We start from the raw sequence: 57,671 nt of genomic DNA, 5'->3' as shown, positions 1-57,671 counted from the left end.
CCCAGCGTTTCGGTCAGAAATACCCAGGCAAAGCGTATGGCGTCGTGCTTGAAGTAGTCGCCAAAACTGAAGTTACCCAGCATTTCAAAAAACGTGTGGTGACGTGCGGTATAGCCGACATTGTCTAAATCATTATGCTTACCGCCTGCGCGTACGCAGCGCTGCGCAGATGTTGCACGCACGTAGGGGCGTGGGTCGCGACCCAGAAATACATCTTTGAAAGGCACCATGCCGGCATTGGTAAACAGCAGCGTCGGGTCATTGCCCGGCACTAAAGAGCTGGTGGGTACAATCGTATGCCCCTGCTCTTCAAAGAAGGTGAGAAAGGCCTGTCTAATTTCTGCGCTTTTCATAGGGTATCCGTAACAAGAAAGCGTGGTGTCCCAGGGCGCTGTCGACGCTACCCTCAGGGGTCGCAAAGAGGCCATTATAGCGCAGTTGTCAAACGACTAAAGCCGCACTTAGTGGCAGAGAGGCAAACAAATAGCTAGAAAAGCGTATGAGAGCGCTATTAGAAAAGTAAGAGCAGGCGTTTTATAGGCAGGGGAAAAGTATTACAGAGATAGAGAAAATGTATTACAGACAGGAAAGCGCATAGCGGATTTGCTCAAAATCGAAGCCACGACTAGCCAGAAAGCGCTCGCGTCGAGCGCGCTCTTTAGGTGTTTCGCCGGGGCTATCAAAGCGCCGCGTCAGTGTTTCCCGGGCTAGCTCGAACCAGTCAATCTGCTCCCCCTCCTCCACCTCTTCAAAAGCAGCGTTAAGGGTTTCCTGGTCGACGCCGCGTTGGCGCAATTCACCTTTAATACGAATAACACCCTGGCCGCGCAGAATGCGCGAGCGTACGAAACTAGCTGCAAAACGCGCATCAGATTGCAAGCCCTGTTCGGCCAGAGCGTCTAAACACTCGTCAATAGCGGTATCGTCGAAGGCTTTTTTCTTTAAGCGCTGGGCTAGTTCGGCGCGAGAGTATTCGCGCCGAGCCAGTAAGCCAATCGCGATGTCACGGGGAGTGGCATCGCGCTGAGACATAAAGGCCATTAGATTGTCTCGGTTAGAAAAGACTTAGAGCAGATCGTCATCGTTGGCATCCACTTCAGCCGCTGCTTCGGCAGGGGCACCTTCCTTCTCCTTTTTAGGATCAGGCTTGGCCAAGAGCTGCTCACGAATCTGCGTTTCGATTTCGAGCATAATGTCTGGGTGCTCTTCCAGATAAAGCGCGGAGTTTGCTTTACCCTGGCCGATTTTCTTGCCTTTATAGCTGTACCAAGCACCGGCTTTATCGACCAGATTGCACTGCACGCCCAGGTCAATAACCTCGCCAGCGTGGTAGATACCCTTGCCGTAAAGAATCTGGAATTCAGCTTGGCGGAATGGCGGTGCCACCTTGTTTTTGACTACTTTCACGCGGGTTTCGTTACCGGTGACTTCATCGCCTACTTTCACCGAGCCGGTGCGGCGAATATCCAGACGCACACTGGCGTAGAACTTAAGCGCGTTACCGCCGGTGGTGGTTTCGGGTGAACCAAACATCACGCCGATCTTCATGCGGATCTGGTTGATGAAGATCACCAGGCAGTTGGCGTTTTTGATATTACCGGTAATTTTACGTAGCGCCTGAGACATCAAACGTGCCTGTAGGCCAACATGGGTATCGCCCATTTCGCCTTCGATTTCAGCGCGCGGGGTCAACGCAGCGACAGAGTCGATAACAATCACGTCAACACCGCCGGAACGCACCAGCATATCGGTAATTTCTAACGCCTGCTCGCCAGTGTCCGGCTGGGAAATCAGTAGATCATCCAGGTTGACGCCTAGCTTTTCGGCATAGCTTGGATCCAGAGCGTGCTCGGCATCCACGAACGCACACACTTTGCCTTGCTTTTGCGCTTGCGCAATCACCGAAAGGGTCAGCGTTGTCTTACCCGAGGACTCCGGACCAAAAATTTCAGCTACGCGGCCAAACGGCAGCCCGCCGATGCCAAGTGCGATATCCAGACCCAACGAACCCGTGGAAACCGACGGCATGACCACACGCGGTGCGTCACCTAGACGCATGACGGTGCCCTTGCCGAACTGACGGTCGATTTGGGTGAGTGCAGCGTTTAGCGCTTTTGTGCGGTTGTCATCCTGAGCCATTCAGAGATTCCTCATAACAAGCTGTATAATTACCCAGTAGTATGCCAAAGATTGTGCCGTAAACAAATCCTTGATCACGCTTTCTCTTAACTATTTTCCTACCCCTACCCCTGCTTGCCTGCCTTCACCCGCGCATCCAGGCGTGCCACCAGCCCTGCCAGCGCCTGCCGCACTGCCTGCTCGCGCACTGCTTGGCGATCCCCAGGGAAGTGGAAACACTCGGCTTGCTGCTCAGCGGTATCACCCCAGGCGAGCCAAACGGTACCCACCGGCTTTTCAGCACTACCACCATCCGGCCCGGCCACCCCACTAACGGCAACGCCCAAGCCCGCACCGCTATCCCGGCAGGCGCCTTGCACCATCGCTTTCACTACTTCTTCGCTCACCGCCCCGTGTTCTGCCAGTATAGCGTCTGGCACGCCGAGCAGGCGGGTCTTAGCCGCGTTCGCATAGGTCACATAGCCCGTTGTAAAGTAAGCAGAGCTACCCCCCGTGCTGGTAATCGCACTGGCAATACCACCGCCCGTGCAGGATTCAGCGGCGGTCACTTCCACCTTCAACTGCTGACAAAGCCGCCCTAGCCGCTGAGCTAGCAGCGTCAAATCAAGATTTTTCAGGCTAGATACGCTGGGCACTATGGTCGCTCCTTCAAGTGAGTCGTCTGTTCAGCGTAGAATACTGTGTTTAGCTTTCTCAAAGAAATTGCTCAATCAGGACGCCCATGTCACAGGCCATTCCCCCTAACACGCCAATGATCACGCAGTATTTAAAGATCAAACGCGAACACCCCGAGGTTCTGCTGTTTTACCGAATGGGGGATTTTTACGAGCTGTTTTTCGACGACGCCAAGCGCGCCGCCGCACTGCTGGACATTACCCTTACCCAGCGCGGCCAGTCGGGGGGGAAGCCGATCCCGATGGCGGGTGTACCTTACCATAGCGCTGAAGGCTATTTGGCGCGTCTGGTCGCTGGCGGTGAATCGGTAGCGATCTGCGAACAGATAGGCGACCCCGCGACCAGCAAAGGGCCCGTTGACCGCCAAGTAGTACGTATCGTTACCCCCGGCACGCTCCACGATGAAGCGCTGCTCGATGCCCGCCGCGACAACGTACTGGTATCGGTCTCCCCCGGTAAAGATAGCTGGGGCCTTGCCTGGCTAGAACTCTCTAGCGGCCGCTTCAATGTATTGGAAGTGGAGAGCGAAGCCGAAATGCTCGCCGAGCTTACTCGCCTCTCCCCTGCTGAGTTGCTGGTGCCCGAAAGCCTGACGCTACCCGATGCCTGGTCGCAAAAGCGCAGCCTGCGTCGCCAGGGCGAGTGGCTGTTTGATTTGGAGAGCGCCACCCGCAGCCTGTGCGATCAGTTTGAAGTGCAGGATTTACGCGGCTTTGGCTGCGCGCACTTGACCACTGCACTGATTGCCGCCGGGGTGCTGATTGATTACGCCCGCGACACTCAGCGCTCGCGCTTGCCCCACGTGACCGCGATTAGCGTTGAGAATCGCGACGATGCAGTAGTGATCGACGCCGCCAGCCGACGTAATCTGGAAATCGACATTAACCTGGGTGGCAATAGCGACAACACCCTGGCGAGCGTGCTGGACACCTGCACCACCGCCATGGGCTCGCGGCTACTCAAACGCTGGCTGAATCGTCCGCTGCGCCAACGAGAGATTGTCCAAAACCGCCATGCAGGCGTGGCGTTGCTAAGCCTAGATGCCGCCTACATGTCGCTGCGCGAGACGTTGAGCGATGTGGGCGATGTGGAGCGCATTCTGGCCCGGGTCGCGCTGTACAGCGCCCGGCCACGGGATTTGGCGCGTCTGCGTGACGCCCTGGTCACTCTGCCTACCCTTGAACAGCAGTTGGGCGAGGTAGAGAACGGCAGCGCGCTGGATAGCCTGCGCCCGCATATCCGCCCCTACCCTGAAATGGCTGACATGCTTAGCCGCGCGCTAGTTGAGAATCCGCCGGTGGTGATCCGCGATGGCGGGGTGATTGCCAACGGCTTTGATGCCGAGCTCGACGAGCACCGGGGCATGGCCGAGAACGCGGGCGACTATCTTGTTCGGCTGGAAACCCGCGAGCGCGAGCGTACCGGACTTGCTAATCTCAAAGTCGGCTATAACCGGGTACATGGCTACTTTATCGAGCTGCCGCGCTCCCAGGCGCAGCAAGCACCCGCTGACTATATTCGCCGCCAGACGCTGAAAAACGCCGAGCGTTTTATCATTCCTGAACTCAAAGAGTTTGAGGATAAGGCGCTGTCGGCTAAATCCCGCGCACTGACCCGTGAAAAATGGCTTTATGACCGCCTGCTGGGCGAGCTGAATGACAGCCTTCACGCGCTACAAAGCACTTCTCAAGCGCTTGCGGAGTTGGATGTGCTGTGCGCCTTTGCCGAACGCGCCGAGGCGTTGAGCTGGGTGCGCCCGACGCTGAGCGAGGCCACAGGCATTCGTATCGAGGCGGGGCGGCACCCTGTGGTTGAACAGGTTAGCGAAACGCCCTTTGTGCCCAATGACGTTACGCTTAACCCCGACCAGCATATGCTGATTATTACTGGCCCTAATATGGGTGGTAAATCGACCTATATGCGGCAAACAGCGCTAATTGCTCTGCTCGCCCACTGCGGCAGCTTTGTGCCCGCCGATGCCGCCGAGATCGGTCCGCTGGATCGGATATTTACCCGCATTGGCTCGTCGGATGATCTGGCAGGCGGACGCTCCACCTTTATGGTCGAGATGACCGAAACGGCCAATATTTTGCACAATGCCACCCAGCAAAGCTTGATTTTGATGGATGAAATTGGCCGCGGCACTAGCACCTTTGACGGGTTATCGCTGGCCTGGGCGAGTGCGGAACATCTTGCCAAGGGGCGTGCACTAACGCTGTTTGCCACCCACTATTTTGAGATGACCGCCCTACCTGAACACATGGAGGGCGTAGCCAATATTCACCTAACGGCGACCGAGCATGGCGACAGCATCGTGTTCATGCACCGCATTGAAGCAGGCCCGGCTAGCCAGAGTTACGGTTTGCAGGTCGCTCAATTAGCGGGCGTACCTGGTCATGTGATTAAACGGGCCCGTGAGAAGCTGATGAGCCTGGAGCAGCGCGATGTAGATAACACAGCGCAAGCGCCGCGAACGGCTCCCCAGCAAAACGACCTGTTTGCAGCCGCACCGCACCCGGTGGTGGAGGCATTGGAAAATGTCGATATGGATGGTTTAACGCCGCGGGAAGCGCTGTCGCTGTTGTATCAATGGCGAGACCTGATCTAATGGTGCTTATGGAATGAAAGGCGATAAGTGAGATTCAGGTGCCAGGGCAAGTTGAAGCGAGGGTCTTTCGACAGGGCCGGAAAATGTTCCCGACAATTCCGGCATTTCCGCCATCCATGGCGGTCAGATGTCGAAAGTAGCGCCCACGGACGGGTTTACAGCGCCCTCGCGGAAACCTGTACTGGCATTGCTACCAACTGGAATCATAAGGCGCTTGCCGCCAGGTAGGCGCACCACTAGAATGTCGCTCAAACTTTTAGCTTATAAAAAACGGCTGATTTATAACCATTCACGATTGACCATGGCCAGGAGCTACCTGGCCCTGCAAGAGGGATAGCAAGATGACGTTTGTCGTTACCGAGAACTGCATCCAGTGCAAATACACCGACTGTGTGGAAGTCTGCCCGGTCGACTGTTTCTACGAGGGCCCGAATTTCCTGGTTATTCACCCTGACGAGTGTATTGACTGCGCACTGTGTGAACCAGAATGCCCCGCTGAGGCGATATTCTCAGAGGATGAGTTGCCGGATGGGCAAGAGGCGTTTATTGAGATTAACGCTGAAATGTCAGAAGTATGGCCCAATATTGCCGAAAGGAAGGATCCGCTGCCTGACGCCGAAGAGTGGGACGGCAAGCCCGGCAAGCTTGAGAAGTTAGAGCGTTAAGCGTTACTCACGCCTGCTCTGCTGTTACTTTATAACCAGCGTTTTTTTTGAAAAAAGCGCTGGTTTTTTATGGGGTTGCCAAGCGTGTATTGCCAAATAAGAGGCAAAAAAAAGGCGACCCGTAGGCCGCCCGCTCCAAGCACTTCCTCTGACCACTCCCTGTATCAACTTCCTCAGATGTCTTCCCTGCCGGGGCTCACCTCTCTGCATCGCCCGGCGCATCCGTCCTACATCCCGTTGCATCCTGTCTGAAGCATCCTTGCCTCCCCTTGTCCTGCGTGTATTGTGGCAGATCATGTAGGCTTCTCAACAAAGCCAAAATGCAAAAAGGCGAGTCTTGGCGACTCGCCTTAATTCCACAATTATATTTAAAAACAAAAGCTTAAATTTTAATTAGTGGAAAATTTCGCTTTTTCTTACCTTAAACCAAGCGATTCTCGTCGGCTTTTGTAAGACATCTCTTACAAAATCTTGAGACATCACTTACAAACCTCATTCAATATTGGCACTTTACTGACCTTTGATCGCTTTTAGGCCAGGATAGGTCACATCCCCTAGTTCCGCTTCAATCACCAGCAAACGGTTGTACTTGGCAACGCGATCAGAACGGCACAATGAACCCGTTTTAATTTGGCCAGCGCAGGTACCTACCGCCAAATCAGCAATAGTGGTGTCTTCCGTTTCACCAGAGCGGTGCGAAATCACTGCAGTAAAGCCTGCATCCTGGGCCATCTTGATGGCATCCAGGGTCTCGGAGAGCGAGCCGATCTGGTTGAACTTGATCAGGATAGAGTTACCGATCTGCTCATCGATACCGCGCTTGAGAATCTTGGTATTGGTCACGAACAGATCGTCACCCACCAACTGCACTTTATCACCTAGCTTGTCGGTCAGCGCTTTCCAGCCTGCCCAGTCGGACTCGTCCATGCCATCTTCGATGGACACGATTGGGTAATCGGCGCACAGGCCTGCTAGGTAATCAGTAAAGCCTTGGGCATCATAGCTTTTGCCTTCACCGGAAAGGTTGTACTGACCGTCTTTGTAGAATTCGGAAGAGGCACAGTCCAGCGCCAGCGTGACGTCTTTACCCAGCTCGTAGCCAGCATCGGCAACGGCTTGTTTGATGACTGCCAGCGCATCAGCGTTAGACGCCAGGTTCGGCGCAAAGCCGCCCTCGTCGCCAACGGAGGTAGAGAGGCCTTTCGCCGAAAGCACTTTTTTCAGAGCATGGAAAATTTCCGCGCCCATGCGCAGCGCTTCGCGGAAGTTAGGCGCACCTACCGGTTGAACCATAAACTCTTGGATATCAACGTTATTATCCGCGTGTTCACCACCGTTGATGATATTCATCATCGGCACCGGCATGCTGTACTGACCCGGCTGGCCGTAAAGCTCGGCAATGTGGGCATATAGCGGTACGCCTTTGGCGTTAGCAGCGGCTTTAGCCGCCGCCAGGGAAACGGCCAGAATCGCGTTCGCGCCCAAGTTCGCTTTATTCTCCGTGCCGTCCAACGCCAGCATGGCATCGTCTAAGCCGCGCTGATCACGCGCATCCATACCCAGCAACGCATCACGGATCTTGCCATTAACCGCATCGACTGCTTTCAGCACGCCTTTGCCCAGATAGCGCGACTTGTCACCGTCGCGCAGCTCTAATGCTTCACGTGAGCCGGTAGAAGCACCGCTGGGCGCGCAGGCTTCACCAACAGCGCCGCTGGCAAGACGTACGTTCGCCTGTACGGTGGGGTTACCACGCGAATCCAGCACTTCCAACGCACTGATAGCAACAATTTTGGTCATGGCAGTTTCCTTAACGGTAAGTCAGATAAAATTATTAATATAACGCCCTAATCAGCAAAACACGGCCTATCAAGCCACACGCTAACGAATGGTTAGCGGCTCAAACCCTTTTACCAGCGCATCCAGTTGGGCAAGCTGAGTTAAAAACGGCTCCAACTGATCCAGCGGGAGTGCACAAGGACCATCGCATTTGGCGTTATCAGGGTCAGGGTGAGCTTCTAAAAACAGCCCTGCAAGGCCAACAGCCACGCCTGCGCGCGCTAATTCAGCCACCTGAGCCCGACGACCATCGGCACTGTCTGCACGCCCACCTGGGCGTTGCAGTGCGTGGGTCACATCAAAAAATACCGGATACCCGGTTTGCTTCATATCGCCAAAGCCCAGCATATCAACAATCAGGTTGTTGTAACCAAAGCTTGAGCCACGCTCGCAGAGCATCAGCTGGTCGTTACCTGCTTCCTGAAACTTGCTGATGATATGGCGCATTTCATGGGGCGCCAAAAACTGCGGCTTCTTGATGTTGATGACCGCGCCGGTTTTGGCCATAGCGACTACCAAATCGGTTTGGCGGGCCAAAAAGGCTGGCAGTTGGATAATGTCGGCCACTTCCGCCGCTGCTTCAGCCTGCCAGGGTTCGTGCACATCGGTGATAATCGGCACGTTGTGGCGGGCTTTGATATCGGCCAATATCTGCAGCCCTTTCTCCATACCCGGGCCGCGATAGGAGTGAATCGAGCTACGATTAGCTTTATCAAAACTGGCCTTGAAAACGTAGGGCATACCCAGTTTTTGAGTCACCGTGACGTAGGCTTGGGCAACTTCGTCGGCAAGCTCAGCAGATTCCAGCACGTTCATGCCGCCCAGCAGCATAAGCGGCAAGGAATTGCCGGCGGTTAAGCCGGCTACGTTAATATGATGCTCTTGAGAAGCCATGCTGTTGCCCTCTTATTCCTGAGAATGCGCATGGGCGCGATTACGCGCTGTTTTATGCTCTAACGCGGCGTTCACAAAGCCTGAGAAGAGCGGGTGACCATCACGCGGCGTGGAGGTGAATTCCGGGTGGAACTGACAGGCCACATACCAAGGGTGGTCAGCCAGCTCAATCACTTCAACCAGTGATTGGTCGACGCTCTTACCCGAAATAACCAGTCCCGCCTTTTCAAGCTCATCAATAAACTGGTTATTGACCTCGAAACGGTGACGATGGCGCTCAACAATCTCGTCAGCCCCATAGGCTTCGCGCGCTTTGGTGCCGGATGCCAGATGACAGACCTGACCGCCCAAACGCATGGTGCCACCTAAATCAGACGCCGCATCGCGTAGTTCGATTTTGCCTTCCGGATTCAGCCACTCAGTAATCAGGCCCACCACCGGATGCTGGGTATCGTGGGTAAACTCGGTGGAGTTGGCGTCTTTCCAACCCGCCACGTTGCGAGCGAACTCAATCACCGCTACCTGCATGCCCAGGCAAATACCCAGATAGGGAACGTTATTTTCACGCGCGAATTGGGCGGTCATAATCTTGCCTTCCACGCCACGCTCGCCAAAACCGCCGGGCACTAGAATGGCGTCTTTGCCCGCCAAGCGCTCGGTGCCGTGGCGCTCGATGTCTTCGGAGTCAATATAGTCGACGTTGACCTTAATGCGACCTTGGATGCCGGCGTGAATCAGCGCTTCGTTGAGCGACTTGTAGGCATCCAGCAGCTCCATGTACTTACCGACCATGGCGATACTGACGGACTTGAGCGGGTTGAGCTTGGCATCGAGCACCTTCACCCACTCTGATAAATCTGCTTCAGGGGCTTCCAGGCGCAGCTTATCGCAAACGATCTCATCCAGGCCGTGTTCATGGAGCATCAGCGGAATACGATAAATCGTATCGGCATCCTGAAGCGGCACTACGGCACGCTCTTCGACGTTGGTAAACAGAGCGATTTTGCGACGCTCGCTCTCTTCCAGCTCAACTTCGCTGCGGCAAATCAAAATATCCGGCTGGATACCGATGGAGCGCAGCTCCTTGACGCTGTGCTGGGTAGGTTTGGTTTTGGTCTCACCCGCCGTTTTGATGTAGGGCACCAGGGTCAGGTGCATAAACAGCGCGCGGTTAGCACCCTGTTCACTACGGATTTGGCGAATGGACTCAAGGAAAGGCAGTGATTCGATATCACCGACCGTGCCGCCGATTTCCACCAGCGCCACATCAAAGCCTTCACCGCCCGCGTAAACGCGCTCTTTAATCTCGTCGGTGATATGCGGAATCACCTGAACGGTGCCGCCTAGATAGTCGCCACGGCGCTCTTTACGCAGTACGTGCTCGTAAACACGACCGGTCGTAAAGTTGTTGCGCTGAGTCATCTTGGTGCGAATAAAGCGCTCGTAATGCCCGAGATCAAGGTCGGTTTCGGCACCATCTTCTGTGACGAACACCTCACCGTGCTGGAAGGGACTCATGGTGCCCGGATCCACGTTGATGTACGGGTCGAGCTTGAGCATGGTGACCTTAAGGCCGCGGGCCTCTAAAATCGCCGCAAGCGAGGCGGAGGCGATGCCCTTGCCAAGAGAGGACACAACGCCGCCGGTCACGAAGATATATCGTGTCATGGATAACCTGTCGAAACGTGATCAGAAGGCACGGCAGAAAGCCACGCCAGGATGGGTCGACAGACTAGCAGATTACGACCTAAGGCTCAATTTGAACTGCCGAAGATAGCCAATGGATCATTGCACATAGCGACGCCGGGATCAGGCCTAAGCGAGGGTCTTTCGCCAGGGATGGCGAAAGTAGCGCCCATGGATGGGTTCACAGCGCCCTCGCGTTGGCCTGATGCCGGGGTAGTCGCGGGGCCAATTCGGCCCCGCTCAGCCTGGATAAAGACGAATTACACGCCCAGGTAATCCAGAATGCCTTCTGCAGCCTGGCGGCCTTCGTAAATCGCCGTGACCACCAAATCAGAGCCGCGCACCATATCGCCACCGGCAAAGATTTTTTCGTTGCTGGTTTGAAAGGCGTACTGCCCATGCTCAGGTGCAGTGACGCGATCACGCTCATCGACTTGGATATTCGAGCTATCGAACCACGGCGCGGGGCTGGCCTGGAAGCCAAAAGCAATGACCACGGCATCCGCCGCGATGATCTCTTCAGAGCCGGGCACCACTTCAGGACGCTGACGGCCATTTTCGTCCGGCTCGCCCAAGCGTGTGCGAACCACCTTCACGCCTTCGACCTTCTCTTCACCGACGACCGCCACCGGCTGACGGTTGAACAGAAACTCAACGCCCTCTTCACGGGCATTGGAGACCTCACGGCGCGACCCCGGCATATTGCCTTCGTCACGACGATAGGCACAGGTCACGCTGGTAGCGTTCTGGCGAATGGAAGTACGGTTACAGTCCATCGCCGTATCGCCGCCGCCCAGAACGACCACACGCTTGCCTTCCATGGAGATATAGTCGTTGGGATCTTTTTCAAAACCCAGACAGCGGTTGACGTTGGCAATCAGGAAATCCAGCGCTTTGTAAACGCCCGGCAGATCTTCGCCAGGGAAGCCGCCTTCCATGTATTTATAAGTGCCCATCCCCAGGAATACCGCATCGTACTCCTGCATCAAGGTTTCAAACTCGATATCGGTGCCGATTTCGGTATTAAGGCGGAACTCGACGCCCATCTCCTCAAACACCGCGCGGCGGCGCTCCATCACACTCTTTTCCAGCTTGAACTCGGGAATACCAAAGGTCAGCAGGCCACCGATTTCCGGGTACTTGTCGAACACCACCGGCTTGACGCCATTACGGGCCAGAATGTCGGCACAGCCCAAGCCCGCAGGGCCTGCACCGATAATGGCGACCTTCTTGTCGGTCCAGGTAACGTGGGACATATCCGGACGCCAGCCCATGGCAAACGCCGTATCGGTGATGTACTTCTCCACCGAACCAATGGTCACCGCGCCAAAGCCATCGTTCAGCGTACAGTCGCCTTCACACAGACGATCCTGCGGGCACACACGGCCACACACTTCGGGCAGCGAGTTGGTTTTGTGCGAGAGCTCAGCGGCTTCAATGATGTTGCCTTCCACCACCAGCTGCAGCCAGTTGGGGATGTAGTTGTGCACCGGGCACTTCCACTCGCAGTACGGGTTACCGCAGTGCAGGCAGCGGTGCGCTTGGCTTGCCGCGTCGGTGGGCTTGAACGGTTCGTAGATCTCCGCGAACTCTTTAGCACGGGCGCGGGCATCTTTCTTTTGTGGGTCCTTACGACCCACATCGACAAACTGAAAATCGTTATTTAAACGGTTAGCCATGATCTCTCTCCTGTCAGCGTGAGGGGCATAAGCGAGTTATTGCGGCTGACGCCGAGACTGATCCAGCAAACTACCTAGGCTGGCCGCTTTTGGCTTCACCAGCCAGAAGTGGCGCGCATAGTCGCTGAAGTCTTCCAAAATAGCCGCCCCGCGCGCGGAACCCGTCGCGGCCACATAGGCTTCAATCATTTCACGCAGGTGACGACGATACGCCTCCATGGCCTCTGTGTTGACGCGATGAATCTCAACCAGCTCATGGTTGTATTTATCCACGAAGGTGCGATCTTCATCCAACACATAGGCAAACCCACCGGTCATACCTGCGCCGAAGTTAACGCCCGTTTCACCAAGCACACAGACCAAACCGCCGGTCATGTATTCGCAGCAGTGGTCGCCTGCGCCTTCAATGACTGCAGAAGCACCGGAATTACGCACCCCGAAGCGCTCACCCGCCGTACCGGCTGCAAACAATGTACCGCCGGTGGCCCCGTACAGGCAGGTATTACCGATAATCGCCGTTTTATGGCTCTCAAACTGGCTGACTTTGGGCGGCACAATCACAATACTGCCACCGTTCATGCCCTTGCCGACGTAATCGTTGGCGTCGCCTTCGAGATACAAATTCAAGCCACGCGCATTCCACACCCCAAAGCTCTGGCCTGCTACGCCAGTAAAGCGAGCGGTGATCGGTGCCGTTTCCAGGCCCTCTTCGCCATAGCGCTTGGCAATCGCGCCAGAGGTTAGCGCCGCCACACTGCGGTCGCAGTTGGTGATGGTGAAATCGAACTCACCGCCCGAGCGATTTTCGATGGCGTCTTTCAGCGCCGCCAGCACTTCCTGGTTTTTAGCACCCGGATCGTGCGGCACGTTACGGCTGACCTTACAGAACTGCGGTGCATCTTTAGGCACAAAATCATTCGCTAGCAGCGGCGTAAGATCAAGCTTACGCTGGGAAGCCGTGTTGCCTTCCAACACTTCAAGCAAATCGGTACGCCCGATTAGATCGGTCAGCTTGCGCACACCCAATACCGCCATCAGCTCACGCACTTCTTCGGCAATAAAGCGGAAGTAGTTTTTAACCATATCCACGGTGCCACGGAAGTGCTCGCCGCGCAGGAAATCATCCTGAGTGGCGACACCGGTGGCGCAATTGTTGAGGTGACAGATGCGCAGGTACTTACAGCCCAACGCGACCATCGGCGCGGTGCCAAAACCGAAGCTCTCTGCACCGAGTATCGCCGCTTTAACAACGTCGAGACCGGTTTTTAGGCCGCCATCGGTCTGCAGGCGAATCTTGTCGCGCAGGCCGTTGATACGCAGCGCCTGATGCACTTCAGGAAGCCCCAGCTCCCAAGGAGAACCGGCATGTTTGATCGAGGTCAGCGGGCTGGCCGCCGTGCCGCCATCGTAGCCGGACACGGTAATCAAATCCGCGTAGGCCTTGGCCACACCGGTGGCGATCGTGCCGATCCCCGGTTCCGATACCAGCTTCACCGACACCTGGGCATCCGGATTGACCTGTTTGAGGTCAAAAATCAGCTGGGCCAAATCTTCGATAGAATAAATATCGTGGTGCGGCGGCGGTGAAATCAGCGTGACGCCGGGTACCGCGTAGCGCAGCCGGGCAATCAGTTCGTTCACTTTGCCGCCAGGCAGCTGCCCGCCCTCACCGGGTTTGGCGCCCTGGGCGACCTTGATCTGCAGTACTTCTGCGTTGACCAGATAATGGGGCGTCACGCCAAAACGGCCGGAGGCGATCTGCTTGATTTTCGAGCTACGGATAGTGCCGTAGCGCGCCGGGTCTTCACCGCCTTCGCCAGAGTTGGAGCGGCCGCCCGCTTCGTTCATGGCCTGGGCCAGCGCTTCGTGAGCTTCCGGCGAGAGCGCGCCCAACGACATACCGGCGCTATCAAAGCGCGGCAGCAGCTCTTCAACCGGCTCTACTTCCTCCAGCGCAATCGGCGTTTCTGCCGGCTTGAGCTTGAGCAAGTCACGAATGGTGGCCACCGGACGCTCGTTCACCAACTGGGCGAACTTCTTCCACTTGGTGTAGCTGCCTTCCTGAACCGCCGCCTGCAGCGACATCACTACATCGGGGTTATAAGCGTGGTACTCGTGGCCGTGGACATACTTGAACATGCCACCTTGAGAAATTCCTTTACGCGGAATCCAGGCGTCTTTCGCCAGCAGCGCTTGCTGCATCTGCAGCTCGGCAAAACCGGCGCCTTGGATGCGCGACGCCATACCGACAAAGCACAGATCCATTACTTCGTCCGCCAAGCCCACGGCTTCAAACAGCATTGAGCCGCGGTAGGAGGCCAGCGTCGAGATACCCATTTTAGACAGGATCTTGAACAGGCCTTTCTGCAGACCTTTACGGTAATTCTCGCGGCCATCAGCCGGGTTACCGGTTAGCTCGCCCGTGCGATGCATATCCGCCATGACCTGATAAGCGAGCCACGGATAAACCGCCGTCGCACCCACGCCAAACAGCACCGCCATCTGGTGTGCATCCCGTGCGTAACCGGTTTCCACCACGATATTGGCGTTGGGGCGTAGCGCCAAACGGCCTAAGTGAGAGTGCACGGCACCCACGGCCAGGGCGGCCTGTATGGGAATCAGCCCTTTCGCCAGCTCGGCATCGGTGAGTACCAGAATGACTTTACCGGCGCGCACTTGAGCTTCGGCTTCTTCACATAGCGCTTTAAGCGCTTGGTGCAGGCTCTGCTGTTCAGGATCGTAACCCAACGACAATGTATAGCTGGCAAACGCCGGATCATCCTGGCTGACCAACGCGGTAAATTTGCGTGGGGACAGTACCGGCGTGGTCAAGATCAAGCGATGCGCGTGCTCAGGCGTCGCTTTAAAGACGTTCAGCTCAGCACCACAGCAGGTTTCCAGCGACATCACGATCGCTTCACGCAGTGGGTCGATCGGCGGGTTGGTGACCTGGGCAAACTTCTGACGGAAGAAATCCGTCAGCAGGCGCGGACGACTGGAGAGCACCGCCATCGGTGTATCGTCGCCCATAGAGCCAACGGCTTCCTGACCACTTTCCGCCAGCGGACGCAGCACTTGGTCGCGCTCTTCAAAGCTCACTTGGAACAGTTTCTGCTGCACGTTGAGCGAATCGGTATCCATGCTCTGGAAACGCGCCAACTCGGTTAGCGCCGACTCTAAATAATTGGCTTCCTGCTTTAACCAACGCTTATAAGGGTAGGCGGACTTCAGGCGCTCATCGATATCGGTGGTATGCAGCACTTCGCCGGTCTGGGTGTCTACGGCAAGCATTTGACCGGGGCCAACACGGCCTTTGGCCACCACGTCTTCCGGCTTATAGCCGTAGGTGCCCGTTTCCGATGCCAGCGTGATATAGCCGTTTTTGGTAATCACCCAGCGCGCCGGGCGCAGGCCGTTTCGGTCCAGCATACAGACCGCTTGGCGACCGTCGGTCATCACCACGCCCGCAGGACCGTCCCACGGCTCCATGTGCATGGAGTTGTATTCGTAGAAGGCGCGCAGCTCGGCGTCCATGGTTTCAACGTTCTGCCACGCGGGCGGCACCATCATGCGTACCGCGCGGTGCAGTTCCATGCCGCCGGTCAGCAGCACTTCCAGCATGTTGTCCATGCTTGAGGAGTCAGAACCGGTGGTGTTGACGATTTCGTCCAGCTCGGCGATATCCGGCAGGCGCTCGTTAACGAAGTTGGCTTTACGCGAGTTTGCCCAGCCGCGGTTGGCTTCAATCGTGTTGATTTCACCATTGTGCGCCAACAGCCGGAACGGCTGTGCCAGCGGCCAACGCGGTGCGGTATTGGTCGAGAAGCGCTGGTGGAAAACGCAAATGGCAGTTTCCAGACGCGGGTCATTCAAGTCGTGATAAAAGGCCGGCAGATCTTCCGGCATCACCAGGCCTTTATAGGAGATGACTTCCGACGATAGCGAGGCGACATAGAAGTCTTCTTCGTCACGCAGCGCCTGCTCAGCGCGGCGACGAGCCATAAAGAGGTCAACATCGAAGTGTTCACCCAGACCCGGCTGTACAAAAAGCTGACGAATACGCGGCAGGCAGTCCAGCGCCATGGGGCCACAAACGCTGGGGTCGGTAGGCACATCGCGCCAGCCCAATACGTTGAGGCCGCGCGCTTCAAGCTCACGCGTTAAGATATCGCGGGCATTTGCTTCACGGGCGTCATCGTTGGGCAGAAACACCACGCCCACAGCAAAGCGTTCGCCCAATTCAGCGTCAAATGCCTCTTTGGCCAGCGCCTGCATAAAGGGAGTGGGCATTTTAAGTAGCAAGCCACAACCGTCGCCGGTCTTTCCGTCGGCAGCGATACCACCCCGGTGGGTCATGCAGGTCAGTGATTCAATGGCAGTTTTCAGCAAATCGTGGCTAGCCTGGCCTTCCATATGGGCAATCAGGCCAAAACCACAGTTATCGCGAAACTCGCCAGGCTGGTGAAGACCTCTATTCATGGGCGTGCCTCTACTAGTCAACGTATTTTTTTAGCAGCGTGCTTATGGTATAAAGGACGGTTTTGCTTTTTTTATGATGCTTATAACCTGCCCAGAATGGGGTGTTTCCCACGTTCGCTGCCGCAAGAAAATGGCCGGTCAGCATAGCGATTAGCGCCCACGTTGCGCAATCGCTTGGTGCTTATAACGTTAGAGAAACTCTTTTCAAATCCTGTATTTGCACTCTCATTCAAGAAAAAAATACATATACTTCAAAGGCTTGTAACGAAAAGAAACGCCACTTTAGGACTCTTTATTTTCCATTAGACTTTAGTCTTATTCACGGAAAACCACCCATGCCGATAGCGCATAAGGCATACGGATTATTGAAAGCGTAGCAACCGGGTTAAGTTCACAGACAGTTTTATCAGCGCAAAAATACTGTCAAAACTGCCCCACTAGGAAGCAGCTCTGCCGGGAAGAAGAAAGTAATAGAAAGGATTGATAGGCCACTTAGCGGCGCGGATAGTCATCCAGCAGCGTGCGGAGAACATCAACGGGCGTGGCATCGCTAACGCAGGCATCGCCCAGGGCGTTAAGTAACACCAGACGCAGCCGTGTATCGATATTTTTCTTATCCAGCCGCATACGGGCTAAAAAGTCATCACTCGACATGTTGAGCGGTGCCACTAACGGCAACTCGGCACTCTCGATTACCGCCAGGCTACGCGCTAGTGCTGCTTCATCGATCCAGCCTAGCCGGTTTGAAAGCGTTGCCGCCATGGCCATGCCCGCGCCCACTGCTTCACCGTGTAACCAGTTACCGTAACCTTGGTGGGCTTCAATGGCGTGGCCAAAAGTGTGACCCAGGTTGAGCAGTGCACGCACACCCTGCTCGGTTTCATCTTCGGCAACGATATCTGCCTTGATTTGGCAACTGCGCGCAATAGCGTCGGCGACTACTTCCGGCTCTACGTCGAGTAGCGCGGGCATATTGGCTTCCAGCCAGCTTAAAAATGCTTCATCACGGATAAAACCGTACTTGATAACCTCGGCAAGGCCAGCGGAAAGCTCGCGACGCGGCAGGCTCTTCAGGGTATCGATGTCCACCAGCACGGCTTTGGGCTGCCAGAAAGCGCCGATCATGTTTTTACCCAGCGGGTGATTGACGCCGGTCTTGCCCCCTACCGACGAATCCACCTGGGAAAGTAGCGTGGTGGGCACCTGGATAAACGCCACGCCGCGCTGATAGGAAGCGGCGGCATAGCCGACCATATCGCCAATCACCCCGCCTCCTAAGGCGATCAGGGTACAGCGGCGGTTAAAACCAGCTTCAAGCAGCGCATCCCAAATGCGGCTGACCTGCTCAATGGTTTTGTACTGTTCGCCATCAGGCAACACAACCGTGCGCACATCTAAATGCGTCGGCAGGCTAGCGCAGAGTGTTTCCAGGTAGAGCGGCGCGATAGTCTCGTTAGTGACTACCATCACCTGCTGGCCCGCAAGGTAAGGCGTCAACGTATCGGCTTGACCGATCAGCCCGGTGCCAATATGAATCGGGTAGCTACGCTCATCTAAAGCAACCTGAAGTGTGCGTTGCGCGCTGGCGGTCGAGGTCATTGCGATACCTTATTATGGTTAAGCGGCCCAGCCGAATGAGGCGAAGAGGAGGGCTCCAGCGGGTCCACCAGCCGATGCACCCGGCGCAGGATCTCATTCACCACCGCCCGTGGGCTACGCCGATCGGTGCGCACAGCAATATCCGACGTGGCACGATAGAGCGGGTCGCGCTGAGCAAACATGTCATTGAGTACCTGTTCGCGGTTAGCGCACTGTAGCAACGGACGATTGCGATCTTTCGCCGTCCGCTTTAGCTGCTGGTCGACGGTGGTCAACAGATACACCACGGTGCCGCGCTCGCGCAGTGCGCGGCGATTTTCTTCGCGCAGCACCGCACCGCCGCCGGTAGCGACAACCACGGGGGAGAGACGGGTTAACTCATCAATCATATGGATTTCGCGCAGCCGAAAGCCCTGCTCGCCTTCAACATCGAAAATCCACGGAATATCCGCCCCGCAGCGGTCTTGAATGGCGTGGTCACTGTCAAAAAATTGGCGCGAAAGCTCCGCCGCCAATAGGCGACCAATGGTGCTTTTGCCGGCCCCCATGGGGCCTATAAGAAATAAATTGGGTAAATCCTGCATCAGCGAACCGTTAAGCCATCGTCTAGGAGTCGTGGAGTAATAAAGACTAACAACTCTACCTTCTCATTGCTCTCTTCGGTATAGCGAAACAGTCTACCTAGCAAAGGAATATCGCCCAACAACGGTGTTTTGGCGATTTGACGCAGCTCTTCGGTGGTCAAAATACCGCCTAACACCACTGTTTGGCCATTATCGACCAGCACTTGGGTCTCAATCTGATTGGTATCAATCGGTGGTTCGCCGCCAAACTCTGATTCACGGAAGCTATCATTTTTGATGACCAGATCCATGATAATGCGGTTATCCGGGGTAATCTGCGGCGTGACTTCCAGCGAGAGCTCAGCTTCTTTGAACTCGGTATCCGGATTGTCGTTGCCATCAACACTCTGGAAGGCGCGCTCTTCACCCTGGCTGATGCGGGCAGTACGCTGATTGGCGGTAATAATGCGAGGCTGGGAGATAGTCTGGCTCTTGCCTTCGCTCTCCAGCGCGCGCAACTCCAAATCCAATAAGATATCGCCAGATAAATAGCCAAAACTAAAACCGGTGCCTGGCCCCGTAGCGGCACCCAAATCGACGGCCAAACCGCCTTGGGCACGGTTGATGCCATTAGGATTGATATCACGTCGAGTGAAATTGCCATCTTCACCTTCTTGAAAACCGCGTGTGCTCGACATCCCCCAGTTAATACCCAATTCGCGTGAAGCGGTGTCTCGGGCGATGACAATGCGCGCTTCTATTTGTACCTGGCGAACGGCGACATCCAAACGGTCGATGGTGCGTACAATATCGCGCACCTGATCGGCGGTATCCTGCACCAGCAGCGTATTGGTGCGATTATCAATACTGACACGGCCGCGCTCGGTGAGCAGCCCAAAGCCATCGCCGTCACCGCCACGCAGCAGCAGGGCCAAATCCTCAGCCCTGGCATACTTGATCTCGATAAACTCAGTCACCAGCGGGGAAAGGGTTTCACGCTGGTTACGCGCCTCTAGCTCTTGTCGCTCTAGCTCAGCCAACTCACTGGCGGGCGCCACCACAATCACATTGCCCTGTTCACGGCTCGATAACCCCTGGCTTTGCAGAATCAGTGCGAGCGCCTGATCCCACGGGACATCATTTAAATTGAGCGTCACACGGCCGGTGACGCTGTCACTGGCAACCAAGTTCAGCCCGGTAAATTCAGCCAGCGTCGCTAGCACTGAACGCACTTCGATATCCTGGAAATTAAGACTCAAGCGTTCGCCATTGAAGCGCTCGCCTGTCGCCTGAGAGGGCTGTGACTCCTGGCTGGCGGGCTGCACTTCCACTGTCAGCGTGCGGCCACTTTGCGAAGAGATCATCGCATAAGCGCCCTGGGTGGCGATGGCTAACTGGGTGTCGCCCTGGTTGGCGCGGGGCGTAATCCGGGTGATTGGCGTGGCAAAATCGGTGACATCGTAGACCTGATTAAGCGAATCCGGAATCGCCACGTCGCGCAGGTCAACCAGCACTTGGTCAGGGCCACCTTCTCGGACGTTCGCCTCAACCCCTTCGCGGTCAAAGGTAACCAACAAGCGACCAGCACCATCGGCACCGCGCTGGAAATCGATATTTTCAATTTGTGGCCCTTCGTCGGTTTCAAGCCCCGCCGAAGAAACACCGGCTGAGGGCGTGGGCGAAGGGTTAGGCGATGCGGTCGGCGCGGGGGTTGCGCCAGATGCAAAGGTAATACGTAACCGACCTTCCTGCACGCTGGTCGTAAATGCCTGCGGTTCGCTGAGATTGACCACCAAGCGCGTGCGGCCATTGCCTTCAAGGGCGGTAATTTGTTCGACGCCGTGGCTATTAATGCTCAAACGTCGGGTGGCGAGCCCATTTTGGGTGCCAGCCAAATCAAACGTGACACGCGGCGGTGATTCCAAACGGTAGCTGCGCAGCTCGGGCACGCCACCAGTGAAGCTAAGATCAACGTTGGCGCCACCGCTGTCGGCGGGCTGCACGTCAACATCCGTCAACACTGACGCTACTGCCAATGAAGGCAACAGTGAAAATAGGGCGGCCATGGTTATTAAAAAAGTGATTCGCCAAACTGTAACTGCCATGAGCTAATATCCGCTTACTCGTTGTTTTCGTTGATAGCAAGCGACACTTGCCGCTGTTGCCAACCTTCCCGCTGGGTAAAGACACGCTCGTTAACACGAATTTCTTGAGCGCTTATCTGGGCAATGCGTCCATAGTCGGTGCCCATATAGTTGCCCTCTTTCACGCTGGTCACATTGCCATCTGGAGAGGCGATCATCGCCACTTGCCGCCCCGCCATACGCATCGTACCGACCAAACGCAGCTCCTGCAGAGAAAAGCGCTCTAGTGGCTCAGGGGTACGCTGCTGGTCAGGCGCAAGCGCGCCCTCGCTACGATTAGCGTCATCCTGAGCAATGGCATCTGGCGGTAAAAAGGGGCTGCGGTCTTCGCTATATAAATAAGCCAAGGTACGACTTTCAGGCAGCGCAACCGCAATGACCGGCGGCTGACCGCCTGGCGACTGACGAATATTGGCCAACGTGCGTTCCAACTGAGTTAACTCGGCATCCGCACAGGCCGTGAGCAGCACCACACTTACCATTATTCCTATGAGCTTAGCTGTGCGCGTCATAGTGGCTCCGCCCCGTCAGTTGGGGGCTGGTCGCCCGGCTCCAGGTAACGATAAGTGCGGGCCAGTAGCGAAAGGCGCAGCGTGTCGCCACGCTCTTCTACCGGCTCCAAGTTAAAATCGTGCTGGGTCACCATGCGGGGTAACGACGCGATATCAGCACTAAAGCGTGCCAACTGGTGATAGTCACCGCGCACCTGTATATCCAGCGGCTGCTCGACATAATGGGGCTGGGTTAGCGTTGGACGCAGCCGAATCGTTTCAATGGTGAGACGGTTGTCAACGGCGGCATCGCTAATGCTATCGAGCAGAGAAGGGATCTCGGCATCGGTGGGCAGCATTGTGCGCAAACGCGCTATTTGCCCTTCCAGGGTCGCCAGCTGTTCGCGCATTTCCGGTAAAAAGGCGGCTTCCGAGGCTTTACTGCGGTATTCGCTTAGCAGCCTCACCTCTTCACGCTGCGCCGCCCTAAAGGATTCCCGCTGCTCGCTTACTACGAACCACAGCATGACGCTCAATGCTGCCAGCAGTGCCAAACAACAGCTCAACACTTTTAGCAGCAATGGCCATCCACCGGCTTCCTTAATATCTAGATCGCGCCAATCGACATCACGCAGGCGCTGCCACTCGATAGCCCACTGCTCGCGATTAAGGCTCATGACGAACCCTCTTCTTCCTCACCCAGTTCTGCCACACCCTGCTCTTCCACATCTTGGGCAACACCTTGCGGCACCGCTACTGTGGTCTGCTCCACGTCAAAACGAAACACGCGACCAGCGCCGTTCTGTTCGCTCTCTACCGCCGATAATGAAGGCACTCCCATCCCTGGCAGCGCTGCAATACGGCGCAGCTGCTCAGAGACCTGTCGTTCACTGCCAGCCACCGCAGTGACACTGACTTGATCGCCGTTTTTCGCTAACCGTTGATAAATAACGCCGTTAGCCACGCTGTTAGCCACATCATTGAACAGTTGCACAGTGTCTGCTTGCTCACTCTGTAACGCCTGAAACACCGCAATCTGCTCACCTAGGCGTGCGGCATCACTGGCGTAGCGTGACACGCCCGCGATATCCGCATTAAGGCGTTCAATATGGTCACTAACATAAGCATTGCGCTGCTGCTGGGCCGCCAACTTAAGCTGGTAATAATGGGAGATCAGCAACCCCAGCGCGACGCCCAGTATCAGCATACCGGCCACGACAACATAAAATTTGCGGGTATTTCGCTCACGCTGCGCTTCCCGCCAGGGCAGCAGGTTAATGTTCATGCTCATTGGCTCACCCGCATTGCCAAGCCACCCGCGGTGAGCATCGCTGGCGCATCATTGGTCAACGCCTGAAGGTTTAAGCGCTTATTGACCCGCATGCGCTGGAAGGGGTTGGCAATGGTCACCGACATACCACTGTCTTCAGCAATCCGTTCGGCAAGCCCGGGAATCACGCTCGACCCGCCTGCCAACACAATGTGCTGCACCTCTTGCTGACGCCCGGCGGTGTAGTAAAGCTGCAAGGAGCGCCCGACCTGCTGCACTACGGTTTCCAGGAAAGGATTGAGGACGCGCTCATGGTAATCATCAGGTAGTCCGCCACGTTTTTTAGCGAAGCCCGCTTCCTCCATACTCAAATCGTAGCGTTCGCGAATCGAGTCGGTAAGCTGGCGGCCACCGAAAACGGTGTCGCGGGTATAAACGATATGACCACCACGAACAACGTGAAAGGCGTTCATATTGGCGCCAATGTCCACCAAGCCAACGCAGGCAGTAGGGTCATTCTCTACCTTTAGCTGGCGGCGCAATTCGGCAAGCGAACGCTCCATGGCAAAGGTTTCCACATCCACTGCCGCGGGCTCTAAGCCAGCGCGCTCTAACGTTTCCGTGAGTTGGGTAACATCCTGCTGACGGCAGGCCACCAGCATGACTTGCTGCTGCTCATCGTCAAAGGGGGCGGGGCCAAGGCACTCAAAGTCGAACGCCACTTCATTGAACGGAAAAGGAATATGGCGGTCGGATTCAGCCACAATGCGCTCTTCAATTTCCTCTTCGCTTAGCCCGATAGGAAAGGTCAACGTTTTGGTAATCGCGGCGCTGGCGGGAACGGCCACTGCTGCTTGGCGGGTAGAAGGTTTGGCATGCTCCACGGCGCGGCTCAGTACACTGGCAACGTCATCAATATCGCGAATACGGCGTTCGACCACCGCGCCTTCGCGTAACGGCCTCACCGCGTAGCTTTCTACTTGGTAGTTATCGTGGCACTGTTTTAGCTCAAGCAGCTTTACGGTCGCTGATGTAATATCGACGCCGATCAACCCTTTACCAGATTTCAGAAAGCGCATATTGGGTTCGGCTCCGCCTACTTGTCGCCCGTCTTCACATGTCGTTTGAGGTTACATGATTTTTAGTTAAGTCACACGCGAACCAACTTACGGCATATCAACACTGGTGGCCGCCGCCTCAGGTTCCTATAATGGCAGCCAATTGCATGATACGGCCGTTTAGATGCCTATCTTTTTATTCTTTCCAGGGTGCCCTTCGTACATGACGTTTCTTCGAACCCTTATTGTGTCGCTCTTTTTCCTGATTGTATCGTTAGTCGGTGCCACTGCGTTAGCCGTAGTAGGCGCCGCCATTTACTTTGCACCGGGGCTGCCCGACGTTCGCCAACTGCAGGATTTCGAACTACACACGCCGCTACGTATTTTTACCCAGGACGGTAAATTGATTGGCGAATTTGGTGAAGAGCGTCGCATGGCGATCAATTTTGATCAAATTCCTCAGGATATGATCAATGCCTTGATTGCCGCCGAGGATGCCAGTTATTTCGACCACGCAGGTGTCGACCCGCGCGGCTTAGCCAGGGCCGCAGTGGAGCTTGCGCAGAGTGGCGGCACCATCCAATCCGGTGGCTCGACCATCACCATGCAGGTCGCGCGTAACTACATGCTGACGCTGGACCAGACCTTTACGCGTAAAATTCGCGAAATTCTGCTGGCACTGCAAATGGAGCAGGTACTCAATAAAGAGGAGATCTTCGAGCTTTACGTCAATAAGATTTTCTTGGGCAATCGCGCTTATGGTATCGCTGCCGCCGCTGAAACCTATTATGACAAGCCGCTCGCCGAATTGAATTTGGCACAAACGGCGATGATTGCTGGCTTGCCCAAGGCGCCCTCTGCCTTCAACCCGCTGGCCAACTCCGAGCGTTCGCTGATTCGTCGTAACTGGATTCTGTTCCGCATGCGTGAACTGGGCTATATCGACGACGAGACTTATCAAGTCGCGGTGCAGGATCCCGTCACCGCCCGCCGCCACTTTACCCAAGCCGAGGTTGATGCCGCTTATGTATCGGAAATGGCGCGGCAGTACGCAGTAGAGCGCTTTGGCGATGAGGCTTACACCGGCGGCTATCGCGTCTACACCACCATTGATAGTGAGCTGCAGCCCTATGCCCGCCAAGCACTGGCCAATGGCTTGACGGACTACGACCTGCGTCACGGCTGGCGCGGGCCAGAGCAGAGCGACATTGCTTCCAGTCTTGTGGAAGCACAGGAGCAAACCGCGACCCAAGGGCTTGAAGAGGAGCTTTCCGAGTCGCCGGAAATTCGTCAGACCGCCCGCCAGGCCGCCCAGCGCAGCCAAACAGAAGTCGAGGGGATCGAGGGTGACGTCAGCAACTGGGTCCAGGTGCTTGAGCGCACGCCCAATTACGGCCTTCTACAGCCCGCCATTGTGGTCGAGAGCAGCGATCGCGAAATGCAGGTGCTTACCCGCCGTGATGGCCTACAAACTATTGCCTGGGAGGGCTTGAACTGGGCTCGTCCTTATCTGAGCCCGCGTAGCCGTGGTGCCGAGCCAAGCTCAGCGGCTGAGATTGCGGTACGTGGCGATCTAATCCGCGTGATTGAGAATGATGACGGCTCGCTTCGCCTCTCTCAGCGCCCGGATGCCGAAGGTTCGCTGGTGGTCCAAGACCCGCAAACAGGCGCTATTTTAGCCCTGCAGGGCGGCTTCGACTTTAATGCGAGTAAGTTCAATCGTGCCGTGCAGGCCCGGCGTCAATCGGGCTCGATCTTCAAACCGTTTATTTATTTAGCGGCCCTTGAAAATGGCGAAATGAACGCTGCCAGCGTGGTTAACGATGCCCCCGTGGTGCTTGACGATGGCAGTAACTCATTGTGGCGGCCGGTCAACTCTAGCCGCGACTTCCAAGGCCCCATGCGCTTACGCCCAGCCCTGGCCCGTTCGCGCAACCTAGTGACCATCCGTGTGCTGCAGACCATGGGGCTGGATTACACGATTAACTTTTTGGAAGGTTTCGGCTTCTCCCCCGCCCAACTTCCCAACGGCTTATCATTAGCACTAGGCAGTGCGAGCTTAACGCCCATGGAGATGACCAATGCTTATGCCGTTATCGCCAATGGCGGCTTCCAAGTAGCTCCATGGTTCATTGAGCGTGTAACCCGTGACGACGATAACGAAATTATCGATGAAGCCACTCCACAGGTCGCCTGCCCGAGCTGTGCCGAAGACCAGGAGACGGTGGAGATCGATGGTCGCGAGTACCCGATCGCCAAACGAGTAGCCGACCCGGCCGCTGTGTACATCTTGCGCGATATGCTGCGTGACGTTATTACCTCGGGCACTGGCCGCGGTGCGCTGAGCCTTAACCGTGACGATATCGTCGGCAAAACCGGTACGACTAACAGCCAGCGTGATGCCTGGTTTGCAGGCTTTAATAACAACTTGGTGACCACGGTATGGGTGGGTAAGGATAGTAACGAAACCATTTCTGAATATGGGGCTCAGGCCGCACTACCTATCTGGGTAGCGTTTATGGGTGATGCCCTGGAAGGAACGCCGAGTGCCGTGCCCGAACGCCCAGAGACTGTCGTTACGGCACGTGTGGACCCGAGCACAGGCCAGCGTTTAGCGGACGGTCAGTCTGGTGGTATCTCTGAGCTGTTCCATCAGGATCACTTGCCGGATTACCAGCAGCGCCGCATCAGCCGTGAGCTGGAAGAAGCCAGCGGTTCACAGGGGTCAGGCACCGCCGAGTCGATCTTCTGAAGCAACTGAAAAGGGCCTGGCGTAACCCGGGCCCAGTATTGATTTTCTAGCAACACCAACGATAAAACCCCGCTTTGGCGGGGTTTTATCGTTTAACGAAAGGACGTTTTATAGTCGCTCGCTCAGCTCGTGCAAAAAGCTTTCTGCCACATCATGCTCGTAACGGTAGTACGTCCACTGGCCGACCCGAGTGGAAGAAACCAAACCCGCGCGATAAAGCGTAGAAAGATAAAGTGAGACCGTCGGTTGAGATAGCGCGGTTTTATCACGAATATGGCTGACACAAACACCACCCTTCGGCGCCGTATCTTTTTGCGGCGGAAAATGACGCTCCGGCTCTTTAAGCCAGTAAAGAATGTCGAGACGTGCTGGGTTCGCCAGCGCGCTTAAAACGGTATTGATATCCATGATCACAGCCGTTCGTTGATAGCCAGATCATTATACGCGTTAAGGGCCAGACTGCCGAGGCAGCCTGACCCTTTCGCATCAAAGGATTGAACTTAACGTACTAGGGTGTCGAGCGCGCTGCTGTCAAAGTCAGAAAGCTCGTCAAGGCGACCATCACGTACTTTGTTAGCCCACTGCGGGTCAGAAAGCAGCGCGCGACCAATGGCAATCAAGTCAAAGTCATCACGTGCGCGCCACATGGCCAGCTCTTCCACATTGACACGGCTTTTGGAAGTCGGGTCTTCAGTGCGGGTAAAGTGCCCGGTACGGAACGTTTTATCGAGACCAACGCTGCCCACGGCGATAACCGGCTTGCCGGTTAATTCGCGAGTCCACGTTGCCAAGGTTTTATCACTGCCCTCAAAACCAGGTTCCCAGACGCGGCGTGTACTGGCGTGAAAAATATCCACACCATCATCGGCCAGCGGCTTGAGTATTTCACCAAGCGCGTCAGGGGTTTCAGCGATCATGGCGTCGTAGTCGGAGAGCTTCCACTGTGAAAAACGGAACATAATCGGAAACTCAGGGCCCACTGCTTCACGCACTGCACTTACAATCATACGTGGGAAGCGCAAGCGATTTTCCGCGCTGCCGCCAAAGGTATCGGTGCGCTGGTTACTCTCGGCCCATAAGAACTGGTCAATCAAATAGCCATGGGCGCCGTGTAGTTCGATGCCGTCAAAGCCAATGCGTTTAGCGTCACTGGCCGCGCGGGCAAACGAGGCGGCGACTTCGTGCATGTCGTCTTCGCTCATGGCCCGAACTACTTCAACGCCGTCTTCCACGATGCTCATCGGGCCAAAGCCGGGCACGCTGGTATCTGGCTCAACGCCTGGGCGCCGCTCACGGCCTACGTGCCAAAGCTGCGGTGCAATCTTACCGCCCGCGGCATGAACCTCTTCTACGACGCGCTTCCAGCCTGCTAATGCCTGCTCACCGTAAAAAGCGGGTACGCCGGGGTAGCCGTTAGCACCTAGGTGATCAATATAGGTACCTTCGGTGATAATTAATCCCACCCCACCTACGGCACGGCTTTTGTAGTAAGCCGCCACGTCCTCAGTGGGCACCCCGCCAGGCGACTGGTTACGTGTCATGGGTGCCATCACGATACGGTTACTTAGGGTCATGTTGCCCAGAGTAAACGTTTCAAAGAGAGGTGCCGATAGGTTCTGTTTAGACAACATCACTTTCGTCCTTTTATATATAGAAATATAGCAATATATTTAAACAGAGTGGTTGTATGGATAGCAAGATATAACGGTAGCAATAGCAAAAGGCCCAGGGCGATAAACCCAGGGCCTTTGAATAGCGTTCTAATCGCTGTGATTAAACAGCGTCCAGCACCAAGAGTTAACCGCTAACGGGCGTCACCTCCGGTTCGCGCTTGCTAGCCAGCCAGTTGGCGCCAATGGCGACGATCATCACTGCGACACCGGCAATCTCACTGAGCAGATTGGGGTAAAACACGGCAATAATCGCTGCAGTAATCGCGATGCGCGGCAGCCAAGACATGCGGGTAAACAAGTACCCTTCCAAGGCGGCAGCAAAAGCACCCAATGCCAAAATAGCGATCACTGCATTCCAGATCACCACGGGTACCGGCCCGCCCATAATGATCTCTGGATTGAAGACCATAAACAGCGGAATCAGGTAGAGCCCCTTAGCAAACTTCCACGCCTGGAAGCTGGTCTCCATCGGCTTACTACCCGCAATCGCCGCCCCGGCAAAGCCTGCCAAGGCGATGGGCGGCGTCACGTTGGAGTCTTGGGAGTACCAGAACACCACTAAGTGCGCGACCAGTAGCGGAATGCCAAACTCCTGGGTAAGCGCGGGACCCACCAGTACGATCAAGACGATATAACTGGCGGTAACCGGCAGCCCCATGCCCAGAATCAGACTGGCCAGCAGCACCATTAACAGCGCCAGCAGGATGTTACCGCCGGAGAAGGCCAGCATCATTGACGAGAACTTCAGCCCCAGGCCGGTTAGCCCGACAACGCCCACGATAATCCCGGCGACCGCACAGGCCATGGAAACCGCTACAGCGTTGCGCGCGCCTAACTCAAGGCCTTCGATCAGCTTGGCAAAGCCAGCACGTATGACGTCTTTAATCGCAGTGGCGGTTACCGGCTGCCCCTGACGAGGCGCGACAAACAAGAACCACAATGCATAACGAATCACCGCCACGGCCACCATGGTGACAACGGCGTAGTAGCCTACCCGCATCGGCGACATGCTCATCGCCAGCAGCCAAACCAGCACTGCCAGCGGCAGCAGGAAGTGCCAGCCATCCTTCATGACCTGGCGCATCTGCGGCAGTTGGTCCTTGGGTAGCCCCTGCATGCCCTGCTTAAGCGCGATGATATGGACGAACAGGTAAACCGTCGCGAAATACATAATCGCCGGCAGGATACTGACCTTGACGATGTCCAGGTATGGCGTATTGGTGTACTCAGCAATCAAGAACGCCCCGGCGCCCATCAATGGCGGCATAATCTGCCCGCCGGTCGAGGCCGCCGCTTCGATACCGCCCGCCTGCTTGGCCTTATAGCCCAGGCGCTTCATTAGCGGAATCGTAAAGGCACCGGTGGTGACCACGTTGGCTATCGCACTGCCGGAAATAGAGCCCATGCCCGCCGAGGCCAGCACTGCTGCCTTGGCGGGCCCGCCGCGCTGGCGGCCGGTGGCCGCATAGGCCATATCGATAAAGAACTTGCCCGCCCCGGTACACTCAAGAAAGGCACCAAACAGGACAAAGATAAAGATATAGGTCGCCGCAACGCCTAACGGCAGGCCAAAGATACCCTCTTGCCCCAGATAGAGCTGACCAGCGACCCGGTCAATGGTATAGCCGCGGTGCTCCAAAATGCCCGGCATCCACTCACCAAGCCATGGTAGCTCGCCCCGTGGCCCGGCAAACGCATAGACAATCGCCAGCAAGCCAATCACGGTCATCCCGAAACCCACCGCCCGGCGGCTGGCTTCCAGTACCGTGACCGTGGCAATGCAGGCGACCAGAATATCGGTACTGTTCCAGAATCCGGCACGGCTGAATATCTCATCCAGGTTGAGTACCAGGTAGCCACCGGTCAGCACCGCACCGGCAAAGAACAGTAGATCAAGTCCCCAGCCCACTACTCCACGTTTGCGAGTTGGGCCAAAGGCGGGAAACATTAAAAACGCCAGCATCATAATCAATGCCAGGTGAATACTGCGCTGATAAAAGAGCCCCAAGGGCTGAATACCGGCTGAATAAAGCTGAAACAGGGAAAGACCCACCGCCACAATGGTGATCGACCACAGCACCATGCGGGGTTGAATCGCATTACCGCCCGGCATCACGCTTGGCGGTTGCTTGGATTCGTTCATGAAGTCCTCGGAAGCGTTAACTAATGTCGTTTTTATTCACGCGGGGATGCGTGAGGGGCTATTAGCTGAATGGTCACGCGTTGCCCAGCAGCGTGATCACTTAGGCTCACCGGCGCATGCTCACCGCCAGGCCATACTACGCGATGGTTGACAGCAGGAGAGCCAACTCTCAATACATACCGGTTATTGGTGACAGGCTCGTTAATCGCATTAATCCAGTAACCGCCTTCACCGTCTGACACCTGCTCGCCGCGGCCAAAAATATGCCCGAGCCCCGCGGCAAAATCAGGTTGATGACTACGCTCCAATTGCATGACGCCCGCTGCATTACGATAGCAATCCAGCACCGTAAAATGCTCAACGGAGTGTTGCCACTTTATACACCAGCGACCACCAGCAGGCACCGCTTCATCCACCAGGGTGTCGCCTTGCTCAGTCACGACGGCTAGGCGCATAAACGCCGACGCCGAAGCGGGGGAAGCCCCCACTTCGGCGAACGGAGAACATGCAATCAGTAGCGCCAACAGTCGTTGCTGCCACTGCATGGCAATATCCTTCAATGCACTATCCTTCAATGCACTTTAGCGGTTACGGACGCAGACGATCCGGAATTTCAGCACCGACTTCTTCGAAGTAGCGCAGTGCACCTGGGTGTAGCGGCACCGGGGTAGAGTCCATGGTGAACTCAACGGTGGTGTCGTTCGCTGCCGGGTGAACGGCAATCAGCTCATCGGTGTTTTCGAACAGCAGTTGCGTCAGCTGGTAGGCCAGCTCTTCGTCCATATCGGCATTGACGACGAGAACATTGGGAATACCAATGGTCTGTACGGCTTCATCCATGCCGTCATACATACCGGCTGCCAGTTCGTAAGGGGCAAATACCGCCTCTTCTTCCTGGGCATTGGCCACTTCTTCATCGGAAAGACCGATCAGACGAATATCACGCGTGGCGGCTAGGTTAAGAATGGAGCTGGTCGGCGGGCCAACGCTCCAGAAGCCTGCATCGATATCACCGTCACGAATCGCATCGGCCGTTTCGTTGAAGTTGAGGCGCTGGGGAGTGAAATCGTCGTAGCTGACGCCGTTGGCTTCGAGCAGTGCACGCGCGTTCAGCTCGGTGCCACTACCCGGCGCACCAACGGAAACCCGTTTGCCTTCTAGGTCGGCAATCGACTCGATATCCGACTCGGCCAGGGTGACCAGCTGTACTGCGTTAGGGTAAACCGACGCCAGCGCACGAGTGTTTTCGATCTGACGACCTTCGAAGTCACCGGTACCGGTGTAGGCCTGATAGACAGTATCAGCCAGTGCCAGCGCAAGATCCGCATCGCCGCGCATGATCAGGCCCATGTTCTCAACCGAGGCACCGGTCACTTCAGCGGTCGCCTGGGCGCCTTCGATGTGGTTGTTGATCATTTCGGCAAAACCACCACCGATCGGGTAATAAACGCCGCCAGTACCGCCGGTAGCGATTGAAAGTTGTTGAGCGCTTGCGGGAAGCGCCACTGCGAGCATAGAAGCGGCAGCGGCTGTGGTGTATAGAGAGCGTAGAGTTCGCATGAGCGTTTCCTCCGTCCTGCTTGGACTTATAGGTATGGTTGACGAAAAAGGAGGTGTTGAAGCCCCAGCTTCTGCTAACTATCTAAAAGTAACCAGAAGCGGTGGAGGAGAAGTTAGCACGGCTGATGCGTTAGATGCTAATGAGGGTTATCAGCTCAGCGCCACCCTTAATTAGGCTTTGATCTTGAGACCAGACCTTGACAGAGGTCGACGCAGAAAAATGATGAAATTCTGCATAAATATATTCCTCTATGCCAAATTGTTATTATTTGGTCATTATAGCCGATAATTTTTCCCTTTCGTCAGTTGCCCAGGAGCCTTACCGCTATGGAGCTCAATGTTTTTGAGAAAGGCGCACCGCGCCAGAATCTGGCCATCAGTGCTTATCAGCAACTCAAGCATGACATTATCCGAGGCCGCTACGCTCCAGAACAGAAGCTGTTGATGAGCCACCTGAAAGAGCATTACGGCGCCAGCACCGGGCCACTGCGGGAAGCACTCTCACAGCTGGTGGCAGACCGCTTAGTGGTGGCGATCAGCCAGCGCGGTTACCGAGTGGCCCCGATGTCGCTGGCCGAACTCAACGACATTTACGACGCCCGAGCACAGCTTGAGGGGTTAATCCTGCGTCTAGCCATCGAGCGCGGCGACGACGACTGGGAAGCCATGGTGCTGGCCACGGCTCACCGGCTGGCCAAGGTCACCGATGTCAGCACCCCGGATGAGCTGCTCGACATTTGGGACCAACGCCACAAGGCATTCCATACTGCCATCGCCAGTGGCTGCAACTCCCCTCACCTGCTGCAGATGCGCGACACCCTGTTTAATCAAGTGGAGCGCTACCGTCATCTATGGCTTCAAGAAACCGTGATGTCACCCCAAGCGCTGGAGCTAAAGCGCCAGGAGCACGCCGCGCTGGTGGAGGTCATTCTAGCCAGGGACACTGCCCAGGCCGACACCTTGATGCGGGACCACTTGATGACCCCAGTGCCGATTATTACTCGGGTGCTTGAGGCGCGCGGCATCCGTTAATCGCTTCCTTTCAAAAGTTAAATTCTGCGTTTTAAAAAAATGTAGATATTTTATAAAAACGGCGATACATTGATTGTCAGCTATCTTGCATTTATTCCTGCCCACGAACTTAGGAAACACGCCATGACACATTTTAACTGGGACGACCCGCTGCTACTGGAACAACAGCTCACCGACGAAGAGCGCCAGATCCGCGATGCCGCCTACGATTACTGCCAGGAAAACCTTCAGCCCCGCGTGCTGACCGCCTTCCGCGAAGAGCGTTTTGACCGCGAGATCATGACCGAAATGGGCGAGCTTGGCCTGCTGGGCGCTACCGTTTCCCCCGAGTACGGCGGTGCAGGCGTTAATCACGTCGCCTACGGCCTGATTGCTCGCGAAGTCGAGCGCGTTGACTCCGGCTACCGTTCCGCCATGAGCGTGCAGTCCTCGCTGGTGATGTATCCCATTGAGACTTACGGCTCTGAAGAGCAGAAGCAAAAATTTCTGCCTAAGCTTGCCAGTGGCGAGATGGTGGGTTGCTTTGGTTTAACCGAGCCCGACCACGGCTCCGACCCCGGCAATATGATTACCCGGGCGGAAAAAGTTGACGGTGGCTACCGCCTGACCGGCGCCAAAATGTGGATCACCAACAGCCCAATCGCCGATATCGCCGTGGTTTGGGCGAAATCAGCAGCCCACGATAATCAGATTAAAGGCTTTATCGTTGAGCGCGGCACCGAAGGCTTCACGACCCCTAAAATCGAAGGCAAAGTGTCACTACGCGCATCGATTACCGGTGAGATCGTGCTGGATAACGCCTTCGTTCCCGAAGAGAATCTGCTGCCCAACGTCAGCGGCTTGAAAGGCCCATTCGGCTGCCTGAACAAAGCCCGTTACGGCATTGCCTGGGGCGTCATGGGTACCTCTGAATTCTGCTGGCACGCGGCACGCCAGTACACCCTCGACCGCAAGCAGTTCGGCCGCCCGCTGGCCGCCAATCAGTTGATCCAGAAAAAACTCGCCGACATGCAAACCGAGATCACTCTGGGCTTGCAGGCAGCACTGCAAGTCGGCCGATTGATGGATAGCGGCAACTGGGCGCCGGAAATGGTCTCGCTGATCAAGCGCAACAACTGCGGCAAGGCACTGGATATCGCCCGTCAATCGCGCGACATGCACGGCGGCAACGGCGTTTCTGATGAGTACGGCGTGATTCGCCATATGGTCAATCTGGAGTCGGTGAATACCTACGAAGGCACTCACGATGTGCACGCGCTGATTCTGGGCCGCGCACAAACGGGTATTCAGGCATTCTTTTAAGAACCCCTGAATGACGCCCCGTTAAACGCCAACAGCCAAGGAAACCGCCTTTATGAGCAAGCCCCCTATGAGTGAGCCAACCAAACCACTGGCCGGCATTAAAGTACTCGATATCTCCCGCGTACTGGCCGGGCCGTGGTGCGGTCAAATGCTTGCGGATATGGGCGCGGATGTCATTAAGGTTGAACGCCCCGGCAGCGGCGATGACACTCGCCACTGGGGCCCTCCTTGGCTGGCGGGCACTGAAGAGTCGGCGTACTACCTGTGCGCTAACCGCGGCAAACGCTCGGTGACCGTCGATATGGCCAAGCCCGAAGGCCAAGCGGTCATTAAGCAGTTAGTCGCGCAATCGGATGTGCTGATAGAGAACTTCAAGGTCGGCGGACTCAAGCGTTACGGCTTGGATTACGCCAGCCTGAAAGCGCTAAATCCTAAGCTGATCTACTGCTCGATTACCGGTTTTGGCCAGGAAAGCCCTTACGCCCACCGGGCGGGTTACGACTTTATGATTCAAGCCATGGGCGGGATTATGAGCCTAACCGGCAAGCCCGATGACGAACCTGGCGGCGGGCCAGTGAAGAGCGGCGTCGCGTTTACCGATATTTTTACCGGGCTGTATGCGGCCAATGCGATACTCGCCGCGCTTTATCAGCGCCGCGATAGCGGCGTTGGTTGCCATATTGATATGGCATTGATGGATGTCCAGGTGGGTGTGCTCGCCAATCAGGCGTTGAATTACCTGACCTCCGGCAATGTGCCCCAGCGCTTGGGTAACGCCCACCCCAACATCGTGCCTTACCAGGCGTTCGCCACCCAAGATGGCCATATGATTATGGCGGTCGGCAATGACGAGCAGTTCAAACGTTTCTGCACGGTGCTTTCGCTTCCGACCTTGGCTGAAGACCCACGCTTTGCCACCAACGGCGCCAGGGTGAATCACCGGGCACTGCTGGTACCGCAATTGGAAGCGGCGCTGGCCCAACGCACCACCGATGAATGGTTGGCTGCTTTTGAAGCAGTTGGCGTGCCCTGCGGGCCGATCAATACGCTCGATCGGGTGTTCGATGACCCGCATGTAAAAGCGCGCGGGCTCAAACAGACCCTGCCCCACGACCAAGCGGGCCACGTTGATCTAGTGGCTAATCCTATCCGCTTTAATGGTGCTCAACTGAGTGCCACCACGGCGCCGCCCCACTTGGGCCAACACACAGAAAGCGTGTTGGAAGAGCTTGGGATTACTCCGGAGCAGCGTACGGCGCTTCGCGAAGCGGGCATTATTTAGCCGCTTTTTGTCGTCAAAACCACTTCCTTTCTTTAGCGCCTGAATAGGCGCTTTTTTATGCCTTTTTACTGAAAGAAAAGCGGTAAGCAAAAGCGCGATACAGGCAACATTTCTGTACAAAACCTATACCAACACTGTATTAATATTTAAAATAAGCATTGCAAAACTAAGCATTGCAAATACTGGACATTACAAAAACTGAGCATCAGAAAAATATGCATCGCAAAGCGCTTCCATATAGCGTAAAGAAAGCGCTTTTTCTAATAAACGCTTTAGCGGCAATCGCCGTTACTGACACCATCAGGAGCAGCAATGAGCCAGTGCGCACGCGTTAATGGCAGCTGTAAACGCTGTGAAGGCGAATTGCCTTTTGAATTCACCATGGCTTTTCAACCGATTGTGGATTTATCACTGGCTGAAATCGTCACTTACGAGGCGCTGGTTCGCGGTATGCAAGGCGAGTCTGCTGGGAGCGTTATTTCGCAAGTCACGAGTGATTTGCTCTACCGCTTTGACCAGGCCTGCCGAGTGAAAGCAATCGAAATGGCCAGTGCACTGGGCATGCAAACCAATCTTTCGATTAACTTTTTGCCCAACGCCGTTTACGAACCCGAAGCCTGTATACAGGCAACGCTAGAAGTATCAAAGCGGGTGGGCTGGCCAACGAACCGGCTCATTTTTGAAATCACCGAAACCGAGCGTGTCCGCGACCGCCAGCACCTATGCAATATCATTGATGCCTATCGCTCGATGGGTTTCAAAACGGCACTCGATGACTTTGGCAACGGTTACGCCAACCTGGATCTGCTCACTGACTTAACCCCTGACACGCTCAAAATCGATCGTGAATTAGTGATGCACTGCGATAGCGACCCACGCCGCCAAGCACTGTTGAACGCCATCATTTTACTCGCCCAAGAGCTCGACATGGGACTGATCGCCGAAGGCGTAGAAACCCGAGCCGAGGCATTGTGGCTGGCCCGGGCCGGTATTGTCCGTCAGCAGGGCTTTTATTTTGCCAGGCCCGCAGTGAACGCCCTTAGCGGCGACTTGACGGAGCACCTTCAAGAGTTGCGCCTAGCTGTTAAAACGCTAAACAGGGCTTAATTCTTCCGTTATCGTTAGGACAGCCCGCAACCGCTATGTAGCAAGGTTGTCATTGCATCGTCACCCATGTAAGTAACGCTATTAGGCACTATGCTTACAGATACGCACTATGCTGAAAGAACATCTCTCATCAATCTAGGAAGTAAGCCATGAGCAGCAATGCCGAACTGAACGAGTTGAAACACAAATATGTCGCTGCTGGCGCTGCTAGCCCCGCAACGGCATTCGCCGACCGCGCTGAAAATTCTGAAATCTGGGACGTTGACGGCAACCGCTTCATCGACTTTGCAGGCGGCATTGGCGTACTTAACGTGGGCCACCGCCACCCGAAAGTAGTCGCGGCGGTAAAAGCCCAGCTTGATAAGCTGATGCACACCTGCCAGACGGTCATGCCTTATGAAGGCTATGTCAAAGTCGCTGAAAAACTCAGCCAGATCGTGCCTGTTCGTGGCCACGCCAAGGTCATGCTGGCTAACTCGGGCGCTGAAGCGCTGGAAAACGCCGTCAAGATCGCCCGCGCAGCCACCGGCCGTTCCAACGTTATCTGCTTTGACGGCGGCTACCACGGCCGTACCTTCTTCACCATGGCCATGAACGGCAAGGTAGCGCCTTACCAGAGCGACTTCGGCCCGATGCCGGGCACCGTCTTCCGAGCCCCTTACCCAGTGCCCTACCACGGCGTTAGCGAAGATGAAGCCATTCGTGGCCTTAAGATGACGCTAAAAACCGATGCCAACCCCAAAGATACCGCAGCCATCGTGCTTGAGCCGGTACTAGGTGAAGGCGGTTTCTACCCAGCCTCTACCAGCTTCCTGACCAAGATCCGTGAAATCTGCGATGAGCACGGCATCCTGATGATCATCGACGAAGTGCAGTCAGGCTTTGGCCGTACCGGCAAAATGTTTGCCATCGAACACAGCGGCGTTGAACCGGACATCATGACCATGGCCAAGAGTATGGCCGACGGCATGCCGATCTCCGCGATTGTCGGTACCGACAAAGTCATGGACGCATCAGGCCCTAACTCACTGGGCGGCACTTACACCGGTAGCCCCACCGCCTGTGCCGCAGCGCTGGCCGTGATGGAAGTGTTTGAAGAAGAGAATATTCTGGAGAAGAGCCAAGCGCTGGGCGACAAGCTGGCGAAGCGCTTCAACGAGTGGGCGGGCAAGTTTGACTGCATCGATAATGTGCGCAATATGGGCTCGATGGCCGCATTTGAGTTGGTATCGAACAAAGCAGATCACACGCCTAATGCTGAGCTGGCGGCGGCGCTGTGCAAGAAAGCCCGTGAAGAGGGCTTGATCCTGCTGTCATGCGGCATGTACGGCAACACCATCCGCTTCCTGATGCCCGTCACTATTCAAGACGACGTACTCAACGAAGGGCTGGATATCATCGAGTCCTGCCTGGAATCGTTGACCTAAGCATTATCAATATTCAAACATACGCCGCCCAATTGGGCGGCGTTTTTGTCTAGCCAGCTTTTGTCTAATCTATGCGGCTATCGCCTCATTTAAAAAAACGTCAAACCTGACAACATCACTTGAATAAAGGCGCTAGCTGATTCAACTTTCCAACCTGATAAAGATCATGCATATAAGCATCCACTTTAGAGATCAAGTAGTTCAAGAACACAATAAAAAATATCATAGACATAATCATCGAAGGTTGATTAATCCACTCTAAAATCGACACACTAACTTCATAGTGAATGGTGTAGATACTCATGGCCGCCAATAATTGAATCAACCCGCAGTTAGCAATGACGGCGACTATAAAAAAGCTTCTCAGGTTAATGGAAGGCAGCCCTGTCTTGAAGCAAAGAGCATGGCGAGCGCTTGTACTACCCCTCCCCTTTTTGCTCGACGAATTTAAAACCAAACCATTTTTACGCCTTAAAAGCGGCACTCCATAAATCTCCCGCCCCTCTTTAGAAAAAGCAATCCGCAATGCTGCCACATTAAAATCATTACCGAATATATCAACAGCCGCTTTATCAAGAAGGGAGGCATCTTGATTTTCAACTGCTCTCTTTTCGTGGACGCTAAGCTTTTCGAACTGCCTGTTTTTCTTACCCGAAAGTTTGGCGCTATCATATGTATTAATATTGAAATGCATTTGATAGATTTGATACCAAGAAATCGTCACTCCCACCAAAATCATCAAAAAAACAAGCGCTGTTAACATGATGATATCCTCGCCCCATGACTTATGTAGTTTAATGATAACTTATCTAACCCGCTTACCAACGAGTAGGCCCTAAAAAACGCGTCTCGTTGGTGTATGCAATCGAAGGGTCATCTCAAGCGATGATAGGCAGGACAGCGCGACTACCTGCAACAGGCGACTATGACCACCATTGGCGAAAGCTCCGCCAGGGCCGGTTTTTCCGCAACCCAACAGTTTCGCCACTGTGGGCGCTTAAGCGATGGGCACGGCTGATCCCGCACAGAGCTTCCGTCGCAGCGACCTCGGCTCAGTTACCGAGGCCGACGGTCACCTTCCAAAAAGTTAGCCGTAAATACCGCTTTACCATGGGTCTCAAACGACCACTTCATCACATCGCTTAATGCTGCCATTACCTCATCGAACTCGCCAAATACCTGAGTGCTCATGCGGTTCGGGTGCACTTCCAGTCCCGTCGCCTCCAGGCGTTTCACCACCTCTTTGACTACCGGCTTGAAGTCATCGGCCAGCGGGTAATAGCTAAGTTGTACGGAAAGGTACATAACGCCTCCTTACGCTGTATGAGAAGTCTGTCTGGCGTTGGCGATACGTTGCCAGGCAGTCAAAATGGCGGCACGCGTCTCATCCGGGTGCTCCATCGGGAACATGTGCGTACCGGGAACCTCGCTCACCGATAACCCCTTTCGCCGCAAGCGTTTGATGCGCGACGCCGTCAGCAAGTGGGATTCGTTACCCGCCACCAGCTCTAGCGGCACGCCAAGCCGCTGCGGCAAGCGCGAAAGGTGATCCGGCAGATGGCGGAAAATCTCCACCTCAATGCTAGGATCAAAGGTCAGCTCAGCGCTGCCGTCGTCTAACAAGCGCGTCCCTGCTTCAATGTAGTCGTTGAGTGCTTGGGGGGTAAAGCGCTTAAACAGTCCCCGACGTCCCAGTGAACTCGCCATTACCTCACGGCTGGGCCATACACTTCGACGCCCCAGGGTTTTACCGGCAGGTGTAATTCGGTCAATAAAGCCAAACCGCTTGGCCGCTTTCATCGCCCAGGCATCCGACCCCAGCATAAGCGGTGGGTCGAGCATGATCACCCCACAAAAGCGCTCGGGCTGCTTGTCGGCGGCCATGGCCATCAAAGTGCCGCCCAGCGAGTGTCCCACGCCCAGCAGCGGTTTATCACTCTGCGGCAGGTAGCTCAGCAGCTCATCCACCAGATTGCCCCAGTTATGATTCACCGGATAATCCGGATGATGACCCAGACGATCCAGCGGGTGGAGATCAAACATCTCTGCCAGCGGGTTCAGCAGGCTGCGGTAGCTTAACCCTGGAAAACCATTGGCGTGGGCAAACACTAAACGGGGGCGTGAAGCGGCATCAGCAGACATGGCGGAGCTCGTGGGTGACCAAACGGAAAAATGAACAACTCAAACTATCATACGTCTGTTTTAGCGCGCCCCTGCCACGGGGTCAATCAGGCGAAGGGTTAACAGGCTAATTAAAACAGCGGGAGTTGGTGTTCCTGCGTATTTTCCGCCAGCCGATACCCCACACCCAGCAGGCGCACGGGGCGCTCGCCACGGGACCAGCCGATATTGAGTAAGGTTTCAAACTGAGCAAGATTGGGCGCTGGGTCGGCGTGTTCGACCGTGGTTTGAGTAAAGTCGTTGAATTTTACTTTGACGATGAGGCCGCGCACCGCCAGTGGCGGGTCTAGACGCGCATAGCGGCGCTCCAGATCTTCGATCAGCGCGGGTAGTTCTCGGTGACAGGCATCGAGGTTGGGTAAATCCTGGGCGTAGGTCTGCTCGGTGCTGACCGATTTGCGCTCCCGGTGGGTTTTCACCGGGCGCTCGTCCCGCCCCCAGCTTAGCTCATGCAGCCGCCGCCCAAAGCGGCCAAAGTGCTCGACCAGGTCGGTCAGCGTGCGGGTGCGCAGGTCAGCGCAGGTATGAATATCCAGCCCCGCTAACTTCTCAGCCGTACGCGGGCCCACCCCATGGATTTTCTTGACCGGCAGCTGTTGTACGAAGCTATCGACCTTATCCGGCGTAATCACACACAGGCCGTCGGGTTTGTTCCAGTCGCTGGCAATTTTGGCCAGAAACTTGTTGGGCGCGACGCCCGCTGAAACGGTGATCCCCACTTCTCGGCTAACCCGTTCCCGGATCGCTTCAGCCATAAGTGTCGCGCTGCCGCGGTGCTGGGTGACCTCCGAGACATCCAGAAAGGCCTCATCCAGGGAGAGGGGTTCGATCAGTTCAGTCACATCGCGATAAATGGCGAAGACCTGGCGGGCGACCTCTTTGTATTTGGCCATCTCACCGCGAATCACGGTGAGGTGCGGGCAACGCTTGAGTGCCTGGCCCATGGGCATGGCCGAATGAATACCAAACTCGCGGGCGGGATAGTTGCAGGTGGCCACCACCCCGCGCTGCTCGACGCTGCCACCAATCGCAATCGGGATATCCCGCAGCGCGGGGTTATCGCGCATTTCCACTGCTGCATAAAAGCAGTCACAGTCGCAGTGAATGATTTTGCGCACCGGCTACCCTTCTACCTGTAAAAAACCACAGTTTATCACAGCATCAGGTGCCGCAGAATGTCCTTAGCACCTGCTCATTTTCCGTGGCGGGCGCTGCTAAACGGCGCGCTTCAACGGAGTCATCGAATGGCTGGGTGACGACCGCTAACAGCGTATGAAAAGGCACAAAATCACCGTCGTAAGCGGCATCGATGACCTCTTGAACCCGGTGGTTGCGGGGAATAATGACCGGGTTGGCCCGACGCATGGCGGCAAAACGCTCGCTATCCTGACTGGCTACCTGCGCTTGCTGCCAGGTATCTAGCCAGGCGGTTAGCTCATTAGGCTGAGTCGTTAGCGCCAGTAGCGCCTCGCGGTGTTCATCATTCGGCGAGGAAGCGTATTGCGTGAGCGCATCAAAAGCGGCGGTCATATCCATCCGCCCCTGGTGCATCTGGCTTTCTAGGCCTTCCATTAGGGCTTCGGCTTGGGGGCTTTCCGCCGCTAAACCGAGTTTATCGGCGTGCAGGCGGAGTTGTTCTGCACTAAACAGCGTATCGAAGCGGCGAATGGCATTGGTGGCCTGCTCTACCACCGTCTCGCCCTCTTCACGCATCAGCGGCAGCAACGTTTCGGCAAAGCGGGCCAGGTTCCACTGGGCAATCGCTGGCTGGTTGGCAAAGGCGTAGCGGCGGCCTTGATCGATGGAGCTGTACACCTTCTGGGGGTCGAACTGCTCCATAAAGGCACAGGGGCCGTAATCGATGGTTTCACCGGCAATGCTGCAGTTATCGGTATTCATCACACCATGGATAAAGCCGACGCTCATCCAGCGGGCAATCAGCACGGCCTGGCGGGCGACCACCGCCTCCAGCAGCGCCATATAGGGGTCTTCCGCATTGGCGGCTTCCGGATAGTGGCGCGCAATCACATGATCCGCCAGGGCTTTGAGCAACGCTTCATCCCGCTGTGCAGCGGCAAACTGAAAGGTGCCCACGCGAATATGGCTGCTCGCCACGCGGGTAAAGACGGCGCCGGGCTCGGCCATTTGCCGCACTACGCGCTCGCCGCTGGTGACGGCCGCAAGGGCTCGGGTGGTGGGAATGCCCATCGCCGCCATGAACTCACTCACCAGATACTCACGCAGCACCGGGCCTAGCGGTGAACGACCATCGCCACCGCGGGAAAACGGCGTGCGGCCGCTGCCCTTTAGCTGCACATCGCGGCGAATGCCGACCTGGTCGATCACTTCGCCCAGCAGCAACGCACGGCCATCGCCTAGTTGTGGCACGAAGTTGCCGAACTGGTGGCCTGCGTAACCTAACGCGCCCGGCTTGGCATCCGGCATGGGCTGGTTGCCGCTAAACCACTCGGCGAGCGTGGCGGGATCAGGTATCTCTTGAGCGCCCAGCTCATGGGCAAGCGGCGCATTGAATGCGATCAGCTCTGGGCTAGCGACGGGTGTTGCTTGGGTGGCGACCCAGAGGGGTTCAGGTAAGGTGGAGTAGAGATGTTCGAATGGCAGCACGATAGGCTCCGCTTTTAGTGGCAATGACTAATGTCTATCCTTAGCTAATACCCTAGCATTCTACTCAACTAAACGCCGAGACGATGTTGCCAAACATGCCAAATGTTAAAAACAGCGAGCTGACGCCACTTCCAAGGGATTTTTATAACCGCGACACGCTTGAAGTGGCTCGAGCCATGCTCGGCTGCTGGCTGGTGCGCGAGCATAACGGCGAGCAGATGGCGGCAAGAATTGTCGAAACCGAGGCTTATTGCGGCGCGGAAGACTCGGCCTGCCATGCTCACCGTCGCCGCTCACCGCGCACAGAAGCGATGTTCGGCCCCGCTGGCCACGCCTACGTGTATCTGGTTTACGGCATGCACTGGCTACTGAACGTAGTGACCGAGCCGGAAGGCTCGCCCTGCGCGGTATTGATTCGTGCTGTTGAGCCCACGGCCAACGAGGCCGCCATGCGAGCTATTCGTCAGGCAACGGGCAAACAACTCAGCAATGGCCCCGGCAAGCTCACGCGCGCTTTAACGATTGATAAAGCGCTGTATGGCCATGATATGACCCAGGGTGAAAAGCTGTGGATTAGCGCAGCAACCCACGACGCCTCGATCGTCAGTGGGCCCCGTGTAGGCATCGATTACGCCCAGCCCGAGCACCGTGATGCACCCTGGCGGCTCTGGTTGGAAGATAATGCATGGGTATCGAAAGCACGCTAATAGCGATCTTTAAGAGGGCTGCAAACAGCGAACGGCCTGTTCAAGCACCGGCGTTAACGGCGCGCGCCACTGATGAGTCAACAGCGCGTCCGCCCTTGTGACGCCAAGCGACAGCGACGCTAGCGGCATTCCCCGTTCATGGGCGGCGCGGCAGAAGCGGTAACCGGAAAACACCATCAACGAGGTGCCCACGGCCAGCACAGCATCCGCCTCGGCTAGCGCTACCTGGGCTGCCAGCCGCCGTTCGGCAGGGACTACATCGCCGTAGAACACCACATCGGGCTTTAAGATACCGCTACAGCGCGGGCAGTCGAAAATGCGGAAACTGCTAAAGTCGGTTTCCAGGTCGGCGTCGCCATCCGGGGCATGGCCTGCCTGCAAACCAGTAAAGCTCGGATTCATGCGCGCCATTTCGGCATGCATGGCGTGGCGCATCATTTGATAGTCGCACACCATGCACTTCACCATGTCCGCACGGCCATGTAGGTCGATCACCCGTCGGGAACCGGCGCGTTGATGCAGGCGATCCACGTTTTGAGTGACCAGCTGTTGGATGTAGCCCCGCGACTCCAGCGCGGCCAGCGCACGGTGCGCACCACTCGCCTGGGCTTCGCGCAAGGCGCTAAAGCCGATCAGCGCACGCGCCCAGTAGCGCTGACGAACATGATGAGAACTCATAAAGTCGCCATGCTGCACCGGCGGCGGGCGCTTCCACTGCCCATCCGCACCCCGATAGTCCGGAATGCCGCTGTCGGTACTTACGCCCGCACCGGTAATCACCCACAGTTTGGGGTGCTGCTGGATAAACGCTGCCAGCTCCTCACCCGCCTGGGCAACGCTATTTACTATTTCCACGGCCTGCGTCAATCGTTCACCTCTAGGCAATCTTGCTCAAACTCAACGATACTGTATGACAACCAACGCCTGCGCAATGCACAACGGCACCTCATTATTTTAAGGAGCATATGATGCAACAGTCTGAGCAACGTTCTGGGCAGCACGACCATGATGTCATCATTGTCGGCGGCGGCATGGTCGGCGCCGCGCTGGCGGCGCGCTTGGGCCAAACCGGCTTTTCTGTAGGGCTGGTGGAACAGGGCGATGCCCCCACTCCGCCCAGCGGCGATTATGACCTGCGCATCTCATCGCTCAATGCGCGCTCGCTGGCATTTATCAAGGCAAGCGGCACCACTCTGCCGGAAGAGCGTAGCTGCCCGTTTCGCCATATCGATGTTTCCAACCAGGATGGCACCGGCCACTCTCTGTTTTCCGCTGAAGATAGCGGAATGGAAGACTTCGGCATCTTTATCGAAAATCGCACCCTGCAGTATGCGCTATGGCAACGCCTGGAACAGCTGCCCAGCGTTACCTGCTACACCCAGTGCGCGCCGTTAAGCACCGTCTCGGCGACGAACAGCCGACTACTGGAGCTGGATAACGGCAAAACCCTAAGCGCCCGCCTGATTGTCGGCGCCGACGGGGCAACATCGACGCTGCGTTCGCTGGCCGGCATTAGCGTGACCCGCTATGACTACCATCAGCGGGCGATGATCATTAACGTGGAAACCGAACTGCCCCAGCAGGATGTCAGTTGGCAGGTGTTTACCCCCACCGGCCCGCTGGCCATGCTGCCGCTTCCCGGCCAGCGCGCCTCCCTGGTGTGGTATGACCGCGACGAAACCACCAAAGCCCGCGAACAGCTCGACGATGACGCACTGAAAGCGGCCATCGAAATGGCCTTTCCCAAGCGCCTGGGCAAAATCACTCGCATCGTGGCGCGGGCTAGTTTTCCCATCAAGCGCCAACACGCTCAGCGCTATATCGGCAAGCGCCTGGCGCTGATTGGCGATGCCGCCCACGTGGTGCATCCGTTGGCAGGCCAGGGGTTGAATATCGGCCTTCACGACGCCGACACCCTGGCCGAGATCATCGTCAAAGGTCGCGACCCAGGTGACCCGATTGACCTACTGCGCTTCGAGTGCCAGCGCCGCGTCGCCAACCAGGCCATGATCGCTGCCACCGACAGCTTTCACCACCTGTTTACCGGTGCCAAGCCGCTGCGCCAGCTAGGCGATCTAAGCCTGCAAATTGCCGAGCGCTTCCCGTTCGCCAAACGCATGATGATGCAACAAGCCAACGGCTTGAATCCGTTTAAAATGCGCTGAGTCTCGTTTGGGCCGACACCGCTTTACATGCAAACTGCCAAAACGGCAGGCCAAGTAACCGACGATGGCATTAGCTTCAGCCGCGAGGACGGCCCACAGCTTCTCCGCCCGGGTGACGGCGAAGCCACCGGCGCTGCATCACTGGCCATCCTCTGCTTCAGAGGTCGCCTGTACGTGTCTCTCTACGGCATCAATCAGCGCTTGCATACCAAAGGGGTCTAAAGGTTCGCCATTGATGAAAAAGGTCGGTGTTTGGCGAATCTGGTTTGTCCTGACATCCGCCATGTCTTGGTCGATCACCGCCTGTACGTCAGCAGAGGTAAGTTGTTCCTCGGCAGCCGCTCGATCAAGACCCGCTTCGCTGGCGATTTCCAGGATAGCGGATTCATCAAAACTGCCATGAGATGCCCACTGCTCCTGGCGAGCCAGCAGTGCTTCCAGTACCGGTTCGAACACTCCCTGACGACGCGCGACTTCCAACACACGAATGGCCTTATCAGATACGTCGCCGTGGAAAGGCGTGTAGCGCACGATTAGCCGCACTTTTTCCGGATAGGTTTCCAGAATACGTTTGGTAAGTGGGTAGAAGGCGCGGCAGGCTTCGCAGGCCGGGTCTAAAAACTCAACAATCGTCACTGGCGCGTCTGCTTGCCCCAGGATTGGGGAGTGTGAACGCACCAAGGAACTCTCGGCCTGGGCACCATTCTCACTGGCCGCCTCAGCTTGCATATCCAAGAGTGCAGGTTTTGATACCATCACGATGGCAGCCGTTAGCATCAACGTACCCGCAAGCATAAAAGACGTTTTTTTGAACATTTTTCTCTCTCTGTTTCAAAGGTGTAGTTAAAAAGCCAGATCGGGACGCTACGGCATTTAGCCAAATGGTAAATAGACATCTAAACGAGCGTGCTTTGGCCTGTTACTCATGCCCATAAAGGTTGGCATCCTGATGCGCGTGATCAATATGCTCAAACTCCAAGCTGGAATGGACAATGTTGAAGCGCTTTTTTAGCTGATCTTTGATCGCTGCTTTCACTGATTCAAGCCGCTGCCAACCTGCTTCCGTCATGACCACGTGGCAATCAAGGGCGGCCGCATTTTCCTGCATCTGCCACAGGTGCACATGATGAATATCCTGGACACCCTCGATGCTTCGTACGGTTTCAATGACGCCTTGCCCGTCAATGTCAGGCGGAGATCCCAGCATCAGCGTGCGGATAGGGCCACCAATTTCTGAGAAGGCAAGGTAAAGAATATACAGCGCAATCCCTATCGTAATGGCGGGATCTACCCAACGCATGTCATACAGCAAAATCAGTGAACCGCCGATAATCACGGCGATGGAGGCAAACGCATCCGATAAGTTGTGCAGAAACAGAGCGCGTATATTGACACTCTCTTTTTGCATCGACCAAGTGAGCATGGCGGTAAGTGCATCGATGACAAGCGCGACCCCACCAATGATAACGATGATCCAACCCTGTATCTCAGGGGGATGGATCATGCGCATAGCGCCTTCGTAAATCAGATAGACGCCGACGATAATGAGCGTGGTGTAGTTAATGAGTGCTGCCACTATCTCGATGCGGCCATAGCCAAAGGTCATGTGCGCATCGGCGGGCCGTCTTGCGATTTTGCGGGCGGCAAAGGCAATGACGAGCGCTGCCATGTCAGAAAAATTATGCAGCGCATCAGCGATAAGCGATAGGCTTCCCGACAGAATGCCACCGACGATTTGGGCGATGGTTAACAGACCATTGGCCCAAATTGAAATGCTGACACGCCGGTCGCCAGAGGCCGGATCAATGTGGGCATGATCATGATGATGTCCCATCTGTTAACCTCATTCGGATTATTCATTCCCTTCACTATAAAACCTCTAGCCACTAAAGCTTCAACCCTTGAGTATTGTCTATTTGCACCGCTCCGGTGGGGTAACGCTTGCCTAGATACTGGCGTAGCGATCGAGCTGCAACTGCTCCGCAAATTGATTGATCATCTTGGTTAGATTGGCAAAGGTGGGTAAATCCGGTGCCACTACGTGATACCTATAGGCAAGCGCCTCAATCACATCGCACCACATTTACGAGGGGGCAGCGAATCCGTTTAAAATGCGCTAGAACCGACTACGCTGAGAAGGCAGCGGCTCACTGTCGCCAATAACAACCACAATAACCTCTCATCTAAGGATCGCTTATGGCGCTTATACAACGGCACCCTCTGCTCACTGCCTCGGCCGTGATCGGTATCAGCCTAGTGGCCTCTTCATCGCTAATGGCCTGGGATGGCGTGGTCGAAAAACAGACCTTCGAGATGGAAAACTTCACGACCCAAGGGGGCATGACCATTCCCGAGGTCACCGTGGGCTGGGAAGCCTACGGCGAGCTCAATGACGCCCGCGATAACGTCATTCTAATCACCCACTTCTTCTCAGGCACCAGCCATGCGGCTGGCCGCTATGAGGAAGATGGGCAGCCGACCGGCTACTGGGATGCCATCATTGGCCCTGGCAAACCACTGGATACCGATGAGTACTACATCATCTCCTCGGATACCCTGGTCAACCTCGGTGCCAATGACCCCAACGTCACCACCACCGGGCCCGCTTCTATCAACCCCGATACCGGCGAGCCCTGGGGGATGGACTTCCCGGTCGTCACCATTCGAGACTTTGTCGAGGTTCAGCGCGAGCTGTTAGAGAGCCAAGGGATTGAATCACTGCATGCGGTGATGGGTGCCTCAATGGGCGCGCTACAGGCCATCGAGTGGGCCAGCGACTACCCTGACCGAGTCGAACGACTAATCTCTGTGATTGGCGGCGGCGTTGCCGACCCATGGCTGCTGGCAACCCTAAGCGCCTGGGCAGCGCCCATTAGACTGGATGCCAACTGGAACAAAGGCGACTACTACGATGGCGAGCCGCCCACCGACGGTCTAAAAGAAGCGCTGAAACTGGTCACCCTCAACGCCAACCACTGGCAGTGGGCCAACGAGACGTTTAATCGCGACTGGGCCGACGAAGCGCGCGACCCCGCGCAGGATATCAACGCCCGCTACGCGATTGAACAAACGCTGGATGAGGTCGCCGCTGCCCGTGCTGCCACATCCGATGCCAATCACCTGCTCTATCTGGTGCGTGCCAACCAAACCTTTATGGCAGGCCACGGCGACTCGTTAGAGGCAGGACTTGCCGCCATCGAAGCACCGACTCTGATGCTGTATAGCGAAAACGATCTCGTCTTCGCGCCCCAAGGCGTGCGCCGTACCGCCGAGCTGATTGAAGCAGACGGCACCGACGTGACGATTGAAACCCTGGAAGGCAACCGAGGCCACTTGGATGGCGTGCTATCCATTGACCAGGCGAGTGATACGTTGCGGGCGTTTTTGCGTTAAGTGATATTCAGCGCTGGCTTTAGGTAAAAGCCAGCGCTTGATTCTGGTGTCGTCTTAACCACTTAGGCTTTGTACGAAAACTGCCTGCACTCGTCTATACGGCGTTAAAAATCATCTCGTGCGCGAGTCCGATCAAAATGCTCATTTACACCCTGTAAACTCGCACGCGAGCCCGGTCCGTTTTTCGTTGATTTTTGCCTTGTCTAGCCATCGCTCGCCGACTTTTCGTACAAACCCTAGTGCGCCCACTATTGGTTTTGAAAGGCACTTAAAGCTTCTGAAGCGTATTAACAATAATGTAAGCACCCAGAATCAGAAGTGAAATGAAGAATACCTTGCGGAACATCTGCTCGGATAAGCGTTCTCTAATTCGCTGGCCAATCACCATGCCAGCGAGCGCGGGCAACACCGCCACTGCCGACATTACGCCCGTTTGGAGTGTCAAAAAATTGGCCTGTTGCAGCGCCGCCGCGAGAGCCACCGTGGAGACCATAAATAGCATGCCCATCGCTTGAATCAGCATATTCTTCGGAAGGCCAATGGCCTGAAGAAACATCACGCCCGGTACCGCAAATGACCCCGTCATCCCGGTAAGCACACCATTCGCCGAGCCGATTAACGGCCCTGCCCAAACCTCATGGCGGCTGGGTACAACAATCTTGATCCCGGCCAGGTTCACGACAGCGTAAATAATCAGCAAACTGCCCAGGAGCGCCGTCAGATACGTGAGATTGACGCGAGTCAGTGCGGCCGCACCAATCCAGACAGTAAGAGTCGCCATCGCCAGAAATGGCCAAATGCGAGCCAAGATGGCTCTTGCGTTCCCGCCCACCGTTGACTGCCAAATGTTCGTAACAAATGAGGGAATAAGCATTAGCGCCATGGCCGTTGGCAGATCCAGCGCGACGGTAAGCAGCGCTAAGCTAACTGGCGGGAGTCCAAGGCCAATGACGCCCTTGACGCTTCCCGCAATCAAGAATGTGCCCGCCACTATTAGCAGGGATGCGAAATCAACCATGTCTGCCTCCGATACATTGACACTAGCAATATATCGGATAGCCCACTCAGTCGCAGCAGATTAAAGGGTGTGGGCCTTTAGCGCGCTGGTCGCTGGCATCTTTCTTGAGCATCGCCTCAGCATACTGCTGATGCCTTGCATTCCTGTCCTCAATATCGGTCGCTCGCCGCAGCTCTCCCGCATCAAATGCGTCCAGAATATCCTGCTCTTCTTTATTTAATCGACTCATTTTGAACGTCCCAAATAGGCTTTGGATGCTTTCCAGGGTACGCCCGAGAGCCTTCCGACAAGCTCAACCTTAAAATCCCAAAAACAGCATATCCAACGCCGCAGAAATTTCGTCTTGCTGCTCAGCAAGACTACCCGCAATAAAACGCAATTCGCTTTCAGGCACAGCAGCCATGTACTGAGTCGCCATGACAACCTCTTGGCCCTTAACGTTGAACACCGGGTTTAGCCTCTGTGCAGGAGACGGTGCCGAGGATTTGGGCAGCAGTGGCACGACCACTCGAGTGTTCAAGCCACTGAGAAGCTCTGTCTGAACATCCAGCAGATAGCCATCCCCACCCTTATTTTCAAAGATATCGAAACGGGCCATTAGAACTGACGGTGCCGTGCAAGAGGCAACCCATTCGCTTCAACGTATGCATTCGAGCTTGCAAGGGCGTTGGCATTATCCTCCAACCACTGCTTCTGCTTATGCAGCTTCACCGCCTCCACAATCCCTGCCTCTGCTGATCGTGAAACATTGATTCCCAGCGCTTTAGCCTCTTTGAGAAGGGCACTATCTAGCGATAGGTTCGTCGGCTTGCGCATGGATTTGGTTACTTCGGCGGCTTGCATGATTCACTCCTCGCACATAACAATGCACTTACTATATGCGCATACTTATAGCACAGCAATTTGCTATTCTAGTGGCTAATGGACAAGCAAGACTGCCTGGTAGTGAAATCAGGTGAAGGCTATTGCCGCGACTAACCTGCTCGGTGATCACTAAAGAGCGACGGACGTTAGCGGCTAGCGTTTTCCTCGGCCACCTGACGAAGCGCATCGACCAACACGTCAGCGGGCTGGGCACCTGAAATCAGGTAGCGTCCATCTAGAATAAATGCGGGAACGGCGTTTACCCCTGCCTCCATGAATCGCTGCTCTGCCGCGCGCACTTCGTCCGCGTACTGATCGGAGCGGGCGATGGCTTCGGCGGTGTCGCCATCCAGCCCAACCTCAATGGCCTTCTCCCCCAGAACCGCTGGATCGGCGGGGTTTTTCGCCTCACCGAAGTAGGCCTCGAATAGTGCCAGCTGCAGGGCTGTCTCTTGGTGTTGCGTTCCGGCCCACGCCAGCACGCGGTGAGCAGCAAAGGTATTGTTCGCCCGACGCTCCAGAGCACCACGGAAATTCAGCCCAAGCTCTTCGGCCACCTCCATAATCTCGCGCTGAGACTGCTCCATGCTGGCCGCGTCTTTGCCGTACTTGCGGCATAAGTGCTCCAGGATTGGCTCTCCCTCGGGCGCCATATCCCGGTTGAGCTCAAAAGGCTGCCAGACCAGCTCAACGTCGATCTCGCCATTGAGTGTCTCTAACGCTTGCTCCAAGCGTCGGTAGCCGATTGCTCACCACGGGCAGGCGACATTGGTACTAGGTCGACTCTTACCTTTTATGCCTTTTGGGTGGCCGGCGAAGATGTGCAGAAAACGATTCTCGTAAAAGCTGGGGGCAGCCGGGACATGCCTCAGCCTGGGAAGATGAAGCGGTTAATAAACCGGTATATGGCTTTTATCGTAATACATTAGCGACTCTTGAAAGAGCCTGGGTGCGGCCACGCCACAACGGCTACATGGACTTTCAAGCCGAAGGGTCAAGCATTTTGGCCACAGGGCTACAAGCCGGGCATCCCGCAAAGAGAATTATAAAACAGCTTAATGCAGCTTATGCCCAAAACAGGTAAGGCAATCGCAGACACTGGGATGGCGTGCTACCCATCGACCAAGCGAGTGATACGCTGCGGGCGTTTATGCAGAAAGGAAGAAACCCGACTAGAAATTAATAGGTAGCGCTATGTTTACGAAGGGAAAACTACCACGTCATCCCCCTCTTGCCATGGCTGAAACTTGGTCATGGCCTGCAGAAAGAAGGCGTGCTCCAACCAGTCTTCTAACCACCGCTGCAGGTGCGGGTAAGGTAGGCTATAAAAAACATCGCGATCTACATGGGCGAATTGGCGGATAAAAGGCATGATGCCAATATCAGCAATGGTCGCGTTATCCCCCAGAAGATAAGGCTTTTGAGTCAGATGCTCCTCTAAAACCTGTAAAAAAGTCTCACCCCGTTGCCGATATTCTGCCTGAGTCATTTCGAGATGTCGGTCGGCATATTTATAACGATCCAGCCAATGTTTAAATTCATTATCGTTTTGGTCGATCAGGGCATTGGCCTGATCCCTAACCTTCGCATCTAACAGCCCCTGCGGATCTTGTTGCTCAAGCGACCACACCATTATTTCTCGGCTCTCTTCGATCACGGTACCATCAAAAAGCTGTAAAACAGGCACAGTACCTTTCGGGCTAATCGCTAGCATCTGGGCCGGTTTGTTTTTCAATATGACCTCCCGCAGCTCCACCTTTAACTCAGCAAACAACGTGCCGAGACGGGCACGCATGGCATAGGGACAGCGACGAAAAGAGTAAAGGCGATGAAGTGATGTCGTCATGGGCATTTTTCACAGTTGAATTGAAATCAGTAGGCTCGGCGTCTCTGGTTTCAGTGGTTACCTCATTTTACGGTTAATCTCTGTTTAAGATTACCGATCAATGGGTCGGAACATGATCCGGTGTAGAAAGTCTATTTTTGGATCTCAGCAAAAACGAGTCGGCTCGGTGACCACTAAGGCTTGACGTTAGCCGTTCGCGCTTTCCTCAGCCACCTGACGAAGCGCATCGACCAGCACATTGGCGGGCTGGGCGCCAGAAATCAGGTAGCGGCCATCTAGGATTATGGCTGGCACGGCGATTACCCCTGCGTCCATAAAGCGCTGTTCTGCCTCACGTACTTCATCTGCATATTGATCAGAGCGGGCGATGGCCTCGGCGGTGTCGCCGTCAAGTCCCACCTCAGTGGCCTTCTCGCGAAGTACTTCTGGGTCGGCCGGGTTTTTCGCTTCACCAAAATAAGCCTCGAACAATGCCAACTGCAGGGCCGTCTCTTGATTTTGCGTTCCGGCCCATGCCAACACGCGGTGGGCAGCGAAAGTATTGTTCGCTCGACGCTCAAGAGCACCGTGGAAATTCAGCCCAAGCTCTTCGGCGGCGGCCATGATCTCGCGCTGGGACTGCTCCATGCTGGCAGCATCCTTACCGTACTTGCGGCATAAGTGCTCAAGGATCGGCTCGCCCTCGGGCGGCATATCGCGGTTCAGCTCAAAAGGCTGCCAGACCAGCTCGACGTCGATCTCGCCATCAAGTGTCTCTAACGCCTGCTCTAAGCGCCGGTAGCCAATCGCGCACCACGGGCAGGCTACATCGGATACTAGGTCAATTTTTACCTTTTGCATTTGTATATCCCTTTGACATATCCCAAAATTCGATCAAACTAAAGAAAGTATGTTACGCGTATAGATTGAGTAACGGCAGTACTTAAAGGAGACAGCCATGGAAAAAGCAGCGGTGTTTAAAAGTAACCGCAGTCAAGCGGTGCGCATGCCGAAATCCCTCGCGCTGCCTGAGAACGTTACACGTGTTGATGTTATTGCCTTGGGTCGCGCGCGCTTAATTACCCCCGTAGGTGAGGCGTGGGACAGCTGGTTTGATGGCCAAAGTGTCACTGCAGACTTTATGAGTGAACGTGAGCAGCCAAACGAACAGGAACGAGAGGCGCTTTGATGCTTAAGTACATGCTTGACACCAATATCTGCATTTTCACCATCAAACATAAACCTCCCCATGTTCGTGAGACCTTTAACCAGCATAGCGACCAGCTCTGCATCAGCACAGTGACACTCATGGAGTTGGTGTATGGTGCTGAGAAGTCCGCTTCTCCCGAGAAAAACTTGGGTGTGATAGAAGGATTTGCGGCGCGGCTGGAAGTTCTCGATTACGACCCCAGTGCCGCTTACCACAGTGGCCAGCTGCGTAGCGAGCTGGCCAAAGCGGGCACACCCATCGGCCCATACGATCAGATGATTGCCGGGCATGCTCGTTCAAGAGGCCTGATTCTGGTAACCAATAATCTAGGGGAGTTTAGTCGCGTCCCAGGGCTTCGAGTAGAGGATTGGATTTAGACGGCCATTCACCCCCAGCAGGTATCACTACTCATGATCAAAACAGCGTTAGCTCTAAGCACCCTATTACTTATCAGCGGGTGCGCCCAAAACAGCAACACCGCCGCATCAGGCACGCCGGACCCAGGTACATCAACCGAGCAAAACCAGCCCCACCACCACATGACCGACCAATGGGTCGGCCGATGGATTGGCGTTGAAGGATTATTCCTGGAAATCAGCAAGGACGAGTCTGCAGGACCGGGCCACTATCTGCTTGAAATGCAGTACGGCCTGGATGCCGACCAAATCGGCACCTTCGAAGGGCAGGCCACCGCCGAGGGCATTCGCTTCAACCGAGGGGACGGCCCACAGCTGCTTAGTGCGGGCGACGGCGAAGCCACTGGCATGAAGTGGCTATTGGAAAAGGAAGACTGCTTGGTAGTCGCAACAGGTGAAGGCTATTGCCGCGACTGACCTGCGCGAATGACCTACGTGGAAAGCACTCAAGGAGCGGCGGGATGAAAGCAGTTATTCACTCGCCACTTCAGCAAAGTGGCCCGCTTTATCCAGGGTGTATTCGCTAAAATCCTGCGCCAAATAAAGCGAGCCTGAATAGGCGTTCTCGGCCTCTTTGCGGATATCTTCGATGGAGGGCGTCGCATTGGGGTTGAACTGGTAACGCGGGCTAAAGTGCGTCAGCACCAGGTTGGGCAGTTGAACCGATTCGGCAAACGCGGCGACAAGCTTGGCGTAGCTATGCCCCACATCACCGGCCTTCTGGGCCATCTCTTCGGTGTAAGTGGCTTCATGCACCAGTACTTGTGCGCCCGAACACGCATCAAACAACAAATCAGGCCGGTCATTGTCCCCAGCGATCACCACTTTTCTCGGCTTATGTTTGAAGATCAAGTAGTCATGGCTTTTTAAAAGCTCACCCGCAAACTCAACATCCAACCCTTGCTTCAACTGCCCCCACAACGGCCCTCTCGGAATGCCCTTCTGCGCTAATTTATCCACGTCCAAGGCGGCGTCGACTTTTGTCTCCGTAAACCCATAAGCATAGGACGGCGCCCTGTGTGAAAGCCTGAATGTGGTAACCGCGATGCTCTCAAACTCAACGCTTGGCAGCTCGTTCGAGTCGATAAATTCCAAGGCGAAGGGCAAGCCTAACTGTGTGGCCTCGCAGGTAGCTTCCAGCCATTCCTTTATGCCTGCAGGTGCCACAATGGTAAGCGGCGCTTTCCGGCCACCCATTCCTGCACTCGCCAGTATGCCCGGCAGCCCATAGCAGTGATCGCCGTGCACGTGGGTAATAAAGATGGCTTTCAATGAATGGAACGACAGCTTGGTATGTAAGACCTGATGCTGAGTGCCCTCACCGCAATCGATCAGGTACCAGCCCTTACCTTTGCTCTCTCGTAAAGCGATCCCGGAGACGTTTCTGCTTTTGGTGGGCACACCGGCGGAGGTGCCGAGGAAGAGTAGATTCATAGCGTGCCTGCTCTCTTTTATGTACTGACTTGGGGAAAAGGATGGTGGATTACAAACCGGCTAAATTTAAGCAGTAGTTTATTTGCGATAATGATTAGGGGTAAGTTTATGTAGTTGAGGACTACCTATCTCTTCCAAGCTTGGCTGACGCACTTGAGGTTAAAGCATTAGCGCTCCTAGCTCATACCGCTTGTAGCACAACTCCTTGGAGTAGAGCCGAAGGCGCAATAGAAAGGGGGGGCGCGCCAGCATTTGTTATGCATGATTGACTAAATATTCGTACCCATCGCTAGTGACTGAATATTGACCAATTACATTGCTGGAGATTAATCCCTCCAACTAAGTTTGGTTCAAGTAACGCTCGAGCTTGAGGCGATGAATATCGGTGATATCCTGAAATATTGACAACGTCCATTCGATCGTATGGCTTCTTTCAAACACTTTCGCTATAGTTGTCATTGCACCCTTCAGGCCACCTGCTGTCTGATCATGCTTTGAACCGTGAAGTGGTATTACTTGCATGAGCTTAAAAGTTACCCTGACTCATCGGTTGATAGTCTAACGTACATCCTGCAGGCGAAAGGCGATGCTTATTAATTAAGTCATTTTGATGATGATCTTCTTTTATGTGCTTGTCATACACTGCGTGGATTAGCTCTAGCCTTTTTCCATAAACATTTTGATTAATAAAAACCTGATTTAAAAGTTCTTTACTCGGACAACCTATTGTCATTTGGCCAAAAAGGCCATCATGGTCAGAACCATCAATCATTCTATACATAAAAACTTTTCTCGATACTTTTTGGAGCTAATGCTCGCAACACCGGAAAACTTTAAGTGAAGAGAAAATTTTTCCGAGTGATTGCGTTTTTTATACGCAATCACCACCATTTCCATATTCGGGAAAAGCGAAAATACAAATTATTCGATTCTTTATGGTATTCCTATATTTAAAATTTCATACTTTGCTTTCATTGTGCCTGGCTAGACACTTGATTATTAATTATCCCCAAGTACATTGGCTGTTCAAAGCCAGAGAATTCCGGCTGCCACTCTATGTCATCCTCTGCTGCGTTATAGTGATACTCTGTGGTCGAGAAAACGACCTGAGCACGATTTTTTTTGCAGATATTTTTTAACCTAGCGATAAATGCTGCAAAATCCTTAGTTTCAATATCATGCTGCCGTGGCGTATCAAATATTAGGAATTCTACGGAGGTGCATCCCATGGAAATAAACAGTTCAAAGAAGGCAGCTCTGAGAGCAAGAACTGACCGCAAAAGCGTACTACCACTGAATTGAGATAATTTTTCCTTTCCAAACAGAACATTAAAATCAGCGTCGACAGTAATGTCTCTTGAAACGTTCTTCGTACTGAGAACATCAAGCCATTCAATAATCTTTTTACGATAGGAATTTCTGAATTCGAGAATTCTGATATCATTCGAACCCGCACCTCCTTCAAAAGAGGAGATATCGCCTTGAAGGCCCCTGCGCCTATTCAAGAGCTGAACGTAATCCTGTTTCTCAGACTCGATCCTTTCCATTACTTCTTTTTTGCCTTGTCGATCAACAATTGATCGCGTTAAGGCACTTATTGCAGATATCAAAGATGTTGTTTGGGAACCCCCTTCTTCTTTCGTCAAACTCGATTCGAGCGAGACAATTTCTTCATCGAGCTTTCTTAAGCTTGATGAATATTCACCAACTCTGATTTCTTGAAATTTAGTATTCCTATCTAAGTCTTTGATTTGATCGCGAAGATA

General features: G+C 55.2%; 55 protein-coding genes (1 of these 55 running past the window's edge). 15 read left to right on the top strand and 40 right to left on the bottom strand.

Annotation, left to right across the window (positions count from 1 at the left end; all coding sequences use genetic code 11):
- The 4 genes from alaS to CXF87_RS05515 all read right to left on the bottom strand — a co-directional run.
- A protein-coding gene (alaS, locus tag CXF87_RS05530) for an alanine--tRNA ligase (protein ID WP_101145802.1) crosses the window boundary here: on the bottom strand, positions 1-353 show its 5' end (the start). The gene continues 2,257 nt to the left of window position 1, outside the view; 353 of the gene's 2,610 nt are visible here — the first part of the coding sequence; the start codon lies at positions 351-353; its stop codon lies beyond the left edge, outside the window.
- A 223-nt stretch (positions 354-576) separates the two neighbouring features.
- Entirely contained in the window at positions 577-1,041 is a 465-nt protein-coding gene (locus CXF87_RS05525; RefSeq protein ID WP_101145801.1) for a regulatory protein RecX, read from the bottom strand.
- A gap of 24 nt (positions 1,042-1,065) precedes the next feature.
- Positions 1,066-2,139, bottom strand: a complete 1,074-nt coding sequence (recA, locus tag CXF87_RS05520; RefSeq protein WP_035564432.1) for a recombinase RecA — start codon at positions 2,137-2,139, stop codon at positions 1,066-1,068.
- Positions 2,140-2,243: 104 nt separating this feature from the next.
- Positions 2,244-2,777 (bottom strand): CinA family protein, encoded by a 534-nt coding sequence (locus CXF87_RS05515; protein WP_101145800.1) that lies wholly within the window; start codon positions 2,775-2,777, stop codon positions 2,244-2,246.
- 83 nt (positions 2,778-2,860) lie between these two features.
- On the opposite strand from CXF87_RS05515, the gene mutS reads away from it, so the two are divergent.
- Both mutS and fdxA read left to right on the top strand, forming a co-directional pair.
- Complete coding sequence (gene mutS, locus CXF87_RS05510) at positions 2,861-5,422, top strand: DNA mismatch repair protein MutS (protein WP_101145799.1); 2,562 nt, start codon at positions 2,861-2,863, stop codon at positions 5,420-5,422.
- Between the two features lie 341 nt (positions 5,423-5,763).
- On the top strand, positions 5,764-6,087 hold the full coding sequence (fdxA, locus tag CXF87_RS05505) for a ferredoxin FdxA (protein ID WP_008957517.1): 324 nt from the start codon (positions 5,764-5,766) through the stop codon (positions 6,085-6,087).
- Positions 6,088-6,597: 510 nt separating this feature from the next.
- On the opposite strand, the gene eno is transcribed toward fdxA, so the two are convergent.
- From eno to pilM, 12 genes are all read right to left on the bottom strand, one after another.
- Positions 6,598-7,887 carry a phosphopyruvate hydratase gene (gene eno, locus CXF87_RS05500; protein WP_101145798.1) on the bottom strand — a complete coding sequence of 430 codons (1,290 nt, stop codon included), beginning with the start codon at positions 7,885-7,887 and terminating at the stop codon, positions 6,598-6,600.
- An 81-nt stretch (positions 7,888-7,968) separates the two neighbouring features.
- A complete protein-coding gene (gene kdsA, locus CXF87_RS05495) occupies positions 7,969-8,820 on the bottom strand; it encodes a 3-deoxy-8-phosphooctulonate synthase (protein ID WP_101145797.1) in 852 nt (283 codons plus the stop codon).
- A gap of 12 nt (positions 8,821-8,832) precedes the next feature.
- Complete coding sequence (locus tag CXF87_RS05490) at positions 8,833-10,488, bottom strand: CTP synthase (RefSeq protein ID WP_101145796.1); 1,656 nt, start codon at positions 10,486-10,488, stop codon at positions 8,833-8,835.
- Between the two features lie 278 nt (positions 10,489-10,766).
- Positions 10,767-12,185 carry an FAD-dependent oxidoreductase gene (locus tag CXF87_RS05485; RefSeq protein WP_035564444.1) on the bottom strand — a complete coding sequence of 473 codons (1,419 nt, stop codon included), beginning with the start codon at positions 12,183-12,185 and terminating at the stop codon, positions 10,767-10,769.
- 36 nt (positions 12,186-12,221) lie between these two features.
- Positions 12,222-16,664, bottom strand: a complete 4,443-nt coding sequence (gltB, locus tag CXF87_RS05480) for a glutamate synthase large subunit (protein ID WP_101145795.1) — start codon at positions 16,662-16,664, stop codon at positions 12,222-12,224.
- A gap of 492 nt (positions 16,665-17,156) precedes the next feature.
- Positions 17,157-18,263, bottom strand: coding sequence for a 3-dehydroquinate synthase (aroB, locus tag CXF87_RS05475; RefSeq protein WP_101145794.1), 1,107 nt, complete (start codon positions 18,261-18,263; stop codon positions 17,157-17,159).
- Entirely contained in the window at positions 18,260-18,847 is a 588-nt protein-coding gene (gene aroK / locus CXF87_RS05470; protein ID WP_008958864.1) for a shikimate kinase AroK, read from the bottom strand. Before aroK ends, aroB begins: the two co-directional genes overlap by 4 nt.
- A complete protein-coding gene (gene pilQ, locus CXF87_RS05465; protein WP_101145793.1) occupies positions 18,847-20,931 on the bottom strand; it encodes a type IV pilus secretin PilQ in 2,085 nt (694 codons plus the stop codon). The genes aroK and pilQ overlap by 1 nt, the downstream gene beginning before the upstream one ends.
- 14 nt (positions 20,932-20,945) lie before the next feature.
- Positions 20,946-21,482 carry a pilus assembly protein PilP gene (locus CXF87_RS05460; protein ID WP_101145792.1) on the bottom strand — a complete coding sequence of 179 codons (537 nt, stop codon included), beginning with the start codon at positions 21,480-21,482 and terminating at the stop codon, positions 20,946-20,948.
- The gene (locus CXF87_RS05455; RefSeq protein WP_101145791.1) at positions 21,479-22,138 is read right to left on the bottom strand and encodes a type 4a pilus biogenesis protein PilO; all 660 of its coding nucleotides are present in this window, start codon (positions 22,136-22,138) and stop codon (positions 21,479-21,481) included. The genes CXF87_RS05460 and CXF87_RS05455 overlap by 4 nt, the downstream gene beginning before the upstream one ends.
- Positions 22,135-22,752, bottom strand: a complete 618-nt coding sequence (locus CXF87_RS05450; protein ID WP_008958860.1) for a PilN domain-containing protein — start codon at positions 22,750-22,752, stop codon at positions 22,135-22,137. Before CXF87_RS05450 ends, CXF87_RS05455 begins: the two co-directional genes overlap by 4 nt.
- Complete coding sequence (gene pilM, locus CXF87_RS05445; RefSeq protein ID WP_008958859.1) at positions 22,749-23,810, bottom strand: type IV pilus assembly protein PilM; 1,062 nt, start codon at positions 23,808-23,810, stop codon at positions 22,749-22,751. The genes CXF87_RS05450 and pilM overlap by 4 nt, the downstream gene beginning before the upstream one ends.
- A gap of 202 nt (positions 23,811-24,012) precedes the next feature.
- Here pilM and CXF87_RS05440 point away from each other — a divergent pair, with 202 nt between their 5' ends.
- Positions 24,013-26,541: a penicillin-binding protein 1A gene (locus tag CXF87_RS05440; RefSeq protein ID WP_101145790.1), complete on the top strand. Its 2,529-nt coding sequence runs from the start codon at positions 24,013-24,015 to the stop codon at positions 26,539-26,541.
- A gap of 108 nt (positions 26,542-26,649) precedes the next feature.
- On the opposite strand, the gene CXF87_RS05435 is transcribed toward CXF87_RS05440, so the two are convergent.
- From CXF87_RS05435 to CXF87_RS05415, 5 genes are all read right to left on the bottom strand, one after another.
- Positions 26,650-26,949, bottom strand: coding sequence for an ArsR/SmtB family transcription factor (locus CXF87_RS05435; RefSeq protein WP_198556014.1), 300 nt, complete (start codon positions 26,947-26,949; stop codon positions 26,650-26,652).
- A gap of 92 nt (positions 26,950-27,041) precedes the next feature.
- A complete protein-coding gene (locus tag CXF87_RS05430; RefSeq protein ID WP_101145788.1) occupies positions 27,042-28,172 on the bottom strand; it encodes an NADH:flavin oxidoreductase in 1,131 nt (376 codons plus the stop codon).
- 166 nt (positions 28,173-28,338) lie between these two features.
- A complete protein-coding gene (locus CXF87_RS05425; protein WP_101145787.1) occupies positions 28,339-30,357 on the bottom strand; it encodes a TRAP transporter permease in 2,019 nt (672 codons plus the stop codon).
- A gap of 32 nt (positions 30,358-30,389) precedes the next feature.
- Complete coding sequence (locus CXF87_RS05420) at positions 30,390-30,902, bottom strand: DUF1850 domain-containing protein (protein WP_101145786.1); 513 nt, start codon at positions 30,900-30,902, stop codon at positions 30,390-30,392.
- 43 nt (positions 30,903-30,945) lie between these two features.
- Entirely contained in the window at positions 30,946-31,917 is a 972-nt protein-coding gene (locus CXF87_RS05415; protein WP_008958853.1) for a TAXI family TRAP transporter solute-binding subunit, read from the bottom strand.
- On the opposite strand from CXF87_RS05415, the gene CXF87_RS21555 reads away from it, so the two are divergent.
- The 6 genes from CXF87_RS21555 to gabT all read left to right on the top strand — a co-directional run bounded on the left by CXF87_RS21555 (position 31,916) and on the right by gabT (position 38,067).
- Positions 31,916-32,092, top strand: a complete 177-nt coding sequence (locus CXF87_RS21555) for a hypothetical protein (RefSeq protein WP_008958852.1) — start codon at positions 31,916-31,918, stop codon at positions 32,090-32,092. The genes CXF87_RS05415 and CXF87_RS21555 overlap by 2 nt on opposite strands.
- 152 nt (positions 32,093-32,244) lie before the next feature.
- Positions 32,245-32,949 carry a DNA-binding transcriptional regulator CsiR gene (csiR, locus tag CXF87_RS05410; protein WP_008958851.1) on the top strand — a complete coding sequence of 235 codons (705 nt, stop codon included), beginning with the start codon at positions 32,245-32,247 and terminating at the stop codon, positions 32,947-32,949.
- 123 nt (positions 32,950-33,072) lie between these two features.
- Positions 33,073-34,251, top strand: a complete 1,179-nt coding sequence (locus CXF87_RS05405; RefSeq protein ID WP_101145785.1) for an acyl-CoA dehydrogenase — start codon at positions 33,073-33,075, stop codon at positions 34,249-34,251.
- 67 nt (positions 34,252-34,318) lie between these two features.
- Positions 34,319-35,533, top strand: coding sequence for a CaiB/BaiF CoA transferase family protein (locus CXF87_RS05400; protein ID WP_035587139.1), 1,215 nt, complete (start codon positions 34,319-34,321; stop codon positions 35,531-35,533).
- Positions 35,534-35,845: 312 nt separating this feature from the next.
- Positions 35,846-36,640 carry an EAL domain-containing protein gene (locus CXF87_RS05395; protein WP_101145784.1) on the top strand — a complete coding sequence of 265 codons (795 nt, stop codon included), beginning with the start codon at positions 35,846-35,848 and terminating at the stop codon, positions 36,638-36,640.
- 149 nt (positions 36,641-36,789) lie between these two features.
- A complete protein-coding gene (gabT, locus tag CXF87_RS05390; protein ID WP_008958847.1) occupies positions 36,790-38,067 on the top strand; it encodes a 4-aminobutyrate--2-oxoglutarate transaminase in 1,278 nt (425 codons plus the stop codon).
- Between the two features lie 115 nt (positions 38,068-38,182).
- Here the strand turns inward: gabT and CXF87_RS05385 are convergent, their stop codons facing one another.
- The 5 genes from CXF87_RS05385 to CXF87_RS05365 form a co-directional block, all read right to left on the bottom strand.
- Positions 38,183-38,830, bottom strand: a complete 648-nt coding sequence (locus tag CXF87_RS05385) for a hypothetical protein (protein ID WP_101145783.1) — start codon at positions 38,828-38,830, stop codon at positions 38,183-38,185.
- Between the two features lie 293 nt (positions 38,831-39,123).
- A complete protein-coding gene (locus tag CXF87_RS05380; RefSeq protein WP_008958845.1) occupies positions 39,124-39,372 on the bottom strand; it encodes a YkoF family thiamine/hydroxymethylpyrimidine-binding protein in 249 nt (82 codons plus the stop codon).
- Between the two features lie 9 nt (positions 39,373-39,381).
- Positions 39,382-40,209 carry an alpha/beta fold hydrolase gene (locus tag CXF87_RS05375; protein ID WP_008958844.1) on the bottom strand — a complete coding sequence of 276 codons (828 nt, stop codon included), beginning with the start codon at positions 40,207-40,209 and terminating at the stop codon, positions 39,382-39,384.
- Between the two features lie 110 nt (positions 40,210-40,319).
- Positions 40,320-41,366: a DNA polymerase IV gene (dinB, locus tag CXF87_RS05370; RefSeq protein ID WP_101145782.1), complete on the bottom strand. Its 1,047-nt coding sequence runs from the start codon at positions 41,364-41,366 to the stop codon at positions 40,320-40,322.
- Between the two features lie 43 nt (positions 41,367-41,409).
- On the bottom strand, positions 41,410-42,873 hold the full coding sequence (locus tag CXF87_RS05365; protein ID WP_232774692.1) for a protein adenylyltransferase SelO: 1,464 nt from the start codon (positions 42,871-42,873) through the stop codon (positions 41,410-41,412).
- A gap of 95 nt (positions 42,874-42,968) precedes the next feature.
- On the opposite strand from CXF87_RS05365, the gene CXF87_RS05360 reads away from it, so the two are divergent.
- Entirely contained in the window at positions 42,969-43,580 is a 612-nt protein-coding gene (locus tag CXF87_RS05360; protein ID WP_101145780.1) for a DNA-3-methyladenine glycosylase, read from the top strand.
- 9 nt (positions 43,581-43,589) lie between these two features.
- Here CXF87_RS05360 and CXF87_RS05355 read toward each other — a convergent pair whose 3' ends face one another.
- Positions 43,590-44,447: an NAD-dependent protein deacetylase gene (locus tag CXF87_RS05355; RefSeq protein ID WP_101145779.1), complete on the bottom strand. Its 858-nt coding sequence runs from the start codon at positions 44,445-44,447 to the stop codon at positions 43,590-43,592.
- 101 nt (positions 44,448-44,548) lie between these two features.
- Between CXF87_RS05355 and CXF87_RS05350 the strand changes: the two genes are divergently transcribed.
- On the top strand, positions 44,549-45,745 hold the full coding sequence (locus CXF87_RS05350; protein WP_101145778.1) for a UbiH/UbiF/VisC/COQ6 family ubiquinone biosynthesis hydroxylase: 1,197 nt from the start codon (positions 44,549-44,551) through the stop codon (positions 45,743-45,745).
- A gap of 138 nt (positions 45,746-45,883) precedes the next feature.
- On the opposite strand, the gene CXF87_RS05340 is transcribed toward CXF87_RS05350, so the two are convergent.
- The 3 genes from CXF87_RS05340 to CXF87_RS22220 form a co-directional block, all read right to left on the bottom strand.
- Complete coding sequence (locus CXF87_RS05340; protein WP_198556013.1) at positions 45,884-46,561, bottom strand: DsbA family protein; 678 nt, start codon at positions 46,559-46,561, stop codon at positions 45,884-45,886.
- Positions 46,562-46,664: 103 nt separating this feature from the next.
- The gene (locus CXF87_RS05335) at positions 46,665-47,579 is read right to left on the bottom strand and encodes a cation diffusion facilitator family transporter (protein ID WP_101145776.1); all 915 of its coding nucleotides are present in this window, start codon (positions 47,577-47,579) and stop codon (positions 46,665-46,667) included.
- A gap of 111 nt (positions 47,580-47,690) precedes the next feature.
- Positions 47,691-47,816 carry a hypothetical protein gene (locus CXF87_RS22220; RefSeq protein ID WP_269801092.1) on the bottom strand — a complete coding sequence of 42 codons (126 nt, stop codon included), beginning with the start codon at positions 47,814-47,816 and terminating at the stop codon, positions 47,691-47,693.
- Positions 47,817-47,941: 125 nt separating this feature from the next.
- On the opposite strand from CXF87_RS22220, the gene CXF87_RS05325 reads away from it, so the two are divergent.
- Positions 47,942-49,138 carry an E22 family MetX-like putative esterase gene (locus tag CXF87_RS05325; RefSeq protein ID WP_101145775.1) on the top strand — a complete coding sequence of 399 codons (1,197 nt, stop codon included), beginning with the start codon at positions 47,942-47,944 and terminating at the stop codon, positions 49,136-49,138.
- A 268-nt stretch (positions 49,139-49,406) separates the two neighbouring features.
- Here the strand turns inward: CXF87_RS05325 and CXF87_RS05320 are convergent, their stop codons facing one another.
- From CXF87_RS05320 to CXF87_RS05290, 7 genes are all read right to left on the bottom strand, one after another.
- Positions 49,407-50,156 carry a sulfite exporter TauE/SafE family protein gene (locus tag CXF87_RS05320; protein WP_101145774.1) on the bottom strand — a complete coding sequence of 250 codons (750 nt, stop codon included), beginning with the start codon at positions 50,154-50,156 and terminating at the stop codon, positions 49,407-49,409.
- Positions 50,157-50,202: 46 nt separating this feature from the next.
- A complete protein-coding gene (locus CXF87_RS05315) occupies positions 50,203-50,385 on the bottom strand; it encodes a hypothetical protein (protein ID WP_232774690.1) in 183 nt (60 codons plus the stop codon).
- A gap of 69 nt (positions 50,386-50,454) precedes the next feature.
- Entirely contained in the window at positions 50,455-50,754 is a 300-nt protein-coding gene (locus CXF87_RS05310; RefSeq protein WP_101145773.1) for a CcdB family protein, read from the bottom strand.
- Entirely contained in the window at positions 50,754-50,999 is a 246-nt protein-coding gene (locus tag CXF87_RS05305) for a type II toxin-antitoxin system CcdA family antitoxin (protein ID WP_101145772.1), read from the bottom strand. Before CXF87_RS05305 ends, CXF87_RS05310 begins: the two co-directional genes overlap by 1 nt.
- 167 nt (positions 51,000-51,166) lie before the next feature.
- On the bottom strand, positions 51,167-51,751 hold the full coding sequence (locus tag CXF87_RS05300) for a DsbA family oxidoreductase (protein ID WP_232774688.1): 585 nt from the start codon (positions 51,749-51,751) through the stop codon (positions 51,167-51,169).
- Positions 51,752-52,218: 467 nt separating this feature from the next.
- Positions 52,219-52,866, bottom strand: coding sequence for a glutathione S-transferase (locus CXF87_RS05295; protein WP_101145771.1), 648 nt, complete (start codon positions 52,864-52,866; stop codon positions 52,219-52,221).
- A gap of 186 nt (positions 52,867-53,052) precedes the next feature.
- Positions 53,053-53,706, bottom strand: a complete 654-nt coding sequence (locus CXF87_RS05290; protein ID WP_101145770.1) for a DsbA family oxidoreductase — start codon at positions 53,704-53,706, stop codon at positions 53,053-53,055.
- A 97-nt stretch (positions 53,707-53,803) separates the two neighbouring features.
- Between CXF87_RS05290 and vapB the strand changes: the two genes are divergently transcribed.
- Genes vapB through CXF87_RS05275 form a run of 3 tightly spaced genes read left to right on the top strand, consistent with a single transcriptional unit; the run spans position 53,804 to position 54,888 of the window.
- Entirely contained in the window at positions 53,804-54,034 is a 231-nt protein-coding gene (gene vapB / locus CXF87_RS05285) for a type II toxin-antitoxin system VapB family antitoxin (protein ID WP_008958832.1), read from the top strand.
- Positions 54,034-54,432 (top strand): type II toxin-antitoxin system tRNA(fMet)-specific endonuclease VapC, encoded by a 399-nt coding sequence (gene vapC, locus CXF87_RS05280; RefSeq protein ID WP_101145769.1) that lies wholly within the window; start codon positions 54,034-54,036, stop codon positions 54,430-54,432. The genes vapB and vapC overlap by 1 nt, the downstream gene beginning before the upstream one ends.
- 33 nt (positions 54,433-54,465) lie before the next feature.
- On the top strand, positions 54,466-54,888 hold the full coding sequence (locus tag CXF87_RS05275) for a hypothetical protein (RefSeq protein ID WP_101145768.1): 423 nt from the start codon (positions 54,466-54,468) through the stop codon (positions 54,886-54,888).
- A gap of 54 nt (positions 54,889-54,942) precedes the next feature.
- On the opposite strand, the gene CXF87_RS05270 is transcribed toward CXF87_RS05275, so the two are convergent.
- The 3 genes from CXF87_RS05270 to CXF87_RS05265 form a co-directional block, all read right to left on the bottom strand.
- Positions 54,943-55,905 carry a ribonuclease Z gene (locus CXF87_RS05270; RefSeq protein ID WP_101145767.1) on the bottom strand — a complete coding sequence of 321 codons (963 nt, stop codon included), beginning with the start codon at positions 55,903-55,905 and terminating at the stop codon, positions 54,943-54,945.
- A 526-nt stretch (positions 55,906-56,431) separates the two neighbouring features.
- Positions 56,432-56,686 (bottom strand): hypothetical protein, encoded by a 255-nt coding sequence (locus tag CXF87_RS21550; protein WP_157826473.1) that lies wholly within the window; start codon positions 56,684-56,686, stop codon positions 56,432-56,434.
- Between the two features lie 190 nt (positions 56,687-56,876).
- The coding region (locus CXF87_RS05265) for a hypothetical protein (protein WP_198556012.1) at positions 56,877-57,671 on the bottom strand (795 nt) is incomplete at its 5' end.

Origin of the sequence: Halomonas sp. MES3-P3E, from assembly GCF_002836035.1 — a bacterium.
GTDB lineage: Bacteria > Pseudomonadota > Gammaproteobacteria > Pseudomonadales > Halomonadaceae > Vreelandella > Vreelandella arctica.
Note: the sequence above shows the minus strand (reverse complement) of the source record. Positions and strands in the feature narration are given on the sequence as shown.

Excerpts from the sequence above, each read along its gene's own strand:
- CXF87_RS05525 (WP_101145801.1), bottom strand. The coding sequence starts at position 1,041 with ATGGCCTTTATGTCTCAGCGCGATGCCACTCCCCGTGACATCGCGATT.
- recA (WP_035564432.1), bottom strand. The coding sequence starts at position 2,139 with ATGGCTCAGGATGACAACCGCACAAAAGCGCTAAACGCTGCACTCACC.
- mutS (WP_101145799.1), top strand. The coding sequence starts at position 2,861 with ATGTCACAGGCCATTCCCCCTAACACGCCAATGATCACGCAGTATTTA.
- fdxA (WP_008957517.1), top strand. The coding sequence starts at position 5,764 with ATGACGTTTGTCGTTACCGAGAACTGCATCCAGTGCAAATACACCGAC.
- eno (WP_101145798.1), bottom strand. The coding sequence starts at position 7,887 with ATGACCAAAATTGTTGCTATCAGTGCGTTGGAAGTGCTGGATTCGCGT.
- kdsA (WP_101145797.1), bottom strand. The coding sequence starts at position 8,820 with ATGGCTTCTCAAGAGCATCATATTAACGTAGCCGGCTTAACCGCCGGC.
- CXF87_RS05490 (WP_101145796.1), bottom strand. The coding sequence starts at position 10,488 with ATGACACGATATATCTTCGTGACCGGCGGCGTTGTGTCCTCTCTTGGC.
- CXF87_RS05485 (WP_035564444.1), bottom strand. The coding sequence starts at position 12,185 with ATGGCTAACCGTTTAAATAACGATTTTCAGTTTGTCGATGTGGGTCGT.
- gltB (WP_101145795.1), bottom strand. The coding sequence starts at position 16,664 with ATGAATAGAGGTCTTCACCAGCCTGGCGAGTTTCGCGATAACTGTGGT.
- aroB (WP_101145794.1), bottom strand. The coding sequence starts at position 18,263 with ATGACCTCGACCGCCAGCGCGCAACGCACACTTCAGGTTGCTTTAGAT.
- aroK (WP_008958864.1), bottom strand. The coding sequence starts at position 18,847 with ATGCAGGATTTACCCAATTTATTTCTTATAGGCCCCATGGGGGCCGGC.
- pilQ (WP_101145793.1), bottom strand. The coding sequence starts at position 20,931 with ATGGCAGTTACAGTTTGGCGAATCACTTTTTTAATAACCATGGCCGCC.
- CXF87_RS05460 (WP_101145792.1), bottom strand. The coding sequence starts at position 21,482 with ATGACGCGCACAGCTAAGCTCATAGGAATAATGGTAAGTGTGGTGCTG.
- CXF87_RS05455 (WP_101145791.1), bottom strand. The coding sequence starts at position 22,138 with ATGAGCCTTAATCGCGAGCAGTGGGCTATCGAGTGGCAGCGCCTGCGT.
- CXF87_RS05450 (WP_008958860.1), bottom strand. The coding sequence starts at position 22,752 with ATGAGCATGAACATTAACCTGCTGCCCTGGCGGGAAGCGCAGCGTGAG.
- pilM (WP_008958859.1), bottom strand. The coding sequence starts at position 23,810 with ATGCGCTTTCTGAAATCTGGTAAAGGGTTGATCGGCGTCGATATTACA.
- CXF87_RS05440 (WP_101145790.1), top strand. The coding sequence starts at position 24,013 with ATGACGTTTCTTCGAACCCTTATTGTGTCGCTCTTTTTCCTGATTGTA.
- CXF87_RS05435 (WP_198556014.1), bottom strand. The coding sequence starts at position 26,949 with ATGGATATCAATACCGTTTTAAGCGCGCTGGCGAACCCAGCACGTCTC.
- CXF87_RS05430 (WP_101145788.1), bottom strand. The coding sequence starts at position 28,172 with ATGTTGTCTAAACAGAACCTATCGGCACCTCTCTTTGAAACGTTTACT.
- CXF87_RS05425 (WP_101145787.1), bottom strand. The coding sequence starts at position 30,357 with ATGAACGAATCCAAGCAACCGCCAAGCGTGATGCCGGGCGGTAATGCG.
- CXF87_RS05420 (WP_101145786.1), bottom strand. The coding sequence starts at position 30,902 with ATGCAGTGGCAGCAACGACTGTTGGCGCTACTGATTGCATGTTCTCCG.
- CXF87_RS21555 (WP_008958852.1), top strand. The coding sequence starts at position 31,916 with ATGAGCGTTTCCTCCGTCCTGCTTGGACTTATAGGTATGGTTGACGAA.
- CXF87_RS05415 (WP_008958853.1), bottom strand. The coding sequence starts at position 31,917 with ATGCGAACTCTACGCTCTCTATACACCACAGCCGCTGCCGCTTCTATG.
- csiR (WP_008958851.1), top strand. The coding sequence starts at position 32,245 with ATGGAGCTCAATGTTTTTGAGAAAGGCGCACCGCGCCAGAATCTGGCC.
- CXF87_RS05405 (WP_101145785.1), top strand. The coding sequence starts at position 33,073 with ATGACACATTTTAACTGGGACGACCCGCTGCTACTGGAACAACAGCTC.
- CXF87_RS05400 (WP_035587139.1), top strand. The coding sequence starts at position 34,319 with ATGAGTGAGCCAACCAAACCACTGGCCGGCATTAAAGTACTCGATATC.
- CXF87_RS05395 (WP_101145784.1), top strand. The coding sequence starts at position 35,846 with ATGAGCCAGTGCGCACGCGTTAATGGCAGCTGTAAACGCTGTGAAGGC.
- gabT (WP_008958847.1), top strand. The coding sequence starts at position 36,790 with ATGAGCAGCAATGCCGAACTGAACGAGTTGAAACACAAATATGTCGCT.
- CXF87_RS05385 (WP_101145783.1), bottom strand. The coding sequence starts at position 38,830 with ATGTTAACAGCGCTTGTTTTTTTGATGATTTTGGTGGGAGTGACGATT.
- CXF87_RS05380 (WP_008958845.1), bottom strand. The coding sequence starts at position 39,372 with ATGTACCTTTCCGTACAACTTAGCTATTACCCGCTGGCCGATGACTTC.
- CXF87_RS05375 (WP_008958844.1), bottom strand. The coding sequence starts at position 40,209 with ATGTCTGCTGATGCCGCTTCACGCCCCCGTTTAGTGTTTGCCCACGCC.
- CXF87_RS05360 (WP_101145780.1), top strand. The coding sequence starts at position 42,969 with ATGCCAAATGTTAAAAACAGCGAGCTGACGCCACTTCCAAGGGATTTT.
- CXF87_RS05350 (WP_101145778.1), top strand. The coding sequence starts at position 44,549 with ATGCAACAGTCTGAGCAACGTTCTGGGCAGCACGACCATGATGTCATC.
- CXF87_RS05340 (WP_198556013.1), bottom strand. The coding sequence starts at position 46,561 with ATGTTCAAAAAAACGTCTTTTATGCTTGCGGGTACGTTGATGCTAACG.
- CXF87_RS05335 (WP_101145776.1), bottom strand. The coding sequence starts at position 47,579 with ATGGGACATCATCATGATCATGCCCACATTGATCCGGCCTCTGGCGAC.
- CXF87_RS05325 (WP_101145775.1), top strand. The coding sequence starts at position 47,942 with ATGGCGCTTATACAACGGCACCCTCTGCTCACTGCCTCGGCCGTGATC.
- CXF87_RS05320 (WP_101145774.1), bottom strand. The coding sequence starts at position 50,156 with ATGGTTGATTTCGCATCCCTGCTAATAGTGGCGGGCACATTCTTGATT.
- CXF87_RS05315 (WP_232774690.1), bottom strand. The coding sequence starts at position 50,385 with ATGAGTCGATTAAATAAAGAAGAGCAGGATATTCTGGACGCATTTGAT.
- CXF87_RS05310 (WP_101145773.1), bottom strand. The coding sequence starts at position 50,754 with ATGGCCCGTTTCGATATCTTTGAAAATAAGGGTGGGGATGGCTATCTG.
- CXF87_RS05305 (WP_101145772.1), bottom strand. The coding sequence starts at position 50,999 with ATGCAAGCCGCCGAAGTAACCAAATCCATGCGCAAGCCGACGAACCTA.
- CXF87_RS05295 (WP_101145771.1), bottom strand. The coding sequence starts at position 52,866 with ATGACGACATCACTTCATCGCCTTTACTCTTTTCGTCGCTGTCCCTAT.
- CXF87_RS05290 (WP_101145770.1), bottom strand. The coding sequence starts at position 53,706 with ATGCAAAAGGTAAAAATTGACCTAGTATCCGATGTAGCCTGCCCGTGG.
- vapB (WP_008958832.1), top strand. The coding sequence starts at position 53,804 with ATGGAAAAAGCAGCGGTGTTTAAAAGTAACCGCAGTCAAGCGGTGCGC.
- vapC (WP_101145769.1), top strand. The coding sequence starts at position 54,034 with ATGCTTAAGTACATGCTTGACACCAATATCTGCATTTTCACCATCAAA.
- CXF87_RS05275 (WP_101145768.1), top strand. The coding sequence starts at position 54,466 with ATGATCAAAACAGCGTTAGCTCTAAGCACCCTATTACTTATCAGCGGG.
- CXF87_RS05270 (WP_101145767.1), bottom strand. The coding sequence starts at position 55,905 with ATGAATCTACTCTTCCTCGGCACCTCCGCCGGTGTGCCCACCAAAAGC.
- CXF87_RS21550 (WP_157826473.1), bottom strand. The coding sequence starts at position 56,686 with ATGTATAGAATGATTGATGGTTCTGACCATGATGGCCTTTTTGGCCAA.